The sequence below is a fragment of the Methylomonas sp. LL1 genome, from assembly GCF_015711015.1.
Classification (GTDB): Bacteria; Pseudomonadota; Gammaproteobacteria; order Methylococcales; family Methylomonadaceae; genus Methylomonas.
The window spans coordinates 4,033,962-4,091,632 of sequence record NZ_CP064653.1; the positions used below are offsets into that span (position 1 = coordinate 4,033,962).

Below are 57,671 nucleotides of genomic sequence, written 5' to 3' on the forward strand. Positions count from 1 at the left end.
CTAGAAAATTCAGAACCAAAATAATAAGTCGTGCTATGAAGAAATAATTCCTGGCGCTTCTCTGGGTCAGCTTCCTTCGCCCATTGGTCAGCGCGCTCTTTTAAGGCGAAGTGCTCGCTGAGAATCTTATGCTTGGTTCCAACGGCAAATGCATCAACGTTATAGCTGAGAGGCGCGATCTGGCTGTGGTTTTCAGTGCGATTTTGGTTTGGTTGGATTTGCTCAGAAAAACTATCGTTTTTTGAGACTTGAAGGGATTGGTTTGATTGGTTCATTACGCCACCTCATTGAGCAAATAATGCAGAGTGCGCCTAAATTTTCGCCTTACTGCGGTTATGTTGCTTCAACTCGACGGCAATCCAGTTGATTTTGCTTTTAATATCAAAAGCTTGTGATGGTGGGTCGTGTGCGGTTCGAACGCACGGCCATCGCATTAAAAGTGCAATTTACTATCTGTAACTTATTGTTTTTATTTGTATTATAACTTTGCTTGGTCTGTCTACGCGACACGACGAATCACAACTGAGCATAACTAAGTCGCGTAAATCTCGCGTAAGGTTTTAGGCTTCCAAACACTGAAAACCCATTGTTGGGTTTGTACTAATCACGGAAAATATGATAAATTATATACTTATAAATATTTATTTGTATTCAGTATGCAACTCACAGCCTCCCAACTTCAGTCAAAGCACAAAGTACTCATAGATGCCCTCAAGCGGGGGGAAACCGTTGAAATTACGTATCATGGTCAAACGCTTGGCGTCGTTCACCCTGCCGCTCCAGCTGTTAACTCACAAGAGCAAGAAGCGGCAATGAATGAATTTTTCGGTATGCACCGTGATTCCGGCATTGCTAATGTGGAAGATGAATTACGCACTATTCGCAAAGGTCGCCGGAGTTCACTGAGTGATCTTTGACACCAATATTTTGATTTATGCCGATCGAGGTGTGGAATCAGCAAAAGAATTGATCATGAACACCCAACAACGGTCAATTTCGGCAGTTACCTATATGGAATACGTTCCGTTTTGCCGGAATAAAAAGGAATTGGCAACGTTTGAAAAAATGCTTCAGGTGCTGCAGTTCACCATCCATGAGATCGATCATGGGATTTCTTACCATGCACGACAGTTGGTTCGACAATTTGCACTAAGCCATAGCATGGAAATGGGCGATGCTTTAATTGCCGCAACGGCTATGGCACACAATGAATTGTTATGCACCAGCAACATCAAACACTTTTCTCAAATCAATGGCTTGTTGCTCGACCATTATCAACTTAACGAATAATCACTAAACTGATGTGGCTACACTAAACCGGACACACTTTTTAAAATAACCTGAAAAAGCGTGAATCCAAAATGAGCCAAGAAAAACCCAATACCTATACAGCCGAATTCAGAGCCTCAGCCGTCAAGTTGGCGAATGAATCCGATAAACCGATCAGCCAGGTAGCCCAGGATCTTGGCATTAACGTCAATACCTTGCATACCTGGATAGGAAAATACAGTCGCCCCAAAGACAGCAATAAAGCGGTCCGTACCGATGAACATCTGTACGATGAACTCAAGCGCCTTAAGAAGGAAGTGGCCCGATTGACCGAGGAGCGCGATTTACTAAAAAAGGCAGCGGCGTACTTCGCCAAGGAACAAAGATGAAGTACGCCTGGATCAAGCAGCATGCAGAGGACTTTGCGGTAGATACCCTGTGCCGGTTCATGAGGGTATCCCGAAGCGCCTACTACGACTGGCTGAAGCAAGGCCCCTCTGCGGGCGAACAAGACGATGCCGCCCTATCCGAGATGATCCAAAGCACCTTTGGCAAAAGCCGGGCAACCTACGGTACGCGCCGTCTCAAAGCCGCCTTATCCGCTCAGAACCGAACCGTCAGCCGCCGCCGTATCGGTCGTTTGATGCGGGAAGCGGGGTTGGCCTGTAAAACCAAGCGCAAATTCAAAGCCACGACGAATTCGAAGCATCATCAACCGGTTGCGTCCAATCACCTGGATCGGCAATTTGCCGTGGAAAAGCCCAATCAAGTCTATGCCGGCGACACCACCTATATCCATACGCAGGAGGGCTGGCTGTATCTGGCCGTGGTGATTGATCTCTATTCCCGGCAAGTCGTGGGCTGGTCTATGGCCGAACATATGCGGACCAAACTGGTGAACGATGCGCTACTGATGGCGGTTTGGAAGCGCAAGCCCGAGAAAGGCTTGCTATGGCATACCGATCGCGGCAGCCAATATGCATCGGACAGCCATCGAGCCTTATTAACGCAACACGGCATCCGGCAAAGCATGAGTCGTAAGGGAAACTGCTGGGATAATGCCGTCTCGGAAAGTTTCTTTCATACCCTGAAAACCGAGTTGATACATCACCAGACCTATCGAACCCGATCCGAGGCCAGGCAGGCCGTATTCGAATATATCGAAGTGTTTTATAACCGCGAGCGACTTCATTCCGCCAATGGCTACCTGTCGCCCGTTGACTACGAAGTGCAGCTTAAAGCTGCTTAGCTGTGTGTCCGGAAAAGTGTTGACACATCAGTACTGTCCGTCATCCTTCAGCCAATCCCGGGATTGTTTCGCCCGATCCAGTCCCGATATGATTTCCGTAATCAGCTCTTCGGATAGTTTGAGCTTGTTCCATGCTATTTTCGCTTCAGTACGATTCTTCCGATGGCCTGGGTAACCATCGTAAAATTCGAAAAACGAATTTTCATGCTCGTTATTGTTTTTAGTTCCCTTATTAGTTCCTGTATTAGTTCCGTGTCCCAAATTTGGGACTGTTTCCGCGTAAATTTGGGACTGTTTCGGGGGGTAATTGGAACTGTTCCGATTTTGGAATTGTTCCGTTTTTGGTACTGCTTAAATCGTCTGATTTGGATTTCTTGATCATTTCAAAAATACCGTTGATTTGGTAAACGACCACCTGCTTGGTATCGCCAACGCGCTTTCCGGTATCGCTAATAAATCCGGATTCGGACAAGGCTTTAAGTGACTTGATAGCCGTCTTGCGATTCAAAGCTGTTTCTTCGCTCAGCGATGCAATACTCTGGTAATACTCGGCCAAGTCGTTGCCTGCGCGTTTTGCCATTGCGACCAAAATAAACTTCTCCGCCGAGCTTATACCTTGTTGGGCAAAGGCCCATTCGCACCGCTGGTAATAATCCATATGTTTATTTTGGCCAGCGCAATGTTCCAAGGCGGTTATTATGTTTATCTTTTACAATCGCAATTCCTTTTTTGCGTTCAGGTATTATTCGCGCAATAATTATTGGTGAAATAAATTGACCTTCAATCGTTTCCAAAAGCCCGTTTTCACGTAAAATATCTTTGATGTTTTTTTCGTTCACAGTAATGCTCAGCAATACCGCCAAAAAGGCGGGATAAATTCATATCGCACGTTGGGCGCATTTCCGGTGTTTCTTCTATTGATTTGCCGTCGAGTTGAAGTCTTTGATACCGGGAGTTTGCGCCTTTTTCTGCGCCTAATTAATTGCAAGCTTTAAAATATAAGGCATTGCAACGCATTTAATATGCGGTTAGGTATCAATTTGAGAATCGATGCACTCGGCTAGAACTCGTGTATTGACGAAAAGCGTTTTGCCGATCTTGCGGAATGCCATGGACAAGCCATTATGCTTGCGCTGCAAAACAGCCCATTTCCATGACTTTTCGGTATAAAGATGTGGGTATTTCTTAGGGACATCGCCGGACGGGATAATGTCGTCCAGCGTGATGTTGACTTGCCAGGCGTTCGCCGGGACTGCGGATTGATTTGTTGCTGTGTTCATTTGTTTCACCTCGTTTGGATTAGTGAAACCAATGGTATTGATTTGGTTTTGGCGGGTAAATACCTTGGGTTGTAATTAGTTGTGCAAAATGCAGTTTGCACCAAAAATAATGATGCAAACTGCATTTTGCAACATTGAGAGTATCAACCTTTATTTTTCAATTCATTTTTTATTTTTTTTATTCTGTTTCGGATTGTTCCAATATCAGGCCTTGTCACAATTTTTCCTTTTTCCTGCCTAGATAGCTCATTCCACTCGCCACTTTTCTCAATAGCGTCGCCAATTAACCTGATAATTATTGCCTCAACTATTCCTTCCTCTAGGTAACCTTCTATTTTTTTATCCCAATCGCTCCATTTATTGTTTGTCTTTTTAGTTTTCCCATTAGAAGCGCGTAACTGCTCGGTTTTTTTATTAAATTCAACATTCCATTTTGTATTATATTCATCCTGTTTACTCATTCTCCTAAGCAAATAGAATACAATTTCGGCATTCAGGTCAGGAATAATTTTTATAAACTCTTCTTTAGATATAATTCGTTTAAATCCAATTATTTCATATGCTAACTTATCATATTCATTTTCAAATTCTTGTAACTCTTTAGGCTTAGGATGCTTTTCAATTATTTCTCTTATCCTCTTGACTTCCCCAGTCTCAACATACTCATAATGAGTATCTGCTGACCTATTAGATGATGGAATACTAATAATTTGGCTAATAAAATCTTTGTATAACTCTTTTCTTTTTTCTTCCAGTGTTTTTATTAAATCAGCAACCATTTCCCACTCCATTCAAGTGCATGTCATTAAAATTGGATAACCAGCCAGGCGGTTAATGACGCCGCTTTTCTCCCCGTCGGGATAGGCTGGTTAATTCGGATATTCGTTATGCCGCGTGCGGCCGTTCAATCGGCGTGACGTTCGGCTTTGGCTTTTGCCGGGCCTGCCACAAGTCGTATTCGGCTTGCATGCGCACCCAGGTGTCGGCGGTCGGGCCGTTCATCCAGGCTTCCAGGCGGATTGCCATATCGGCGCTGATCGCCGCCCGGCCGTTGACGACACGGGATAAGGCAACGCGGGAAACGCCAAGCTGTGCGGCGGCTTCGGTGACGCCGATACCCAGCTCGGGTAACACGTCCTCTTTCAAAATGCTGCCGGGGTGTGGGGGATTGAACATCGTCATGAGTGCCTACCTGTCAGTGATAATCTTGATAATCGACCAATACGGCGTCTTCGCCTTCGAACATGAAGGTGAGGCGCCAGTTCCCGCTGACCTTGACGGCCCAGTGTTCAATCAAGTCGCCCTTCAACGGGTGAAGCTTCCAGCCAGCCACATCCATTTCTTGCGGTGATTTGGCTGCGTTGAGCAATAACAATTGCCTGGAAAGCTTTGGAGCGTGTTCGGCATTGATGCCAGATTTCGATCCGGTTTCGATAAATTGTTGTATGCCTTTATGGCGGAAACTTTTGATCATGATTAAGTGTATCTCGATGCTTTACGCTTGACAAGTATAGTGGCAAATTATTCAAGTGCCAGAAAGATGCCGGCCAGCCTGGCTAAGGCTTGGCCGGCTACTAGCCTTTACAGGTTAAACGCCAGCGCCAGTTCGTTGACAATCTGCCGTTTCTGATCGCGACCTTGATGGATGTAGCGCATGGTGGTCTGAATGCTCTTGTGACCGGCCAGCTTGGCTATTTGGTTGATCTCCTTGCCCGAGTCGGAAAGGGCAGAGCAGAAACCGTGCCGAAGGCAGTGGAAGGTGAATTTCTCCAGTTTGACGCTGCCGTCGGGGTTCAGGATGTCTCTGTCGGAAATGTTGGCCGCCTTCAGAGTATTCCGCCAGGCTTTGCGGAAATCCATCGGTTGTTCCGGTAACTCGGCCGATGGAAAGATAAGACCGGCCCCTACTTCCTGATGGCGTTTCAGTTCGGTCATGACGACCGGCGCAAGATACAGCTCACGGCTGGTGCCGTTTTTGGTATCGCCCAGAAAACCGGTATTATCCTTGAAGCTGACATCGCTCCAGCGTAAGTTCATCAATTCGCCTTTCCGGGCTCCGGTGGTCATGGCCATGATGACTAGAAGATAGAGCTTATTCCAGTGCGATTCCTTGCAAGCTTTGATTAAGCGCTGGCGCTCTTGATCAGATAACACTCGATCCCGGCGCTTAGTGTCATCGTCTACCACCACACTGCGAACAAGGTTTTCATCGACATAACCGCGACTGAGGGCGAATTTGTAGACGCTGGACAGTACGGCCTTCTTGCGGTTTATCGTTGTAGTCCGTTCGCCGGCATCGATCATGTCGTCAACGTGTTCCCGCAAGTCGAAGATGTCGATGTCGGTCATGATGCGGTCGCCGAAGGCATTGCACCAGTAATCAACCCGCTGCATCTGGCCCTGGTAATCTTTCTTGTTCCAACGCGCCAGATACTCGTTGCAGACTTCGCGAAAAGTCTTGTAGCGGATGCGCTTGCCGGCCTTGACGAATAGTTCGGCCCCGCCCATGCGCTCGATTTCTTGTACGGAAAGCTGTAACAACTTTTTTTTGGATAGTGCGTTTATGGCTTCCAGTTTTGCGGCATGCCGAATGGCAAACAGGTCGATACCCAACTGCTTGAATAGCTCCTCGCCGCCCAAGGCGTAAATTTCGTCATCCGACAGCGCCATTAATTGCGCCTGATCCAGGTTCAAAATAGCTTTAATGCCACACTCGATATTATCGGCCCAGGCTTGTGCGAGTTTTTCGGATGGGAAGGTTTTGTTTTTGACGATGCCTTTCAGGCGGACATCGGCTCGGAAGTTGCCGTTTGAAAGAGGTCGAATGTAAGCCATTACACGCCCTCGCTGATTTGATCGACTTGGTTAGAATCCCCAGGTGCATACTGCAGTTTTAGTTGTTCGATCAGTCGGTCGCTTTCTGGGCCAATGCCAACGATTTTAGACAACAGCTCTTGCCGGCCGGCATCATGTTCGGACCTGAAATAGGATTTGTATTGTTCGCCGTGAGCGTTAGGAAAGATCGAACGAATATGTTGTAAAACAATATCGTTTTGCGCCTTGGTTGCAAATAACGGGCCGTAATACTTGCCGTCAGAATCAGCCACGCAATAGAATTCCACGTGATAATCCGCGAGCTTTTCTTGATGAGTTTGAGAATCGGGAGAAGGTTGCCCGGACAAAACGATGTTTTGCGAGCTTTGAATGGATTGGTCTTGCTGGTTCATTACGCCACCTCATTGAGCAAATAATGCAGAGTGCGCCTAAATTTGCGCCTTACTGCGGTTATGTTGCTTCAACTCGACGGCAATCCAGTTGATTTTGCTTTTAATATCAAAAGCTTGTGATGGTGGGTCGTGTGCGATTCGAACGCACGACCATCGCATTAAAAGTTCGATTCAAACAACTATCTAGCAACTGCATACTACTTATAACTCCCTATAATCAATAGCTTATCAGCTGTTTGAATTCGTGTAAAGTTGTTAAAAGTAGTATGAGGCAATATGAACCACTGTAGTTTTTACTGTAGTTTTGGTGCTTAGATTATCTGAACTAGCAGTTCGCAAACTTAACAATTTCATCGCTAGCAGCCATGTCTATCATGGTCACACCAAGTTTCTCCGCCATCTTTCTGACTTCATCAAAAGGGTCAAATTCTGCTCTCTCGCTTGGTGCTTTAGTTTTGTAAGCAAACAGCACTTCCTCTGGCGCGATGAAATCAAATCTGCTGAGGAGTTCGACTTTAGATAACCATTCACGCCCATGGTCGATCAAAGCAGTGGCATCATCATGCAAGAATTGAATCGGTTTGATAGCTTTGCGGTGATCACTTTTCCGCACAAAAGGAAAAGTTACCTTATATCTGCCCGCATCGCCTATGACGGCAGACTTGTAGACATCTCCCAGGTTATGACTTAATAGCAATTCTTTAACTTGTTTTCTCATTTTTTCTTCGTAGCTTGGCTCGTTCGCAAAGCTGCGCTGAATGTAATGATCAAACAGTTGTTCCACCTTCGCTATCGGATCGTCGCAGAATAAAACCCTGCTATCGCTAAATCGAACAATATCCTCACGGCAGCGAGTCAATTCCGCGTAAAGGTTGGCGTCGACCCGGCCGCCAAAATCATAAAACTTCTGGATACGCTCGATTTCGGCTCTGACAATTTTTACGGCATAACCAAAAACATCCTTGTTTAACGGATCGAAAAAATCGGTTATTCGTTTGTGCTGGCGGCTTTCCAATAACCTAAATTCCAGACGCTTAGACGCAGTTGCAAACAACACCACGCCGATGTTGGCGAATTCTTGTGTTTCAGCAAAAGGCTGAAAACGGATAATGTTGTATTTGCAAACTTGTCTGTTCATGGCAGTTTCAACCAAAGGTTACCGTTGGCGTCATCGGTCAGGCGTTGGATATGTTGGTTAGGATTAAATATAGAGTAGTCTGCGTTATACTCCAACCACTCTGGCGGGACTTTATCCCATGCTGATTGCCAACTGTCCAGTGCCTTTTGCATCCGCGCTTCAAACGTTTGCTTTTCTATAAAGTCATCCTGTTTGTTACGGAACTCAGATTTGAACACATGCGTAGTCCAAAAACTTTCATGACTAAACGCTGGATCAAAAATCAGATTGTGGTCAATAACATACAACTTTGATTCGTCAGGCTTCCATAACAAATTAGGATTGCCACCCAGTTCGGTCAGTGTTCGATCTTCATGCTCAACCCATAAATCGAAAAGCAACACAGCAAGCCTTGTAGTCTTATCTAGGTGCGGAATAGTTTCAAACTTGAGCTCGGTAACTGATGGAATCTGTTTGGACGCAAAGACATACCCACCTTTCAGTTCGGAAGCTGCAGGACCTTCATAAGCATTCGCTAAAGCGTCGGCTAAATAGGCAAGCTGGAACTCTGGTACCGGTAAACCGAAGGCTTGAGCCAGATTTGCCCCCATCCATTCTTTGACCAAACCTATGCTAGAAGCCGCATAGCCTTTTACAAAATAGCTATTGCCATCACAAGCCGTACATAAAAACGGTGTGGTTCTGCCTTGGTCGGCCGGCCTGATAATTTCAACGATCTCAAGCATTGAGCTTTACGGAATCCGGCTTAAACACTTTTTTCTTAATTTTCTTCACGAATTCAAAAATGTCTTAAAACATCGCGATGTCTATGCATTGGCTTACCGTGATTCTCCAGCGACCATTCACAATGTTCGAGCAAGACATCTCGCGCGAACCGAGCTCGCTCTGGCCCATAATCCTCGCGAATACGTCCAAGAATGACTCTGTATTGCATGGCACTACCGTCTCTATGATAGGGATGACCATTGAACAGGCTATCAAGCCAAAGCATAGTCATACTGGCTGAATTGGCATTCATGCCATCTGGAACGTAGTTTCTGTTTCCATTTCGCCATGCTTCGTAACATTCCAAAATCATTTGTTCCGTAATAGGCATTTTAACCAACCTCATCAGTTTGAAATTAACCCAACACCCCAGCGATCTCCCGAAAACAAGCCAGCCCCGCTTCTACGTTCTCAATAATCTCGGCGGCAATATCGTCAGGCTCCGGCAGGTTATCCAGATCGGCCAGTGATTTATCCTTCAGCCAGAAAATGTCCAGACTGGTCTTATCCCTCGCCAGGATTTGCTCATAGCTGAATTTGCGCCAGCGGCCTTCCAGGTTGATTTGTTCGTTCCAGGTTTCGCTACGTTGATGGCGGTTGGCCGGGTTGTAGCAGCCTATAAAGTCCTGCAAATCCTCAAACCGTAGCGGTTTCTTTTTCAGGGTGTGATGGATATTGGTGCGGTAATCGTAATACCAGATTTCCTTGGTCCACGGGGTGGGGCTGGCTTCGCGGTTATCGAAAAACAGCACGTTGGCTTTCACGCCGTTGGCGTAAAAAATCCCGGTCGGCAAACGTAAGATGGTGTGTAAGTCGGTATTCTGCATCAGCTTTTTGCGTACCGTTTCACCGGCACCGCCTTCAAACAACACGTTATCCGGTACTACCACGGCGGCACGACCGGCGATTTTCAACAGGCTGCGAATATGCTGCACAAAATTCAGCTGTTTGTTGGAAGTGGTCGCCCAGAAATCCTGACGGTTATAGGTCAGATCATCCTTTTCCTGTTCGCCTTCCTCATTGGTAAACGTCATGCTGCTTTTCTTGCCAAACGGCGGATTGGCCAGCACGTAGTCAACGGTTTCAGTGGGCGGAGACACCAAGGCATCGTTCGATGAAATGGCACTATTGCCGTCAATCTCGCCGATGTTATGCAAAAACATATTCATCAAGCACATGCGGCGGGTATTGGCGACGATTTCGTTACCATAAAAAGTTTCGTGCTTTAAAAATGCTAACTGCTTTTTATCCAGCGGGTAATTGGCTTTTAAAAAGTCATAGGCTGCCAAAAAGAAACCGCCTGTGCCGCAAGCCGGATCAGCAATCGACTTGCCCGGTTCTGGCCGCACACACTCCACCATCGCCTTAATCAGCGCCCGTGGCGTAAAGTATTGCCCCGCGCCGGACTTGGTATCCTCGGCGTTTTTCTCCAGCAAACCCTCGTAGATCGTGCCTTTTGTATCCGCGCCCATCACCACCCAATCGGTGTCGTTGACCATATCGATCAAGCGCGACAGCTTGGCTGGGTCCTGAATCTTGTTTTGCGCCTTGGTGAAGATTTGCCCCAACATGCCGGATTTATTGCCCAGCTCGCGCAACAGCATCACGTAATGACCTTCCAGCGCCGCGCCTTTTTTGGCTTTCAGACTTTGCCAGTTGTATTCGGCTGGAATGCCGACATTGCGGTTATGCGGTGGCCGACTGTATTCATCCGCCATTTTTAAAAAGATCAGATAGGTCAGTTGCTCCAGGTAATCGCCATAACCCACGCCGTCATCGCGCAGGGTGGTGCAAAAACTCCAGACTTTGGAAACAATCGATTCAGCATTCATAGACCATCCCCCGGATTGTCCATATCTGCTTCGTCATGGCTCGTATTCACACCACGCTCAATTACTTTGCCCATGGCTTTTTCTACAATCGTCAACAAACTGTCCTGCCTTCTTGCATAAAACAAATTAAAGTCATCAGCCCTCAAGCTGGCAGGGTCGATCAGGTGGCTCTGCAAAATAGCATCCATGGCTTCATCGTTAAGCCCAACCTGAACATGCGATTGAATAGATGTTAAATAGTTGGATGGCGCTTTGCCACCGATCATGCGATTGGCTTTATAGGAAATCGGCGTTTTGTTGATGATGGCATTGAAAATGTCAGGTTTGATTTTTCTTTCTGGACTCTCACACCAAGCCTTGGGAAAGATATGATGAATATCCAAAGCCACCTCTTCATGGTCCAGCTCTTGTATCGTAGCTTTCCAGAAAAAGTCATGGGCGCCTTCGCGCAGCACCAAGGTGTTCAAGCCTTTATACGCAGCACTCAAACGCGAACGCAGGGTATAAAGTCGGTTTGGTAAAAAAGATGCCTCGTAAATAGTTCGCGGCTCGTCGCCCTTGCCATCAATCCAGGCTAACAATTCCTCCAAGTCATTAGCGATACGGGTTTCAACCGCGCCACCGTATAACTCACCCAAAACGCCACACCAAAACCATTGGCAAAGCTTGGCGTGAATTTTCGGCTCCAGCCAGCGTTCTTTTAAACAGGACAACACCGCTGCCAAAGGCACCAATTGCGTCCGATAAGGCAAATCGCGCGCCGTAAAAAAGCATTCTTTACGCAAAAACTTGGCTGCTAATAAAAAGCCTTTTTCGACTTCATCAGCCCACCGTTGATAATCCGCCAGCGACAAAGACAACACGGAAACCCGCTTGGCACTCACAGCAGAGATAGCCTTACCGGTTTTACCTGCCTCAATATCGCTTAACCGTCGTTCCCGAGTGTGCAACAAACTCACAGCCTGTAAAAAATCAGTCGGCTCCACAGCCTCCAGAACTGGCTCGGCATGTATTCGTGCCACACGGCCAGGCACTTTTCGCAAAGCACTGCCATACCAATCATCACGCAAGTTAAAACCATCAGCGGCGAAGCTGGCGGTAACCAACTCAAACACCGACAAAGGCACACCGCCAGTGTTAACCTTTTCAAACACCAAACACACTGCTTCCTTGCTGGTCGACTTACCCAGTGCAATCACTGGCAGTTGATAGCTGGTAAAAGCGGTAATGACTTTAGGCAAGAAATCCGTGAGAAACATGCCGACTTTCTCAGGGTTAAATTTATGAAGATCAGTCAGCCATGCGCCATAACTCAAGATTTGGTTACAGGGGAAATAAAGCGCTTCACATTCTTTCTGCCGAGAAGAGAGGTCTAAGCGAATATCACGACCAAAGTTGGTTTTAAGCGTTCTATCCTCTTCCACCGCCACAAATACATCATCCAGTTGCTCATCCAGCAGCGCCGCTTCAATATCGATGTAGTAATAGCGGTTGATTGGCTTACCCTTTTCATTAAAGGTTTTCACCGGTGTATCCAATGCCAACACCTGGGTCAATGACGTTAAACGCTGTTGGCCGTCCAAAATCAGCCGGTCCGGCTCGGGTATCGAACCATTAAAACTGACGTTCTCAATCGGCCGCACCTGAAAGCGCACATCGCCGCCGGTTTCCAGCAGCATCACCGCACCGACCGGAAACGAACGCGCCACACTGACCAGCAAAGACCGTACATGATCGTCATCCCACACCCAGCCGCGCTGAAAATCCGGCAGCTGTAATTTGCCTTCAGTGATTTGTTTGATGATGTCCGGTAATGGGGTTTTGGTGCTGTCAAAGCTACTCATGGCTGATTTTCGCGGTACACGGTTAAGATTTCGATGCTGTTGCCCTTCAGGCGATAAAGGAAACTGTATTGCTGATACACCACCCGGCGAATATTGTCGCCAAACTCCGGCATCGGCGTGCCCGACTCGGGAAACTGCAGCAGCAGCGTATTCAGCCAATCCTCAAAGCGTTGCAGATAGTCCAGAACAAAACGCTGCGAAAGGTTTTGTTGGTAGAGATAATCGGCCACTTCCGCCAAACGCTGTCGGGCGCGCGGTGAAAAGACAATGTAGTATTCACTCATATTGCGAGCGGATCGATTGCATGGTCTCGCGCAGCGACAGGCCTTCACCCGCGTCTAGCTGGGCAATCGATACGCCAATGTCCTGCTTGATTTTGCGTTGCTGCACAAACTCGGCGAAGGCGCGGGCAATGGACTGCTGGTTATTGCCGAACAACTGTTGCAGGCTGGCTTCCAGTTCCGGGTTGTCGATTTCAATGTTTAACATGGGTCGCTCCAATAAGGGTTTCAGGCTGTTTTAACACGACGGCGGGTGGGTTGAATATTGGCTTGGGCTTTTTCGGCGCGAATCCGTTCCAATAACACGCTGGCCGGTTCGTCGTTCGGGTCTTGCGGCACCAACTGGCCGGAGAAGGCTTTTTTCAGGATGGATTGGCGCAGGGCTTCGGCTTGTTGCAGAGCGGTGGTGATGGTTTGGTCGAGTTGGTCAATTCCAGATATTTTGGTGTCGACTAAATATTCAATTTCAATCTGCTCGAGTTTTCCGCAGAAAGGAATTGGTGTTTCTCTGCAAATTTCAAGGGTTAGATTGAATTGTCCTGCTGTTGCCTTCGATTTTTTCATCATTGCCCGTACAGTATCTTCGAAAGATAAATATGCAGCGAGAAACTTAATGGAAACTAACTCAGTTCTAAAAATAGCTATTGCTTGGTTTATATTCCACTCTGGATAACTATCTGGAACGATAGAAACCTTTCCCAGTGGCGGGCCGACGATATTCATCAAAACGTCACTGGGATAAACCTTGGAACGCGCTAAAAAACCATTATGAGTTTGGCGATTTACAAAGGTTGGATCAATGCTAAAGTCTAGAAAACCTGTTTTAGTTAGGTTATACACTTTGATAAACGGAATTTCTCCGTCTCCTTCAAAAAGCAATTCCTTGCTTGGTGTTGTGCCTTTAGTGATGAAATCAGAAATTTCTTCAGCTCGTACGTAAATCCAATCCTCCGGCAAACCCGGCAACTCGGCCAATTCCTCAGTCGTCAACGTCGGCAAGGTTTTGGGGGCTTTGGGTTTACTGCCTGGTCTGCCGTTGGCTTCCCAGTCTTTAAGTTGTTGCTGATAGCGTTGCTGGCGCTCGGTTTGGATGCGTTGCAGCAAGGCTTCGGTGCTTTCCAATTTACTCGCATTTTCCGCTCGCCATTGCTCGGTGAGTTTGCCGGAAAAGGCATGTTTCAGCAGTGCTTGCCGGTAGATTTTCAGTTGCTCGCGGGCGGTTTTAAAGCTTTCGATACCTTTGTCCAGCTCGGAAAACAAGGCTTCGATTTTGGCGACGATGCGGTGTTGTTCGTTGATTGGTGGAATTGGGAATTGATAATTCCAAATTAAATCAGGATCAACGTGTGGCGTTCCACTTCCTTTCGCACGAGTATTGATTTGTTGGTATTTCGACTGCAAAAAATAGAACGCATAGTCGTTCACCATTGATGGGAAATTGATGCGCACTAATGTACTGCCAAGTGCTCCATTTACACCTTTACCTACTAAACCAGACCTAGAACCATCCCACACCATTAAGAAGTCCGATTCAAAACATAATCTGCAACCAACACCATCGGTCCACGATTTTATAACACCCTCTTCAAAAGCCTGAATATCAACATAAGGCAAAAGGTGAGTTGAGTTTTCGATGTTCGACTCGCTTTTTGGCTTTTTTCCTTTCTCGCTAACAACGAAGTCTCCGAGTTTAACTACCACCCAAGATTTCGGTAATTCCCTTGATTGATTTTCTAAGTTCATCTGATCCAGTAATTATTTAAGCAGCTAACGCTTCATTCAGTTCATCCAGCACAGTATCCATCTCCGCCCCAAACAACTGATACATCTTGCCCAAGCCGCCTTGGCCGTCGAACGGGGCCAGTTCCAGGTCGTCGCGTTCGATGTGGTAGGACACGGCAATGTGGTCGCGGATCATTTGCAGCCAGGCCATCTGTTCTTCCGTGAATTTGTCCGGGTTGCCGGCATGGTGGCGCATGATCCAGGTTTGGAAGTTGCGGCGCACAGTACTGTCGTAGTCGGCCAATTGGCTATCGATGCCGCAGACGCGGCGGATCAAGCCGATCAGGGCGGTCAGTTCGCTGACCGGTTGTTTGCCCTGGTAGTTGTCGAGTTGGCTATAGGCTTGCCAGACGTGCAGCGGGGCCAGTTTGGGTTTGTCGGTTTTCAAGGTCTCCAACACCTGTTGCAGCATGGCGTAGGTGATGTCGCGACGGCGTTGCGGCTGGTCATAAAAAATGCTCAACGCTTCGATTTGGTCTTTGTAGCTGGCCAGGGCATCGGCAAATTCCTGCGCCAGGTTTTGTGCGCTGGCCTGAGCATCGGCAGACCAACCAGCAAACTTGAGTTCGTCCAGATTGACGTGATCAATGGTTTGCTCTTTGTCTCGGCGGATGCTGTCGATCAGTTCTATCAATGGGCCATTCAAGACTTTGGCGGCGTCTTTAACCAGTTGTGCCTGGGCTTGCTGGTACTGCTGTTCGCTGGGTTCGGCATCGGCAGGTAGTCCGGCCAGTTGGCAGGCGGTTTGGCTGACGGTATCGGCGTCGATGGCGTTGAACAGCTTGTTGATGAGCTGACTGAGGGAAACGCCATCAGTCAGTTTTTGGATTTTGTCCTGGTCTTTCGGATTGAGCTGCTGGTTAAGGCGTGCCAGGCGCGCAGCCAGCGAACTGATGGTGTCGGTGTCGTTGGCGCCCATCATCACGCCCATGGCTAAATCTTTCAGCGACACGGTGGGTTTGGTAATCAAGGGCTGGCTGGCGGTTTTTAACGAACTGGTGACGCCAACGGCATCGACAATCACGTAATGAGTTTTGGCGCTGACGGCGGACGGGGTGACTTTTTTCAAGCCGTCCAAATCCAGGGTGCGGGTGCCACGGCCTTTCATTTGCTCGAAGTAGTTGCGGCTGCGCACATCGCGCATGAACAGCAGGCATTCCAACGGTTTAACGTCGGTGCCGGTGGCGATCATGTCCACGGTGACGGCGATGCGCGGGTAATAGGCATTGCGGAAGTCAGACAGCGTGGATTTGGGGTCTTCGTCGGCTTTATAGGTGACTTTTTTGCAGAAGGCGTTACCTTCGCCAAACTCTTCACGCACGGTTTGAATGATGTCGTCGGCGTGGCTGTCGGTTTTGGCGAAGATCAAGGTTTTCGGGACTTCCTGGCGACCGGGAAATATGCTGGGCCAGTTTTGCTGATAGGCGCGAATGACGGTAAGAATTTGGTCGGGGTTGACCACGCTGTTATCCAGCTCTTTGCCGGTGTAGATTTCGTCCTGATCTTGCTGCTCCCAGCGCTTTTTGCGAGTGAGTTTTTCGCGTTTTTGAATTTGCAGTTTGGCGGGGATGTTGCTGCCCGCTTGAGTGATTTGAGTTTCGATCAAGTAAGTTTCGTTACCGACATTAACGCCATCGGCCACGGCTTTTTCGTGGGTGTATTCGCTGACCACGTTTTTCTTGAAAAAGCCGTAAGTGCGGTTATCCGGGGTGGCGGTGAGGCCAATCAGAAAAGCGTCGAAGTAATCCAGCACTTGTTGCCACAGGTTGTAAATCGAGCGGTGGCATTCGTCGATGAAGATAAAGTCGAAAAACTCCAGCGGCACTTTGGCGTTGTACACCACCGGCATGGGTTGTTTGGGCTTGGTCAGTTGCTCGGCAGGGTTGAGATCTTCCAGGCTGCTGTCCAGTTCTTCGTCCTTGAGGATGGAATACAGGCGCTGAATGGTGCTGATGCAGACGTGGCTGTTGCTGGGTACATGCGAGGATTGCAGACGCTGCACGCTGTAGATTTCGGTGAATTTACGGTTATCGTCGCTGGGCGAGTAGCTCATCATTTCCTGCTCGGCCTGTTCGCCCAGGTTGCGAGTATCGACCAGAAACAGGATGCGTTTGGCATCAGTAAACTTTAACAAGCGATACATGGCGGTAATCGCGGTATAGGTTTTACCAGAACCAGTGGCCATTTGGATCAAGGCGCGGGGGCGGTTGTGCTTGAACGAGTCTTCCAGGTTGTTAATGGCAATTTCCTGGCAATCGCGCAAGCCGGTTGGGTCTAGCTTGGGAAAGCTTTGCAAGCGATTGCGTAACGAGCTGCCTTGTTCCAGCCATTCCTGCAAAGTTTCCGGACGATGAAAGCTGAATACTTCGCGGGAGCGGGGCTTAGGATCGCGCGCATCGGTAAAGCGAGTAATCGCGCCGGTGCTTTCATACATAAATGGCAACGGTTCGTTGTTGTTGACCCATTTCAGTTTGGCGGCGGCGTATTCGGCGGTTTGTTCTTCGACGGTGGTGATTTTGTGGCCGAGTTGCTCAGCTTTGGCTTCGATCACGCCGACTGGTTTGCCACCAACAAACAGAATGTAATCGGCGGGACCGGTGTCGGTTAGGTATTCCCTGACGGCTTGGCCTGTGCCGCTATGCAGATTGATCTGATTTTTGTTCTGAATGACCCAACCTGATTGCAGTAACAGCTTGTCGATGTTGTCGCGGGCGAGTTGTTCTGGGTTTTGGTTGAGGGTCATGGCAGTCCGTTGGGTTAGGTACGCACCGTGCAGTAGCTCAGCAACGTATCAAGGCCGTTTGTTTTTCTACAAGTATAATTCAGTAGGACCAAAACTCAGCAATATTGGATTGCCAGTCAGTAATTCAATTTCAATTGACCCGGTATTACGGTTGACCAATGAAACCGTTTTGGTCCGGGGATTGCAACACATAATGAACTATTGTGCCTTTAGAGGATAAATTTCCACCGCTAATAATCGCAAAAGCCGACATTGCACTATTAGCATCTAATGGCTTTATTACATACATCCCGTTATTAAAAAATCTCAATCACATATATTCTCCCTGAGAACTGCTTTCGGGTATCTCTTCTGAAACCCACAACTGACCGACAGTACTCAACTTCCACAAACCCAACAGCCACCTGATCGTTCCGGCGATCAGGTGGCTGCTGTTTTCCGTCTTAGCTTAGCCGCTATCGATCATCTGTCCGGTGAGGAGGGCGGCTGCGCGTATTTCAAGGAGTCCTTTCTTATGAATATTCAATGTCCCATTTGTCGTTCGCATCAGGTTGTCAGCTTGGATCGAGGCAAAAAAATCGGTGGCCTGATTGGCACGGTTGGCGGTGCCGCCAGTGGCGTGGCTGGCACCATGACAGGCGCTGCGGCCGGTGCTGAATTTGGCGCCACCGTCGGCCTGATCGCCGGTCCTGCCGGCGTGGCGGTAGGTAGTCTTGCCGGCGCCATTTTCGGCGCGCTGATTGGCGCGGCCACCGGCGGCGTGACCGGCGCCAAACTAGGCGAAGTGATCGACCAGCGTGTGTTGGATAACTACGTCTGCCAGGACTGCGGCTTATCGTTTAGCGATCCTGCCAGCCTAGATCAGGCCATTTAGCTTTTCTGAGTTCTTCAATTTAAGCAACAGATGCAAATCGATCACCCATCCCGGTGGTCGATTCCTTCTTATTTATAGATCTTTAGGAGTCATTTATGGCACATTTACTCGAACAAATGGCCTATGTTGGCCAAACGCCCTGGCATGGCCTGGGCAATCCACTCGTCCCCAAGCAACCCCTGGAAGTTTGGGCCAAGCAAGCCGGCATGGACTGGCAGATTGAAGCCTCCGAAGTACGCTTCATGGCCGATCAAGTCGGGCATCTGGGGACGATTCACACCTTTGCGGATCAAAAGGTGTTGTACCGTTCCGATACCAAGCAGGCTTTGTCGGTGGTTTCCCAACGCTATCAAATCGTGCAGCCGCGCGAGGTGTTGGAATTCTATCGCGATCTGACCGAAATCGCCGGCTATGAACTGGAAACCGCCGGCGTATTGAAAGGTGGTAAGAAATTCTGGGCCCTAGCAAAAACCGGACAATCGACCGCGCTGAAGGGTAACGACGTGGTCCATGGTTATCTGCTATTGGCAACCTCCTGCGACGGCACCTTAGCGACCACGGCGACACCGACCACGATCCGGGTGGTTTGCAATAATACGTTGACCATTGCGGTGAATGGCGCCACCCAAGCCATCAAAGTGCCGCATAGTACCAAGTTTGAAGCGCAGACGGTTAAGCAGCAACTTGGCGTGGCAGTATCGCAGTGGGATGCCTTCATGTACCGCATGCGTATGTTGTCGGAACGCAAGGTTAAATCGCATGAAGCGATGAACTACTTTCTGCGGGTACTGTGCGATACCCCAACGGCGAATGCCGGTGAACCCGCTACGCTGGTCAATGAACGCGCCTTGAAAAAGGTGCAGAGCCTTTACGACGGTCAAGGCCACGGCGCGGAACTGGATTCGGCCAAAGGCACGGCTTGGGGACTGCTCAATGCCGTCACCGAGTATGTTGACCATGAGAAGCGGGCTAGAAGTATCGAGAGTCGAATGGATTCGGCTTGGTTCGGACAAGGTGCCACTATCAAACAAAGGGCCTTGGATACCGCGCTGCAACTCGCCGCTTAATCCCGCTAAACCCGTTAACGTGCAACAGCCAATACCTCGCACAACAGACAGCAGTAGAGCAACCGCACTATCAAACGCTACTACACACAACGCCTGGTCAGCTTTAAGGCTGACCGGGCGTTTTTGTGTCTGGTGGTTAGTGGCTGTTGCTGCCTTCTGTCTTTCATCCACTTTTGCTTTACGACTCAGGAGCTCATTATGCCTAACCGTGCCTTACAACCCGGCAATCCCCGTAAACCCCGTAAACCCCGTAAACCCCGTAAACCCCGTAAACCCCGTAAACCCCGTAAACCCCGTAAACCCCGTAAACCCCGTAAACCCCGTAAACCCCGTAAACCCCGTAAACCCCGTAAACCCCGTAAACCCCGTAAACCCCGCCCCGCCTTAAGGCTGGTCAAAACCAAAGACCTGCCGCGCGAAGACTGGCTGGAAGTCAGAAAGCGCGGCATTGGCAGTTCCGATGCCGCTGCGGCAGTCGGTTTGAATCCCTACAAATCCCAGCTGGAACTTTGGCTGGAAAAAACCGGCCGCGACGACAATCTGCCCAAGATCGATCCTCACGATGAAACCAGCCCCACCTACTGGGGCAATCTGTTAGAGCCGATTGTCGCCGCCCATTACACGCGGCGCACCGGTAACAAGGTCCGACGCATCAATGCGGTACTGCAACACCCGCATCCGAGTTTGTTATGGATGCTGGCCAATATCGACCGCGAAGTCATCGGCAGTGACGAGGTGCAAATTCTGGAATGCAAAACCGCCGGCATCAACGGTGCCCGCTTATGGCGGGACGGTGTGCCGGAATATGTGCAACTGCAGGTGCAACACCAACTGGCCGTCACCGGTAAGGCCACGGCGGATGTGGCGGTGTTGCTCGGTGGTCAGGAGCTGGAGATTCATCGCATTCAACGTGACGAGGCCTTGATCGCGCGTTTGATCCCACTGGAACAACGCTTCTGGCATTACGTCGAGACCGATACGCCGCCACCGGCGGATGGCTCGGAATCGGCGGATTTGGCCTTGCGTTGTCTGTATCCCCAGGATAGCGGCGAAACCCTGGATTTCACTCAAGACCTACAGCTCTCGGTCACCTTCGCCGATCTGGTCAACGTCAGGCAAAGTCTGGCGGAGTTGGAAAAGCAGGAAGCAGTGTTCAAGCAAACCTTGCAGCAAGCCATTGGCGAAGCCAGCAAAGCCGTTTTCGAAACCGGCACCGTCACCTGGAAGAAAGCCAAGGACAGTGTGGTATTGGATGCCCAGAAGCTACTGAAGGATCAGCCCGATCTGTTACAGCAGTACGCCACCACCAAAACCGGCAGTCGGCGCTTTTTGATTCAGTAAACCCATTCACCGTGCAGGCGGCGGATTAGCTCATAAACCAACAAACCAACGCAAAAACCAAAACCACCAGCACGACAGCCTTGAGCGGGTATACCCCGCTCAAGGCCTTATGCATGCATTTTTAGTGTCAATCACTCACTACTCACCCACAGGAGTTCACCATGTTAAAAGGTCTAGCCATTACCCCGCCCGTGCTTGGGCGGATTGCCATCGGCAAGGTCGTCGAAAAAAACGGTAAACGTTTACCGGAGAAAGACGACCAATTCACCCTCACCAGTCAGTTGCAAAACAAGGATGGCTGGTTACTGCATCCCCTGGATGCAGGATTACGCAAGGAGCAAAGCGGCAAAATCCGCAGTATTCCGATCCGGTTGCTTTTCAATGAGCCTGATTTAAACTTTCGGGCTGAATACAGTTTGTTTGATAGAAACACAGGTAGACCGGTCTGTGTCGGCAATGGCGACAGTTGTCGGCGTCGCACCCAGGACGGAATTGCCCAATTACCTTGTCCAGCCCCGGAAGGCTGCAATCTGGCCCAAGGCGGTGCTTGTAAACCCTATGGCCGGTTGAATGTACTGATTGGCGACGATGATCCGCTGGGCAGTTTTATCTTCCGGACTACCGGTTTCAACAGCATCCGCACGCTGACCGCCCGACTGCAATACTTCAAGGCCATATCCGGCAACCGGCTGTCCTGCATGCCATTGGAACTCAAGTTACGCGGTAAATCCACCCGTCAAAGCCACGGCTCGGCGATTTTCTATGTCGATATTACCTTGCGCGGCCATCAAAGCATCGAAGAGGCCTTGGCGGACGCCAAACGCATCGATGACGAGCGACAAGCATCGGGCTTCGATCAAGCCGCGTTGGATCAGGCGGCAAGACTGGGGTTTGCTAATGGGGCGTTTGAGGACAATGAGGATGACGGTTCGGTAGTGGTGGAAGAGTTTTTTCCGGTAGAACCCACAGATTCCTCGGATACCCAGTCAACGCCGCTGGCCCCATTAACCGCAAAACTGGACGCTAAAACCCGGCAGCTGGATACCGCAGACTCCACTCACGCTAGCGCCTATCCCTAACGCGGGGTAAAGCCGCACTTTTTTCATTTACCCCGACGGGTTGATTCATGCCTGTTTGGGGTGAAGCGGTTGTCAGGGGCTCTTGGGAGAATTCCATGACAGATGACTATCAATATTACCCCACGCCCGCAGCACTGAGCATCAAGGCCTGGGCGATGTTCAAGAACCCGCATTTCGCACGGGTGTTGGAGCCTTCGGCGGGCGAAGGGCATTTGCTTCGTCCTGGTCCCTACCAGTACGGCAAACGGCTACCGATCGATTGCATCGAGATCGATATTCGCAAACATGCAGCCTTGCGTGACGAAGGCTATTCGGTGGTGGGCATGGATTTTCTGCAGTTTCAAAGCGGCAGTGTCTATTCGCACATCATCATGAATCCGCCGTTTGCCGACGGTGTCCACCATGTATTGAAAGCCTGGGAAATTTTGTTCGACGGCGAAATTGTCGCCATATTGAATGCGGAAACGCTGAAAAATCCGTTTTCAAAGGAACGGCAATTCTTGGTGCGCTTGATCGAACAACATGGCGAGGTGGAGTTCTTATCGGAGATGTTTGCCGGTGACGATGCCGAACGTAAAACGCCAGTGGAGATTGCCCTGGTCTGGCTGAAGAAAACCTCATGCTTCGAGCAGGACATTCTCGGTAGTATTCTGGATGATTTACGCCAGGACCGGTCGAGTGCCGAGACGTTGGCGGGGGATTTTCAACCGCCGCATGAATTGGCGTTGCCGAATGCCTTCATCGACAATGCGGTGTTGATGTTCAATGCCGCCGTGGAAGCAGCACGGCAAGCGGTGATCAGCGAAGCCCGCGCCAGTCGTTATCGGGCCATGCTGGGTAAAACCCTCGGTGAACTGAATGGCGGTGGCGTCAGCAGCAGCGGCAGCGATGATGAGTCGTCATCGAATGCGGTGAAGCGTGCGCTGTTCAAACGCTATCATGACCTGAAGAATCGGGCCTGGTCCAGCATTCTGCGCTCGACCCAGGTCACCTCGCGCTTGTCGTCAGCCGCGCAAAAACGCTTGGAGTCGGATTTCGAAGCAGTAAAGTCATTGGAGTTTAGCGTGCCGAATATCTATGGCTTTTTGCAAGGCATCATTGATCAACAAGGCGATATCCAATTGGCCATGGTTTGCGATGTGTTTGATGCCATCACCCGCTATTACAGCGACAATACGGTCTACTTCATGGGCTGGAAAAGCAACGACAAACACCGTACCTTGGGCATGCGCATCAAAACCACACGCTTCATTCTACCGGGCCATGCCACCGAATCGTATCAACACGGTTTGAACTGGGAATCGCAGCGGCTGTTGTCTGACTTTGACAAGGTGTTTGCCTTGCTGGACGGTAAGGTTAATGCCGAGGTCGGCTTGGAAGCGGTGTTTCATCACCATTTTCATGAGCTTCGGATCGGGAAACGTATCAGCGGCAGTTATTTCGATGTCCGTTACTATCCCGGCATCGGCACCATCCATTTCTTTCCGACCAACAAAACCTTGATCGACCGCATGAATCGCTTGGTCGGACGCCAGCGCCGCTGGTTACCGCCAATGGATGGTCATGCCGGTGCTGGCTTCTGGCGGCAGTTCGAGCAAGCGGAAAAGTTTGATAAAGCTTTCCATACCGAAGTGAACAAGCAGTGTAAACGGGATGGGCGGCATTATCGGTTTAATCCATTCTGGGCGATCAAGCACGGCGGTGAGTCGGAACGTGAGCAAGGCCACGCATTGCTAACGGCCGCCATGCATACCGTATTGGCGAATCATGGCATTGATCCTGATGCCTTACTGGATGGCTATCAAACCGATTGCTTGCGATTGCCGGGAAACACGCCAGCAGGTACCCCGCTGGCGTTTGCGTCGTGATTTGTACATCAAGCTATCAGCTATCAGCTATCAAGCATTCATTTTAGTTTAACCACGGGGTCATCCCGTATTACCCGCCTCGGGGAAATGCACAGTGCTCCCCGACGGGGCCAGACTGTGTTATTTCATCGGGGCATTTTGTTATGAGGATAACATCATGCAAACCACACAATTAGCGGTTAACCCGGAAAAATTGATCAACAACTTGCGCTTTAGCTTTACCCAGGCCACCACGGTATTGGGCGAGCTGATGCAAAATGCTCGCCGTGCCGGTGCGACCTTTGTCAGTTTAGACTACGACGCGCACAGTCAGACACTGACTGTCTGCGACGACGGCTGCGGCATTGAATCTCTGCAAACGCTGCTGACCGTAGCCGAGTCTGGCTGGGATGCTGACATCATCGAACGGGAATCCACGGTCAAGCCTGAAATAGTCATCAACATCCTGCGTTTTAGTGTTAGTCAATCCACCAGGAGTTTGAGCGAGCTAATGCTGAAGCTGAACAGAATCAGGCCTACGCGACGGTCGAGACCATTTCAACATTGATGGCCCACAGCATCCATGTCGGGTGCCATTGTTTAACAACCCAGCCGGGGAAATCCCACCCCGGCAAGGGTGGGCGTTTCTCCGGCTTTCATGACGACGGGAGAAAAACCATGTTATTCCTTCGAGGAGCAAATAATCGTTACCGCGTGGCTGATGAAGAGGATGTGATCTTCGAGGCCATCCAGATATACAACCGCACTTTCAGCAAAGGCGAGCCCTTAACCAGTACGGACAAAGCCAAGGACTGTATCAAGTTGAAACTGGCGCGGTACGAATACGAAGTGTTCCTGTGTCTGTTTTTGGACAATCAGCACCGGGTTATCGCTTGTGATGAATTATTCAGAGGGACCATTGATGGCGCTAGCGTGTATCCGCGCGAAGTGGTCAAAGCGGCTTTGCAGCATAGGGCGGCGGCGCTGATCATGGCACACAATCACCCGTCCGGCATCAGCGAACCCAGTCAGGCGGACAGAGTGATTACCGAAAAACTGAAGGCGGCCTTGGCCTTGATTGACATCCGCGTGCTCGATCACTTCATTGTCGGTGAATCGGTGTATTCCTTTGCCGAGCACGGCTTGTTGTAACGGACCGTTGTCGTGTGGGTCGTTTAAAACTGTTTTAGGTCAAGGCCGTAAGTGGCCTAGCTATTCGGAACTAACTAACTAAACAAAACTTTTTTCTGAAAAAACACCCAGTTTTGGCCCGTGATGGGTGCCAAAACTGGGTAAATTTTTTCTTTAGTTAGTTTGTTGTTCAAAAAGCCATCTGGTTTTCATCATCAACGGACTGCCGCAACGTTAATCGAATCAACCGCGTCTAGCCAGAACTTTACGATGTATGAAAACGGGATACAACAGCGGCAGCATAGAGTTCTGAAGGTTTAAAAAAAACCCTAATGGTATGGCGAGAGGAAGTGCCACAACCGCATCGAGACTGGGATGTCATTTCGATGCCACCATTCATTTTTTTGGAGCTTCAAACCATGTTCGATAACGACAATACCCCTAAAAAAGATAAATTCGCCCATCTTAAAGCGATTGCAGCGGGTGAATCCGTAGCATCATCCTTGCCAGAAATATGGAAGCACGAGGTCGGTAACCCCTTGATCGGAACCATCAAGGGATTTAGCAGCTTCGACCATGATCGCTATGGTCCTCAGGAAACGGTCATTGTTGAACAAGAATCCGGGGAACAAGTTTCCGCAATCCTTAACAGTTACCTAAGTAACGGAATGCAAATGAAGCATGCCGAGGTCGGTGATCTGGTATTGATCCAGTTGCTAGGCAAGGAGAAAGGCACCAATGGTTCAACGTTTAACAAGTTCAATCTGGTGGTTGAAAAAACTCAGTAAAAACAAAGAATAAGGTACTGGCCGAGGCCAGTACCTTGAAATTTTTTGTTTGCTCATTTTGCGCCGAGGGACTCAGTTCTTTTTGTCCAAGACAATGAGCTTAAACTTAAGAATTGGCTAAATTTTGTCGATCAAGATGCCGGCTTGATTTTCATTTTTTCTAAGAGAGCCTTTTGTTCCTCAATCTTGCTTTTCATGACTTGGCTCAAGGGTTGCGTAGCATTGATGACGTTCAACAACCTATCGGTATCCAGTTCGACGCGACCATCGACAAAGGCTTTCTCTATCCCTTCCTTGATCACAGATTCAATATCGGCCCCAGAATAACCATCGGTCGATCTAGCTAACTGATCGAGCTGAATCCGAGACCCTAATTTTAATTTTTTTCGCTTGTTCAGATGCACCTTGAAAATAGCATTGCGTTCTTGCTCATTGGGAAAATCGACATAGAAAATTTCATCGAACCGTCCCTTTCGCAATAATTCTGGTGGTAAACATGAAATGTCGTTGGCAGTAGCAATCACAAATACCTGCTTGGTTTTTTCCTGCATCCAAGTCAGAAAAAAACCAAATAAACGTGTCGCTACTTCAGAACCTGAGCTGCCGCTACCGATACCAACAAAGGCTTTTTCAACCTCATCGACCCAAAGCACGCAAGGGCTAACGGCTTCTGCAACGTGTATGGCTCGGCGCATATTGGCTTCGCTCTCGCCAACGTATTTGCCCATCAAAGATCCCATATCCATTTTCAACAACGGCAGATCGAATAAAGTTGCGGTGGCTTTTGCAGTCAGCGATTTTCCGCAGCCCGGCATACCCACAATCATCACACCTTTTGGCGGCTCTACACCAAAGGATCGGGCCGCTGGCCAGTCGGCAAATATCTGCGCTTTTTGCCGAAGCCACGGTTTGAGCTTTTCAAGGCCGCCAATGTCTTCAAGTTTTTCGCTTACAGTTAGCACTTCCAGTAAGCCGCTTTTCTTAATGATCTGGCTTTTTTCGTTTTGCACCAAATCAACATCTTCAATACCTATCATGCCATCCTGCTGGTAGCCGCGATTAATCAACTGGCCGATTTCATAACGACTCAAACCCTGGAAGGCCAAAGCCAACTTGCCATACGCCTCTTCTGTAACCTCAACTTCGTAAGCATCGGCATATTCGCTGATGATTTGACGAATTGCTGTTTCGTCGGGCAAAGGCAAATCGAATAAGGTAATAAACTTTTCCAGTTCGCGTGGCACGTAACTCTCTGAAGAAACCAAAAACACCGTAACTTGCATGTCGTCGTCTTCCAGCATTTTGCTCACCAAAGCCTTGAGTCGGGCTATTGCAAGCGGTTGATTGCGTAATCCCATATGCGCATCACGAATCACAATAAAATGATTAGCCAGCTCTTGATCAAGTAGATTGTCTAGCGCTGTAGCCAGATCACACCATTCCATCATCGACTGTTTGTTTACGAAATGAACCAAACCACGCGCCATATTCCATTCGATGATCTTACGGCTATCGTCGATGTCAGCAATCAATTTATCCACTTCAGCGTCATCGTGGGTAACGACGTAAAGGATGGGATAATGGGATAAGGCATGAGAACGAAGAGTATCTTTAAGAGTCATAATTTATTTTAAGATGGGATTAAAATTTATTTATTTCTTTAAAGCCAAAATAGATTCTATTCTTTCAATCTTGTAAAAAAGAAAATCAACTTTATCCCTTAATTCTCTCTCGTTCTCTTCAAGTTTATCCATTTCAGATTGAAGTCTATCAACTTTACTCATTGGATTGAATAATGAGCTGCCAAAAATCACTTTATTGAGGCTTTCACCGACTTCCATTCGCTTTGCATGAATATGCTCACGCTCATCTTCTAAATATGCTAGTTGTCTTTGTGCTTCACTTAAATCATGCGATGTCACTTTTTGTATTACTTTCAACCTAATATCTTTACTTAGCGATGGGTTATCAAATAAGACAACAAGAATGTCAGCATTCGTTGACTTAGCGAGTTCCGCCTGCTGGCCGATGGCAAGCGACTCGTTTTGTGCAAGCTCTATTTTAACATCATCATTATTTGTGCTTATTAGTTTGGCTTGCAAAGATTCTGGTAAAGAAGAATTTCTGGCGAGCGTTTTTTTTATTTCGTTTCCAGAGGCTCTGGAAAATTTAATCATTAAAATTTCTTTTAGGTTTTTATTTCTAGCCAAGCCACAAATAATTTCATCTCTATCATTCTCTGCTAATATATCTTGAAACTCACTTAATAATGCACTATTGCTGGCCAATGCTGCCTTTACATCAATATCGTCATCATCCATTAAGCGGGACATGCAAGATACAACTAGTCTCGAATTTCCAGCCAAGGCTTCTCTTACTCTCCAGGCTTCATCATCCACTAATAAAGTTTGAACTTCTTCGGCCAGCGCTTCGTTCTGTGCTAAAACAATTTTTACATCTTCGCTACCGGTAGTTGCCAAATAAACCTGCATCTTCTGGATAAGTGCAGGATTCTCAGCGAGTGCTTCTCTAATTTTCGAAGTGCCGGTATTTGCCAATTGCGTTTGTATCTCTTCATTTATAAATTGATTTCTCGAAAGCGCTATTTTTATTATTTCTCCGTCTATCTCACTAAGTTTATGTTGCAGGGCATCCGGTATCCTTTTTTCTTTTATATCATTCAACAAGTCTTTAATATTGTCTTCGTGATCTGCGGACAGTAACTCTTTCATCTGAGAATCAGAAATTACCACTACGTCGCCTAGCGAATTTTGGTTAAAAGTTTCCTCAGAAAAATCACTTCCACCATCAGAGGGTTGTATATTGTCAACGAGTGTACTATCCTCGCTTTCGTTTATATCGGACTTGGTTGAAGCTTTATTATAGAGTGCTTGCAAAGAAATATCATCCGATGCAACGTCGAAAATATTACATAGTTTTTTTAACAGTATCTTTTCATCTTCCCCATCCAAATCTTTTAAGCTTGATGAGTACGAGTTAAGGTTTCGACTATTCAACCATTTATCCAAGCGCCCACTACGATAATGGTCCAATATTTCCGTAGTGAAATACTCCCGAAGTTCATCAATATTTTTGACCTTAACGCCGCCGACAGCTAAATCAAATTTTATAGTTTTCACTATTTCATCCCTAACAAAATTTAAATTACCATTAATTTAGGATGGCTTTTAGCCATTTTTAAATTAATTTTTTAGAACATGTTCATTAAGCAAACCAATTCAAAGGATTTAATGCTCTACCAGCGTTTAGTGCAACTTCCTTGGTGGTTTCCCAAGCGGACTTCAAAACCTTGGCCGCTGTCTTGACAATGACCTTTCCACCAGAATACACAGCTTCTCCAATCTTGCTTCCGGCCATACCGCCAATAACACCACCAACAAATCCGCCGATTACCGCACCAACCGGCCCACCAAGCGCTGTACCAATAGTGGTCCCTTCCGCTATACCCCAACCTGCTCCAGCAATACCTCCAATCGCGCTAGTGGTAACGTTACCCATAGCGTCCAAAGCTTCGGGAGCTATCATTTCACCATTGGCTAACTTATATAGAATTTTCGCGTTTTCCATGCCAACATAGACGGCATTGACTATATGACCCGCTGGCGAATCCTTAAGCAATTGCCCCAACCAACCATTCTTAACGGCCACGACAACAGCTCCAGAAACTGCAACCTGAACACCGATGTGTTTGCAACTTTTAATGGAGCTTTCGAAAAAATCCTTCATATCTTCACTTACAGGCGGGTTTTCCTTGCCAACTATCCAATTCCATGTGCGACGTCCTAAAATTCTCGCGCCTTGCAGGCCTGAGGTAATCGCGGCTCCAATGAATATCTGCTTGCCGATGTTTTTGGCAATATTGATTCGATTGACTTCATTCCAATCATACTGTTTTACTTCTTCCTGTTGCCGAGCTTTTTCCTGCAGAGTCTTGGCTTCTTCTTTGGATAACGGTTTAGATTCTACACCGTCATATTCAATGGTTTCCCGAGCTCGATCTATCTCTTCGGCATGCCCTTCTGGTACAACCTTGGTTTGCCCTCGATAATCCCCTTTTTCAAACAATTTACCGGTTGCATCAGCATCTTTGCCATATTTGGACTGATATTTACGCTTTATTACACCTTTATCATCGTAAATAACGATGTCTACCGAATTTTTCCCATAAGGTCTCCCATCCTGATCCAATCTTACTGCCCGGTAGGTTTTACCTTTGCTAGCAGCATCCAGATTGAATGTATCAATATGATGTTGCTCTGCTATGAAACCATCCAGATTGGAGTTGCCGCTAATATTTATCCCATCCTTATTGAAAACGGTAGCTCGCATGCCTTCGTTGGCAGCCTTAATGGCATCGTCGATACTCTTGGCATATGTCCCAACTGTTGCTGCACCTGACGCAGCTGCACCGCTTTCAATCTGCTTGGTTAACCAGCTTTCTTTGCTTTTGCCTTTATCGAGATGCGCATAGAGGGACTGCTTGGCGTCGTTGGCGCGTTGCACACTGACAATAATTTCGTGAGCGGTGTTTTCCAGCTCTTCCTGATCTTTCCAGATGGTCGGAAATCTTCGGAATTCTTCGGTTAACCATTGTTCAAGCACGACTCGATCTTTATTTTTTCCGTAAGAGCTTACAAACTGTTGAATCAATCCAGCTGCTTTTTTAGCATTTTCTTCGCCGCCGAATACTTCGTTTTCGATACGATCAGCTTGCAGGTTTTGAAATTCTTCGCGAGTGATTACTTCAATGTCATCTTGATTGTCTTCGTTCGGAATCAGTTGTTCATTCATAAACATTTTCACGTTGGCAAAGATGGGGCATTCAAAAAATGCGCTTTATCTGTCGTTCAGCTTAGAACTGTCTTATAGCATATGTCATCAGTGGCAACAGGCTCCTGAGTGTAAAAGCAGAACTTAATCACAATACTTCAATAGGACTTACGCATTGACGAGCGAGCGATAAACATGTCATAGCAAGCACATTTACGCTAAAAGCCATCAAACGGTTAATGCTTGATGCTGAAATCAATGTCGTTGGCACCCATCGATTCCGGGATGCCAACGACCAATGACATCTAACGCAAAAACTTACGCGGCTCTAGGTCTACCTACAGTACTGGTTCTAGGAGGTAGTATCTCACCACGACCGAAGGTTCTGCCGTTATCCGGTGTCAGCATACGAACGTAGTGATCGACTTTTATCAGATATGCAGCAGCCTGTTTCAGATTGTTGATCTTCTCGACATCGCTATAGTTGATCATACCGATACCAAGATGGTGGTAGCCGGCCTTTTTATCGTTGCAGTTCCAGTAGGAACCACGTCCATTCGTAATAACCGATTTCCAGTAATCTCCGATCTGCCAAGCAAGGTAGACATCGTCTCTGACCTGAGAACCGTCAAAGAACAAGACCAAGTGGTAATGGTATCCCCGCTCTGGTCCATACTCCAACGACCAAATGTAGCCGACCATAGCATCGAACAGGCTGTTCATCTTGGCGTTGTTTAGTAGACGTTTAAAGTCATATTTCGCTTGCCAGTACTTCTTCTCGATGTCATTATGACTCATGATGGGACGATCCTCATGCAAATCCAACCTAATCACAACCAATCGGGAGTAATGCTCGAACAAGGAGTCGATATATCGCATCATCCCTTCACGGTTTTTCTTTGCGGTGCGATGAGCGTTACAGATCAATTCCTTGAACTCTAAGGTCTCCGTTACCTCCAGTATCTGCTTGATGAATATCCTCATTCTGATGATGACGTCTAGCATCACCTCATAGTCAACACCGATCTGATATAAGTCGTTTGTTTTTTTCAGCGATCGTTGATGTTCTATCGCTGATCGTAAATTACAGTCCAAAGCGTTTTTAACGAATATGCTTACATAGGGATGAAAGCCATGGATCGGAAACTCTTCCATGATCTCGTAGAGATAGTGTTCAACTAGAGTCTCGATCGATTTCGCTAACTGAGTCGGTTGCACCTGTAACAAGCCATTACCCTGATCTGTGACGATGTAGAGCGGGTCATCAGGTTGACTGATGATGGTTTGTGTAAATTGGCCGATTTGAGCGAGTTGATTGCTTAATGAGTTCATAATAAAGCCTCTATAGTTAAATGGATTTAGTTACGAACCTGCACTGCCTAGATATTGATTCGATGGATTGTTTTGTGCAATCCATCTTTTCTAAAAACTAGTAATCGTATGAGAGATTGCTAAGTCTGCTTCAGTTGAATGTATTAGTTGTTTATTGGGTACCCAGTGATCGGGGTTTTTAAAATGTACGGATACGTGAGTTAATAAGGCGTGTGAGAGTGCCTATTATTTAATAACATATAATACAAAAATATTTTGCCTTAAAATCACCTAGCGTTCCTTGATAACAAAAATTATTTACTCTTGAATTGTAGTAAAAATAAAATCTGTTTTTTATATCTAGTTAGTGCAAGTCCATACTATATGCATAATTCAGATTCGATATTTTAACTTAACTGTATTTTACGGCGTTTAAAGTACCGTTGACACACATCTCACGCATGTCAACGGCATTTAGCGTAAAATAATCGCTTCGGACAATCGTGGTCTGCCAAGACCATCAGCTCTAGGTGGCAGCATTTCACCGCGAGTAAAGGTTTGAGCCTACCAGTCGGGAATAGTGATCTATGCGGCCATATGTTGTTCTTTGGCCAACTTCAAGCCTTTGCCGAATAGTCGGCCATTTTTACAATCGCTAGGGTTTGAAAAATAGTTTATCCCGATCATGCTGCATGCGGCATTTGTTAAAGCTTCGCGATGACTTTTATCGTCATTTTTAAAGGTTCCAATCCCACGAGTCGTAAGATCAATGTCTGGGGTATTAAAATCTATAAATAAACCATCCTTATCGTTTATCAATAACCATCGGTCCTGTAATTTCTTTAAGATTTCGGTCAAGCTGAGCTCAATTGACGCGTCAAAAAAAAGAAAAACCCTGTATCGAAAGCCCATAAGGCTTGAGTAATCCAGTTTCCAAATGTAACCAACAGCGCCATTAAAGTCTGAGCTTGTCCGCCAGTTTTTCATAAAACTGTCAAAATCGGACTTGGCTGTTTCATGCAATTCGAGCATTTCTGCCTCCGAGATAATTTTTTCAGACATTCGATCAAATTTATAGCTTAGCTGAAACCGAATGGACAATACACTTTGATATAGTTCAAATATGGCACCAATGTGGTCGCTTATGCTTTTAGCATTCTTTCTCAAAAGCCTTTCGAAATTATCATATTTTTTGCTGAATTCGTCAGAGTCAACCTCGGATTTAAAATTTTCTACAAATTTATTTAAAATTGTTTCAATAGTTTCTATTTTGACCGATTGAGTAAAAGCCCAATAATCATGTTGCGGCGAATTTGAATAAAACAAAATTTCTTCACTTAGCGAATTAAGTTGGTTTTTAAAGCAAATTACCAAGGGGTTTAGCCGGTATATCGGAAGGTATTTCTCTATCTTTTCAAATTTGGTTATTTTATTAAATCTTGAAATGTAAAAAAGTATTGATGGATATTTGCTGCAGATGCAAGAGATGTTGCTGGAACGAGAAATTTTTCTAGCATAAAAAATCTTATCATCGGCACCTATTATTTCTTTTGCCACTTTATCGGCCGTGATAATTGCAAGAGCACAATCGAATGCCTCATTTATAATCCGGTGTTCACCGTCAAATCCGAACATACTTTCAGTAAATTCTTTATCAATTAAATTATAGTTTTTCATTTATGCACACTCTTTAAAAGTCGTTGAGTTGACTAAACAACCACCTGCTAAAGCAGGTGGGTTTGAATAACGGACTGAAAGTCCGGATACGCGTCGACTGAACGACGCGTCATTAGGGCTCAAATACTGGATAGATTTTTATGTTGCCCTTCAATTTTTTGATCAGCATTTACTGAATCTGTGATTCTCAAATAGCCGTATTCATGCCGACCTACTGCTTTCTAAGTGAGCCTTTCACCCAAGCATTAGAAAAATTTGTAGCTAAAGCTGACCGGGTGAAGCCGGTGGCTTAAACCTTATGATGGAAAGTTAACTTGAAAAGTTTATGTATTCGATATGTATCCTTTGTTTACAGTTTCTTCAAATGTGATTTAGTAATTAAATATGCATGCCCCCCTTTGTCTTAAAGCCAAATAATGGCTTCATAAAATTGTCTAAAAAAAGCAAAAAGTAAGTTACTTCGACAAAAAGTTAGATCCGCATGATTAAAAATAAGGTCCTCCAATATAAAAGTTAGGTCCCCTTAGTTCGATAATTAGGTCTCGTGATTGATTTTGTTAGTATTTTTTGAAATCACCTCCGGTTGAGAAAAAACAAAATTGATTACAAAACGAAAAGCGCAGGACGACGCTATCTGTGCCCGAGTTCCTACCCGGTAGCGATGCCCATACTTAAGCTTCGTTCCGCGCCTTTACTGGCCTCTGCGCCGGGCCAAGCATTCGGTGAAGCCGGGAATATGCACCAAGAATTTACGAGCGTTCACTTTTACGAAAGCGTCTTTAAATCCGTTTGTTTCACGATTTTTGAACAACCAGTTGAATTCAGATTCTTTCAGTGGATTGTCAGGATGTTTTAAAAATGCCTCTTTCGGATAAAAATCACTTAAGGCAGTTTGATGATGAACTTCGCTCACGTAGGTCTCCTCCCTTTACTTCAACAAGTTGGAGGAAGAATATATAAATCCAAAATAAATGCAGGCTAACGTCTAATTAATTGTTAACGTCCGGCTTAATGTATTCATTCTTCATTGCAAGGCGACGAACATGATTTGCTTCCTAAAATCTAAAATCTAAAATCGTAATCAATGATATTTAACGAGGGCGAAACTTGTGTCTTTTTTGCTTGGTGTTTAACGTCGAGGCAAGTGGATTCAAGGTTCAAGGCGATAAAGTACATGGATTAAGATTCAAAAATTGACCTTGCATGTGATGACATGCGAACTATTCGTGACGAGGCTCACGGCAATGTGCAAGCATCTGGCTTGCCATAGAAACCGTGCCCGAGATATTTTGGATTAGTGATGTGATGTCCACCATTTATGGTGGACAGTTCAAACGCGAGTGTTATGCCTAACACGAAGGGAGAGGGAGCGCTTTTTAAACAGATGACTTATTTAGTAATTTTTTGCCTTACCGAGGTACAACTTCAAACGGTTATCAAATGCATCACGACTGATTGGATTTTTAATCCCTTCAATTTTTATTTCTTCAACCCTCCTGTTATTTTTGACTTTCCCTTCAACTATATAGTTGGCTGGAGGATGCCTTACCATATATACCATGAGTTCGTCCGTGTCGGGACAACGGCCGTGTTGATAATAATAACTATCAAAGCCTGCCTTTATCGCTAAAAATCCTTCATTTTTTCGCTCCAGGAATAGCTCTGGCTTTTTCTTCTGATCATGAATGGTATGTTCATTTTTATCACTGACCATGCCTAGGCCATTACATTTTATTTCGAACTGAAGACTCAGCTCACCAGACTCAATTACATTTTTCAATACCTCCTTATACCAGATCATGACCTGAATGATTATGGATAGATACCAGCTTTTATTGAAATAAACAGGATAGCGATCCAGATAACCGTATTCATCCCAGTTCTCCCATTCTTCAGGAACCTCATCAGAACCTTCAGCCGCCATCCTGCCTTTAGGCAAAACTTCGAAAAAAAAATAATCGGCTTCAGCTTGACGATAATTTAGTAATTCTTCATATATAAATATATTGACTTCATGTCCATATATTAATTTTTGGTAGATGTCAGGGGCATCTTCTATGTTTGTTTTTCCAGCAAAATAAAGCGATTTATTTGCTCCTGTTTCAAAAAATCTTTGAATACCTTCTAACTCAGACTCGGCCATGGCTACTAAGCTGATAGACCTTGATCCATGAGACTTGAATCTTGCCAAGAGGCTATAAAACATCTTGGCGGCAGAATTTTCCCAGAAAATCATCGAATCTCTGAGCGTGAACTGGTAGTAATCTAGGGTTTTATAAAACTCAACCGCATCACTTTGATCCATTATTCGCGGTCCAATCTTTTCGGTATAAAATGATTTTTTTCCAATGTATTGTGGTGTAATCAGAGAGTTACACTCCAGTCTCAATAATTCGTCAATCCCAACCTTGATGAAATTAGCATTTTCTTTATCAATAGAGTTCATTTTGTTACAAAGACCATAAGGGTGGCTTAAAAAAATCTTATAATATCAGAGACTTATTGATTGTTTCATTGAGTATGTTGCTTTTATGCTCTGTACAAAGATGCGCATAACGATCAGTACTAATTAAGCTCTTATGGCCTAATATTTCTGCTATTTCCTTCAGTGTACGACCATCTCTTGCTAGAGTCGACGCAGTATCGTGACGAAGATCGTGCCAGCGAAAATTCTTAATATTGGCGACTTTTAAGCAGTTTGCCCATTGTTTACGATAGTCCATTGGCTTGTCAGGATTTAACTTAGATGTGAAGATAAGATCATTACTGATTTCACGATGTTTCTTGAGTTCATTGAGGGCAACTGTTGGTATTGGGCTATGTCTGGATTCACCGTTTTTGGTATCGTGTAAAATAGCCAATCCGCGTTCAAAATCAATATCAGACCAACGTAGGCGGTCCAGTTCGCCTTTACGCATACCTGTGCTCAGCGCCATGAGTACTTTGAGATAAAATTTTCCGCCTATTTCCTGTGCAGCACGAATAAGGCGAGGCTTCTCCTGATCTGTTAAAAAACGGACGATCTTGTTGTTTACGGTCAATGATCGAACTTTGCTGCAGGGATTTTCTTCGATGTATTGCTCAAGGACAGAATCATCTTCCTGTTGTCGAGCGGCAAAGTCCAGAATTGAAGAGAGAACCGCGAGGTGTTTGTTATAGGTGGCGGCGGCCAGGGTACGCTTGGGTTTGAGTTTGAGGCGAATTACGTCTGGAGTGATGTCGGTAAGCATAGTGCTTCCAAATTGCTTGGTCCACCATTGTACGAGTCGTGCACGATCATGGTCTTTGCCAGGCCACCAAGCCATATATTCATCGGCTAAACGAACAAAAGGGATTGTGCAAGGGCGAATACCTTTGGCTTCGTGTTCTTGATGCTCAAGAATAGAACGAGTTCCCCAAGTGCGGGCGTCTTGCTTGCGTCGAAATGTTTTGGTTTTGATTCCCTTACCAGATTTGGTAAGAATTGTGCGGTAACGGGTTTCGCCGTTTTTAAGGTCAACTTTGATGATGTGAAAGTTAAGCATCTGTGTTTCCTCATGTTTGAGGCTAAAAACAAGACCACTAGTAAAATCACTGTAGTCGGTGGTTTTAGTACACAGTTACAAAGCTCTTCTATCCTTGAAAAACTCTTTTAAATCAAAGTGTTTGATGGTGGGTCGTGTGCGATTCGAACGCACGACCATCGCATTAAAAGAGCTGAGTATTGCGCTTTAAACTCCGTGAAACTCTGCTCAATCAAGAAGATAACATAAGTTTAAAGTAACAAAAAGTGTTGTGCACCACTTTCGAGGGGTTTCAAGGAGTGTCGAGTTGCGTACTATTTGCGCACTCAAATGCGATGCTCAAAAAAAGCGATGACTTACAGACCCAATCTGAAGGAACTGTTGTGCACTGCGCACCTTGAGAGACTGAGCTGTGCACAAATCAGAGTCAAAGACAGACTTTTTTCGTTAGTGTATTTTGGAATTCCGCCGACTGGATTTAGCGAAAACCAATCTTGGCTTTATAATCGTTCCAAGTCATACCTAGGAGAATTACATGCAGCTCGCTATAGATTTACCTGATGAATTAGGTAGGCAAGTACTTCAACACCCCAACGTTCAGGAGTTTGTAAAAACCGCAATTGAAAGACTGTTGCTGGAAGAAAAGGCTCTCCAACAAAGAACTATTCCACCCAAGACTCACTCATTAATTGGCTTGATAAGTGGTTCGGATATTGAGGAAGCTGACTACAAGCGCCATCTTGAGAGTAAGTACCTCTGAACATGAAAATTTTGTTCGATACGAATATCATTCTTGACGTTTTACTTGATCGACAGCCTCATTCAATAGCCGCGATTGAGCTGATGAGCTCAGTTGAAAACAAAATAATCGACGGCGTTTTATGTGCTACCACCATCACGACAATAGATTATCTGGTTACCAAATCCAAAGGCAAAGCTGCGTCAAAAAATGCTATCAGCTGTTTACTGGATTTATTCGCAGTTTCGGAAGTAAATACTGTAACGCTAAGGTCTGCAATTAATTCCGAATTTTCTGATTTTGAAGACGCCGTACTTTATTACTCTGGCGAGGTATTTGGTGTAGATGCCTTTGTCACGCGAAACACTAATGATTTTAAATTGGCAAAACTGCCAATTTATTCGCCAATTGAGTTGCTCGGTAAAATACATTTTTAATTTTGAATAAGCGCTTATTTAGGAATTCGTATCACATCCCGTCGCAATGAGAAAAATAAACAATCTAATTGAAAATGAACTAGATAACGATATTTATTTTTTTAAAAATCGTGATTTTCTTGAGAAATTTTGTTCCTTGAGTTCGCCAAAATTAGTTTCATTAGTCATAGCCGCAACAAGTACGAATCCTAGCTTAAGACAAAATTTTAGTTCTATTAAAATAAAAGAACGATTAAACAATATCTTTGTCCACTATGATGGTCCTATTAAAAAGATATGCGACAAATCATTTTCTACAGAAAGAAATTTTAGGGTTTTTGGAAAACTGCAAACTACCTCACCGCTAGAGTTAATTAAAGCAATAAATCTATGCGAAAGTGTAGACATAATAGTTGAATTTGTTTTTGGCTTTGGTAATGAAAACATAGAATTAAAAGCTGGCGATAAAATAGAGATTAGCCTAGTTAAACAGCAAGAGTTCTATTCAGATGAGCAAACAATAGAGCTTTATATAGAAAGGGATAGCTTTATAAATTGGCTAGTTCCAACTAAAAGTTTATCATTTAGAGAAAAAATACGGAATGTTCAAACAAAGCACCAAGATAAACTCGTAATCATTGCAGTTCAAAAGAGACTTCACGCGTTAAAAAAGGACCAAGAAGAAAACAGAACAAATAGAATAATTGAAAGAAGGGCGGACAAAATATTTAAGAATATCATTAGTCTGAAACCTAAGAATATTTCCTCTAATAAATGTGATAAAAAATATAAAGCACCATTAAACAAAATCAAATATTTATTAAATAAAAGAGGATCACAGGCAACAACAAAGAGCATGCCTCTATTAGATTTGGCCAGAATTGAATTAAGTAGATATGCTAAGGACGCGCTAGAAAAAGTGCCGGACCTAGAAACCAGAGACCTTTTGAAAAAAAAGATTATTTATAACTCTACGGATACCTCTAAAATTGAAGAAATTAGAGAAATATTAGAAAAGGCAGGTGTTCGTATTTCGTCCAGAGGAGCTCCTAAGAAAAATCAAGAAAGACAAAAATTAATAGATAAACTACCACTTTTTTCAGATGAATACACAAATGTACTTTTTGAAGGAAAAAGGATGGTGCAAAAATATCGGCGTAAAAATAACAAATAATCTTCAATAGAAAGCCAAAAACCGCAGGTTTGCTACTCAGATTTTGCCTGTCACACTTTTAAAAATTCTAATATTTAGCGTGATCGCTTACCTCTTATTTTCAGTAGAAAGCCTTGTCGCTTTGTAACACAATCATATTCTGTTACATAAAAACATAACCCATTGAAATTATTGACTATTGTTTCTTGTGGCGCTAGTATATGTAACATAACATTGTTAATAATAAGTTGAGTTACATATATGAACACTGTCAACGCTGCTTCAAAGACCGAAATTGACCTTGTCCACACGCTGTTAGAGAAAAAGTTTGGACAGCTCTACGCTGACATTTGGAAAGTCGGCGTCAATCTATCGCTCAGAATTAGCGATTTGCTAACGCTCGAATACTCGCAACTCAATCTACAAGATCGTTCTCTACAGCTCACAGAGCAGAAGACTGGCAAGCTTAAGCTGATACGACTAAACTCAGCTGCAATTGCTGTCATTGAGCGTCGTCGCGTAGAACAGTCTTCAGATCGCTGGTTGTTTCAAGTTCATAGCAATCGAGCCAAAGACAAGCCGGTTAGTCGCGTTTCTGTCAGTCGTGTGTTCAAAGAAACTGGTGATATGCTCGGACTGACAATCAACACGCATAGCATGCGCAAAAGTCGCGGTATGGCCATGTATAAGGACGGGGTTCCCGTCGAGAAGATTGCCAAGGTGCTCAATCACTCGAATACAACATCTACCTTACGCTATCTCGGTATTACGAAAGAAGAGGTGTTGCAGACTTACGACGATTACGAACTTTAGTGAAAAATCTCCGCACTGACCGCTAACGGTAAAAACAACGAATCCAAAGCAAAACTGAACGGCAGATCAACGAGCGGGTAGCTCGGTGGGTCAGTGTTAAATTTTCTAATGGCAACGTCGTTGTTTTCTATTGCCGCCCAATCCAGTCTGGTTCCACTGTAAACGAATATTCGCTCATACAAGGGAACATCAGCATTTAAACTTCTGAAAGTTGCGCATCCCGATAGTCCGATGATGGGAATAGCTCCGTATACGATTTTTTTAAACTTCATCGGTCCGCTGTCTTTTATTGGTCGGATGTCATCCAGCTTAAGGTTGTGTAGGCTTTAGTCTCGCAAGATGCGTTTTTTCTAACGGTTTGATCTTACTTTAACTTTCAGACAATAAAGCTAGTTCGTCTTTGTAATCAATTGTTGAGTCATAAAGTTGATGGTAGCCTCTTCCTACAGCGCCTCTAAATTGCACTAAGTCAGGCATATTTGATCCAATTCCAAGGATATGATCTTTTGAAATGCCGGGGTAAGGGTCAATAAATATCACTTGTTTAATTCCAAGTTGGTATGCTTTTTTTGAACATAACTCACATGGACTCGCAGTTGTATAAAGTTTACCTCCTGATATACCAACTCCCCCGTATTTTGTTATTTGTAGAAATGCGTTTTCCTCAGCATGAAGTGATCTGGTATGAACCTGATTTTCTTTAGAATCTATACTATTTTTAACATCCTTAAAGCAATAAGAGCAATTCCGACCATCAAGATCATCCTTATGATTATTTAATGCTTGTTTTTTTTCAGTTAGTTTTTGCCTGAAATCAGAATTAGTCCGTTCATAAATACTATAGTCAATTTCATCAAAACTATTTAATGCACCATCTATTGACCTTAATACGCATGGTGCTTGACCTTGTGGAACATCATTCCAGCCAATAGCTTGAACTGAATTATCAGCATTTGTAATTACAGCACCAACTTTTCTTGATATACAGCCCGAATTACTTTTTGCAGAATATGCAATTTGCATCGTTCGTTCCATAGCTGTTGGTGGTACTAGTCCAGGATGTAACATTAAAGCTACGTACCAAGCTAGCTGAGCTTTTAGTATATTGCTATTGTCAATCTCATTTCGCGGGTTAAATATATGAATATCTGATATTTCTATACATTTCTTAACATTTTGACTAATAAAATATCCGTGCTCATCAGATGTTTTACCAGATTCTTTAAGGTCTATAGCATTAAGTTGGTCTACGTTAAATTTATGTACATGTTGTAAGTATTCGTTCCTATCTTGCTCAGGCGCATTTATAGAAATCAAATAAAACGCAGAATACCTATCGCGAAAGTATCTTGCTTCATGCTGGTTTCTAATAGCATCTATAACAATAAAGACTTTGCTTTGTGACTTGCGTAGGCATTTAACAACTCTATTTATGGTTGCAGGTAAATGAAAAACACTGGCCGGATCAAAATCTGCTGATTGGTAATCAAATTGTACTTTTCCTGTTTTTCTAATGGAATTTCCAGCCGCTTGATACACGGAAACATACAACCCTGTTTCCAAAGAAATCAAATCTTTCTTGAAGTCTCTCGTAAACTTTCTAATTAGCCTTAAGTATTTAACGAAGGCATTGCTATCTATAGCTTGACCATTTATTTCTTTATCATGGTTTAATATTAAGTCATGATATTCTTTATACCTTAATCCGCTTTTACTTACATGGCTTTTTGTGAGCAAGTTCTTGCCAAATGAACCGGTTTTAACAATTTGAGAGATTTTTTCAATTGGGATTTCTTTGTTTTCAGGCGTGTAATGAGCGATAAAGCTCACTACCTCCTCTGCTTCAAGATTAAGTAGATAACCAGATATTAAATCACTGACTTTAATTGAGAAAAATGAGTTCCAATTTGCAGTAGCATAATTTCGTAATATTTCATAACGCTTAGAATCAAGATTCTTAAAGTAGTTCTCTGACTTGTAACGTATAAAACTAGATTCCGGAAACTCAGGCGAAGCATTTTCTAAAATGTTAGCCGCAGTAGTGCAACCAGAGCCTGTTCGCCCAGTTAAGCCTATTAAAATAAACTGCTCTCTTGCTAAAAACAATTTTGAAATCAGCTTGTTATTCGTATTTTTATCAGTCATAAACTAACTTATTAATTTGAGTTTTTGCTAACCGAGGTTTTCAAGGTTAGCTTGTTTTTCACTTCACTAAATCCATCAACTTGCCATAACTCTCAACAACATCATATTTAACTTGCTCCGATGTAATGGTTGAGAAAAACTTACGCGCACACTGTATTTTTGACTTTTCAATTTCACGTAACTCCATTGAAGACATAGAGCCCTTGGTTTCAGCAATAAAGTAAATATGCTTTACACTGCCTTCTTTGAATGAAATCGCCCAATCGGGATTGTAGTCTCCAACTGGTGTTGGAATAAAAAAGCCTCTCGGTAATTTTGCATAGACGACAACTTCTTCGCTAGTATCCAATTCCTGAACAAATGCGCGTTCAACTTTAGAGTCGGTAAACACATAGTCGTAGATATGGCGGTTTAGCTTTTCACCTGCTTTGCTGAAATCCGCTCTAGGTTTCTCTTGGGTGAAGATGTCCAAGCTGTGCGTATCGGCAATAGTGTCATAGCTTAAGTGCTCAACGATGACGGTGGCTTTTTGTTCGTTGATGAGCCTTGCTGCTTTAGCTATAAAGTCTTCAGGGTTGGTTTGGTATTGACTGAAAATCGGTAGCTTAATGCCTTGCAGAATTCGGGTGATGGTTTGCCGTGTCAGTTTGGTTTCTTCGGTTAACTTACCAATCAAGTCATATTTAACTTGTGAGTGAATGGAACTGACGAGTTTGCCTGTCTCTGTTTTAGTGGTTTTAAAACCTTCACCAGCCTTTAATTCGTCGTAGCTAACATCATCGGTCTGAATGCCGGCTGTAACGGTATATTGAAGAGGACTGACTTTAAGATCACTATCCAGTGTTGCAATACACTTGGTCACCAACTCATCAGTTTCAAAGTCTACGGCATAGGCGGCTTTGCGGTTGATACGTTCCCAAAGCGCCTTAAATTCCTTCTTATCAAAATTGTCGTTCAGTGAATTGACTCTGGCCTTACGCTCATCGTCAATTGTCGGCATTTGCGCATCGGTAAAGACACTGTCTATCAACTGAAAGACCTGTTCAGCGTGAGCTGCTAATTCAGGCGGTAATTCAGCGAGATTACCTTGCTGTTTAGCCTCGTGATAAACCGTTGATATTTTGTCGTCGTTATCCGTGTAATCATTTTTAGCAAGATACCTGTAAATCTGCTTGGCAAGTTGCGGTGTAACTTCAACATCACCTTCCGGCGTTTTTAGTACCTTGCCGGTAAAGTATTTTTCATCGGCAATGCGTGGACGAGTGGAAAGTGATTTGCTGATTTCGCTTTGCAAGGCAGTAACAAATTCCGTATAGCTCTCGCTGGTAACAACAGTCAGAATATTTACTTGATGCACAGTTGCTGGGTTGTCCATGCGGTCACCAATTTGATTGACCGACAGACGCATGCCGCGACCTACTTCCTGGCGACGCGTAGTCGTGTTGTCGCTATGTTTCAGCGTACAGATAACAAACACATTTGGATTATCCCAACCTTCGCGTAAAGCGGAATGCGAGAAGATGAACCGAACCGGCTCTTCAAACTTCAGTAACTGCTCTTTCTTGCGCAAAATCAGATCATAAGCATCCACGTCATCAGAAACAGCTGATTTCTGACCGGTTTCCTCATCCTTGACCATCTTGGTGTCGGGATCAACTAAGCGTTTGCTTTTTTTATCTACCGAGAAATAACCCTGATGGGTTTTGGCTGCTTCAATACCACGCAAATAATCGTTATAGGTATTGTCATCCAAAGTCAGCACTTCGTTGAGATGGCTGTTGTATTCCTCTTCAAATATCTGTGCGTATTCACCGGTTGATTCGCCCGCTTCGTTGTAGCAACGATACTTGGCAACGGTATCTATAAAGAACAGGGTTAAGACCTTAATGCCTTGATGAAACAGCGCCTGTTCCTTTTCAAAATGGGCTTTGATGGCCTCACGGATTTGGATACGACGCAAAGCTGTTTCATCAACATCGCCGGTTGCTTCGCCGACTGTTAGTTCAACACCATTGGTAAAGCTCAAAACTTTTGTGTGCGCGTTAATATCGGAAACGACAAAATCTTTGTACTGATCCAGTCCACCGGACAGCGTGTGTAGATTGTCGCCTTTATTCAGTTTGCGTAGCACCCGCTTAATGCCGGAGTTTTGCTTAATTTCCAGTTCAACCTGAACCACAGGCGGTTTGGTTTTGGATGTGTCAATGCCACCCAAATACAGATAAGCATTCGTGCCTGCCAGATTTTTAAGCGCAATGCCTCTAACCGATATTTTTTTAACCAGCTTTTGATTGTAAGCATCCAGCGCATCCAGACGGTAGATTTTGTTGTGTTCGGTTTTATGGGTCGCGGAATAGCGTAGAATCATCAACGGATTGAAGCCTTTCATAGACTCCAAGGTTTTTGCACCTTCCATCTTCTGCGGTTCATCCAGAATCAAAATCGGGCGATTGCTTTTGATGACATCTATCGGGCGACGTGATTGAAAATCATCCAATTCTTCGTTGATACGCCGCGCATCTTTACCGGACGCATTAAACGCCTGTACGTTGATGACCATGACGTTGATACCCGCATCAGACGAGAAGCTTTCCAGATTATGCAACTGCTTGGAGTTGTAAATAAAAAATCGGGCTTTTTTGCCGTACTGTTCCAGGAAATGTTCAGCGGTAATTTCCAGCGATTTATATACGCCTTCGCGAATAGCAATACTAGGCACAACCACAATAAACTTGCTCCAACCATACTGCTTGTTTAACTCAAACAGGGTTTTGATGTAGCAATAGGTTTTGCCAGTACCGGTTTCCATTTCAATGTCCAGGTTGATTTTGCAGCCGGTTTTTTTATCGGCAATCAACACTTCAGACAGCGGCAGATTTTCACTTCTTTGGACGCTACGGACATTGTCCAGCAACTGCGAAGACGACAGCGCAACGTCGTTATTCCTAAATCCAGAATCATCTAGCAAACTGGTTTGTTCAGCGTTTTTAGAACGACCTGGATCAACCCGAAACGTAATGCCTTCAGTTTTAGGTTGTCCGGCAAAACAATTGACAACCGCCTCAACAGCATTAGTTTGATAGGCCTGCTTCTTAAATTTAAGCTTCATTTTACCTGTACCTTACAAGACTTTAATTTCGGTAGAAGGTGAAATCAGCTTGAAGACTTGCTCTACGTTGATTTTTAAACTGTCATTAGTAAAACCGGAGTCCCGGAACACCGCACGTAATGGATGACGACTAGCCAATTCTTTAACAAAGGCTTCGTTAATATCAGTATCAAAACAAGCCGCTAATACGTTGTCATCAACAAAGAAAACGGATTTTCCAGAGATGGTTTCCTGAGTAATTGGTAAAGATAAATCTACACCCCAATCCAGTAATACCTGGAATAACAAATCTTCCCCTGTTCGGTCGTCTTTAATATTGTCGGTAAACTGATCTAAATGAGTTTGCTTCAATTGGTCAGGCGTGTAGTAAACGTCTTTCATATTGGAGCTATCAACCTTCAATACACGAAAGCCTGTGTCTAACTTTTCAATATTTTCATTATCTAAGTTTTCCTGTTTTATTTTTTTCCCAGCACGACGGATACGTTCTTTGCCAATTTCGGCGATAGTTTTATATCCAACTTTATAGGCTTCATTTTTTTCGTCGCACGCTTCTGGCAGTTGCACCAGGATGAACTTGCGGTTACCGCTGTCTTCAGCATTGAGTTGCATAACAGCGTGGGCAGTGGTGGCGGAACCGGAAAAGAAATCTAGAATCGTGTCCTTTGGGCCGGATGAAACCTGTAATATACGTTTGATTAAACGAGTTGGTTTTGGTGTATCAAACACTGATGATTCTGGGAATATCTCGTTAATTTCTTTTTTTGCTTCTTGATTGTGTCCTACATCAACGTATTTCCAAATCGTCTGACACGCTGTTCCTTGCTTAACTTCGGAAAGAAAACGTTTCACCGCAGGAACATTATTACCATCCGCGCCGAACCAAATGCGATTATCTGCAACCATTTTCTGAAAAGCTGGTTCCGTATATACCCAACAACGACCATTGGGTAACGTGTGTTGTTTTCCGTTTGGAGCAGTCAATATGTAGAATTGGCTTGCCGTTCCGTGACCGCCTTGAGCCGTGGAATCCGCTGGTTTCCAGACTCCACGAGGGTCATTATCAAGATTGCGATAACGTGCGTTCATTTCATCAGAACGCTCTAATAAATTTGGATACCAATTGAGTTTGTCCTTGGCGTACACAATTACAAAATCATGCGATTCGGAAAACCACTTTACGGCGTTTTGCGGGCTATACCGTTTTTCCCACACAATTGTGCTTACAAAATTCTGCTCACCAAAAATTTCATCACACAACCGTTTCAAATTCGCCTGCTCATTGTCATCAAGTGAAATAAATATCACTCCATCATCCTGCAACAGATTCCGTGCCAATTTTAAACGAGGATAGATCATGCTCAACCAATCTGAATGAAAGCGCCCATTGGATTCGTTGTTGGCGACTAAGCGGTTGCCTATTTCATCTTTTTGATTTGAGCGTTGAAAATAGCTTTGAACATCCTCAGCAAAGTCATCTTCATAAATGAAATCATTGCCGGTGTTATATGGCGGGTCTATGTAAATCATCTTGACTTTACCCAGATAAGTTTCCTGTAATAGCTTTAGCGCATCAAGATTATCGCCTTCAATATAAAGATTCTGCGTAGTATCAAAATCAACGCTTTCTTCTCTGCAAGGACGCAACGTTTTAGCAATTGGCGCATTCGCAGTAAATAATGCTTCCCGTTTACCCGGCCAATTGAGTTGATACCGTTCCTGCGGGCCTTCAACTACTGATGTGGATAACTCCTGTTTGAGCAGATCAAAATCTATTGCCCGTTGTATTTCGCCCTGTTCGTTCTTAGATTCTGTCACGCAATTCGGAAACAGTTCCGCCAGTTTGGCAATATTGGCTTCGGCAAGGTCAGGGGTATGCAATTTCAATTTGTCCATAATCTTTATCAGTAGTGAATGGTGAAAATGAATTTCACGCTTAGTATTTCAATGCGTGTAACGCTGCTTTCAAGGTTCGCAGTTGAGCGTTCAGTTCAACCTTGCGATTGAACTGCTTTTCTTTGTGTAGCTTTGCTTCCAGTTTTTGGTATTCGTTTTGTTTGCTTTGTAACTGCGACAAACGTTCAATCTGGTCTTTTAACGGTTCACCGGCACGAGGTGGCGAAGGTAACAGTTGTCGTAACAGTTGTTCGTACAAGAGGCCCAAATCCAGCGCAACCGGTAAAGCTTGTCGCTCTTTAACTTGTGGATACCAGTCACTGGCAAAATAGCCATCTACCACCCATTTCTCGCTGTCTGCTTCGTTGATGCGCTTATAAGCGGCCACTATTTTAATGCGGTCGTTATAGAGCAGCTGGAAAAAGATCGGATACGGTATGGCTTTATCTATGCAGCGAAGCACCGCTTCGTCCAGATTCGGTGATTTCAAGCTAATGTCAAAAATCTGAATTTCGGGTATGCCGGGTTTAGCTGAAAGGTTAATTGTTTCTGGTGCCAGTTTGTATTGCCAGATGATTTGCTCTACCTGCTGCACAAACAATTCTTTGACGGCAGGACTAGGCGAGGCATGTTGGTATATTTTGTTTTTAGGCAGCACCCGGCCAAACAAGGCTTGTTTTGGATAGTGAAACAGCACCGCGCTCATGCTTGATCTTGAATGACTAGAAAGCTAATCAGTTCAAAGTCATCCAGTCCGGCGATGGTATTGACCAATGCCGTGGTTTTACCGCCGCTGAACAGACTATCCAAGTCTTTTTCTTCTTTGACATCCACCATTGAACGTATGGCTTGATCCAACAAGTTGGAATAAACCTGCATGTTGCGACCATCATTGGTGGCTTGATTGAACAATTGGCAAACCTTTGCAATCGGTTGGGTTTGCCCTTTGCAGGCAACGCGGACTAAATCCAGCAAGCGTTTGACTTCGGTATGGTTGGTGATGATGTCGCCGTTTTGACCGATATACACCAGATAGTAAGGATGTAGGCGATTGTGCTGGTTGATATTGACGCTTTGGTTGCGGTTACGCAAAGTAAAGATCAAGCCTGGATGTAAGCCTAATGATGAATTGGCTGGAACAACGGCGTGCATACCACTGGGAATATGGGCAAGGTCGCCGTTGGTTTTGACGTAATTTAGCAAGTCCATGCGGAAATCGTTCAAACCTAAGTCGGTAATGGACACACCGGTTTTCAGGTCTTCCATTTCAATGACTTCTTCCTGTAGACGCCGCAGTTGTTCTTTGCGGTAGGTGACATCATGCGACTGAGTGCTGAGTACGTTGTCGTCGCCTGTTGCCGTTACATCTGCAATCATCATGCGGTTTTCAACGCGCTCTTTCAGGTTGATGTATTCATCCAGGCTAATGTCCGGCCAGTAGTTGACCAGTTGAATGCAGTCGTTTTGAGAACCGATACGATCCACACGACCGAATCGCTGAATGATGCGTACCGGGTTCCAGTGAATGTCGTAGTTAATCAGATAATCGCAGTCTTGTAGGTTTTGGCCTTCTGATATGCAATCGGTGCCGATTAGAATATCTATTTCCGCCGGTTCTTTCGGCAGAATGGCAGCTTTATCTTTTGAACGCGGCGAGAACAGCGTCAGCAACGACTGGTAATCGTAGGTTTTCTTTAAAGTAGATTTGGGACTATCGCTACCTGTGACTTTACCGGTATGCAGGTGATGACTCGTTAAAAAGTCTTCAGCGATATGCTCGTATAGATAGTTGGCGGTATCGGCAAACGCTGTAAACACCAATACCTTTTTGTTTCCGGCATTTATTGGATGTGCCAGTTTGTTATGGATATGACTTTTTAGATGCTGTAGCTTGGCGTCATCTTCTGGACGAATTTTGTTCATTTCTGCCAGCAGGCCATCTATGACAAACAGGTCCGCATTTAAATCATGCTTCCATGACGGTAAGTCCATATCCGCCAGACTGATTTGGATTTTGCTACCAATGCTTGCATCGTCAGGCATTGGAAAGTCTTCGTCGTCTTCATCCACATTTTCAAAGGCGGCGCTGGTATCGGAAAAGCCAGTGCTTTGACCGGTTTGTTGAAACTCTTCAATTTTCCTGAGTGTGTTTTGATGATTGTTCCTTAATGCTTGCAGGGTGAGCCGAAAAGCTTGTACCGAGCTTTCAAGACGTTTGAGTAAATTGGTCGTCATCAAAGCTTGTAAGCTTTTTTCGCGGTCTGCCTGTTTGAATTTGCTTCTGCCGCTGCCTACATCGGTATCGTATAACGCTTCGTACTTAGGCAGACGACTAGGCAAGATGTAACTAATCGGTGCGTAGACTGCTAACTTAAGAATTGAGAGCTGATTGAAAATGTCGTTAAAGCCAATCACATCAGCACGATGCGTAAGGGGCGAATGAAACGATAGCGGTTTAAGACGTTGCGGAAACTTACCGATGTCTGCGGTATCGTAGAACGTTTCTATATGTTTGCGTGAGCGGGCAATAGTGACGCTATCCAGCAATTCAAAAAAGTCAAAATCCAGTGTGCTTAAGATGGATGCAGCGGTACGTTGTTCAGGCGGTAAGGTTGACCAGGCATTGAATGCCGCTTGCGCACGGCTAAAGATGGTTTCTATGTCTTTTTCGGTATGTAGCTTGGCGCTGAGGTTTTCTGATTCGCCTTCATAAGCCAATGCCAGTTGATTGCGTAAATCGCTAAAGCGGTTGTTAACGGGTGTTGCTGACAGCATCAAGACTTTGGTTTTTACACCTTGTTTGATAACGGCGTTCATCAACTTTTGATAGCGTGTTTCCCGGTCTTTGTAAGCATCGTTATTGCGGAAGTTGTGCGATTCATCTATGACGACTAAGTCATAGTTACCCCAGTTGATACGATTAAGTGGAGTACCAAACGATTCGCCGCTGGTGCGCTGTAAGTCGGTATGACAGAGCACATCGTAATTAAACCGGTCTTTAGCGAAGATGTTGGTGGTCAGGTTGCGGTTATAGGTTAACCAGTTGTCAGCTAATTTTTTTGGGCAAAGCACTAAGACAGAGCGGTTACGCAATTCGTAGTATTTGACGACAGCTAACGCGGTAAAGGTTTTACCTAAACCCACGCTATCCGCCAAAATGCAGCCGTTATAGGTTTCCAGTTTGTTGATAATGCCGGTAGCTGCATCTTTCTGGAAGTTGAATAGTTTTTGCCAGATTAGACTGTCACGATAACCGGTACGATCATTGGGTAAAACATCTTCGTTAAGGTCTTCCAGAAACTCGTTGAAGATGTTGTACAGCATCAAGAAATAGATGCGCTCCGGTGAGTTTTCTTGATAGACAGAGGCGATATGATCACATAACCGCTCGGTGACATCGTCAAGCTTTTCTGGGTCATTCCAGATTTGGTCAAACAAGCTTAAAAAGACATGGGTATTAGTTGGCTCATCAAATTTATTGACGATATTGGATACCGCGTCACCTTGCTGATAACCCAAGTCCACCGCTGTAAAGCCGTGTAACGGCATGTAGATAGCCGAATCCGCTTTGTTTTCAACACAGGCGAATTGTTGCATCGGTGCTTTACTGTGATTTGAGCGAAAAGTCGTTTTGCGACGCATCCAATCAGCACATTCCTTGGCTATGGCACGTTGGGTAAGTTTGTTTTTTAGCTGTATTTCAAATTCACTGCCGAAGAAATTACGTTCGCGTCCGGCTTTAGGAATATGGAATTCCCGTTGTTCCTTTTTGATTTTATCGGTGACTTCGTGAGGAACGAAAGTCGGCGAGGTAAAGATGAATTCTAGCGATTCTATGCTTTCCAGTTCTTTCTTCAGAGCAGCATAGGCATAAATTGAAAAGCAGGAAGCAGCGATTTTGAGCTTGGCATTTGATTTGATCGTCCGTTTCAAATTTTCACCTAACAGGTGATTTATGTTGTCAATGATTTCCATGTTCTCAAGAATCGTGTTTATAACCTCCGATAGTTTAACCGGGGCACTGAAATTACTTTCAAAAAACTGATGTTGAACCTATTTCAAACAGCCTTCATCGTTATGCCTTGGATTATTCACGTAATCGCTGATCGCAGTGGTCGTCATGTCGGTATATGCGGAATTATCCAGTAATTGAAACGCCACATCCTCAGTAGCGGATTTATCCAACCAATCCCGGTAATGATCTACAGGCATGATAACCGGCATACGTTCATGAATGGGTTGCATCAGTTGCGTTGCTGCGGTCGTGATGATGGTACAGGAATAGAGCGTTTGCGCTTCGTGCTCCCAATGTTCCCAAAGCCCAGCAAAGGCAAATGGCTGATTGTCTTGACGGTGGATATGAAACGCTTGTTTGTGCGACTCTAATTTCTGCCACTCGTAAAAGCCGTTTGCGACGATTAAACAGCGGCGTTTATGGAAGGCGGCGCGAAAACTGGGTTTTTCTCTAATCGTTTCAGCACGAGCGTTGATCAGATGATGACTGTTTTTGTCGTCCTTAGACCATGATGGTACTAAGCCCCAAAACAGGTTTACCGATTTTAATGATTTGTCGTCTAGCTCAACGATGCAAAGGATTTTTTGCGCTGGGGTAATGTTGTAGCTGGGTTGAAAGCGTGGCAAACGCGGTAATTGAAAATGTTCAGCAATGCTTTCAGGTGTTGCTGTTAGCTGGTAACGACCGCACATCGCCAATGCCTCCGTGATAAACGACTAACGCTATTAAACGTCAGAAATGGGGATCAACCAAGCACATCAAGAAATAAGAACAAATGCAAAACAAAATACATTTTGCGGTACTATGCTTGCCCTCGTCAAAACCACGAATTTGGGATGAAAACATGAGCATCATTTCCTTATCACGCTATCAACCTCGCAATGCGAAACTATTAAACGCTGCGGCTCTATGGTCTGATGATTTGGAGTTGCCTATTCTGGAACCGCAGCAGCAACTGAGTACGATTGAACTACCGCTATTTACCTCAAAAGTACCCGCCGGTTTTCCATCACCTGCTGACGATCATCTTGAAGCGACGATAGACCTGAACCAGCATTGCATCAGCAATCCGCCGGCAACCTTCTTCGTTAAAGTAAAAGGTCATTCCATGACAGGTGCGGGTATCAACGATGGCGATATGTTGGTGGTTGATCGCTCGTTACGTCCAAATAACAATAGTATTGTCGTTGCGGTGATAGATGGCGAAGTGACAGTTAAAGCGTTGGATAGGTCTACCGATGAAATTTGGTTACGTTCTAAAAATCCAGACTATCCCGATTTCCAGATTAAGGAAGGCATGGAGTTGCACATTTGGGGAGTCGTCAAAAACGTGATTCGTTCGTTGCCGGTATAGATGAATACAGCACCGATATTCGCGATTGCGGATTGCAACAATTTTTACGCAAGCTGTGAAAGGGTTTTTCAACCCAAATTAAACGGAAGACCAGTTGTAGTGCTGTCAAATAATGACGGATGCGTGATTGCGAGAAGTAACGAGGCCAAAGCCCTTGGCATCAAAATGGGTGCCCCTTATTTCAAGATTGAGCCGTATGCAAAGCAAGAAGGCATTGCCGTATTTTCCAGTAATTATGCGTTATACGGTGATATGAGTCAGCGTGTGATGCAGGTACTTGCAAGCTTTGCACCGCGATTTGAAGTCTATTCTATTGACGAATGTTTTTTAGATTTTACCGGACTGCCACAAAACCTGACGGATTACAGCTTAGAGATTTGCGCAGTCGTCAAGCAATGGACAGGTATACCAATTTCTATTGGCATTGCGCCGACTAAGACATTAGCCAAACTCGCTAATCGTTTAGCGAAAAACGGTCATTCCCATATGGGACCGGTGTTAGATTGGCGCGCTATTGCTGATACCGATGCTGTTTTAAAAACCATTTCACTCGATGATCTTTGGGGCATTTCCAGGCGTTGGAAAGACAAGCTAAATCAAATCGGTATTCATCATGCGTTAGCACTGAAACAGTCTGATCCAAAACACCTACGCCAGCATTTTGGTGTGGTGATGGAGCGGATTGTTACTGAGCTAAACGGTATTTCCTGTATTGCTTTAGAAGAAATACCAGCACCGAAAAAACAGATTCTGACATCGCGTAGCTTTGGTGAACGATTGACTGACTACGACGATTTACGCGCTGCTGTCACACACTTTGCGACGCGCTCTGCGGAAAAATGCAGACGACAGCAATTGACCACGCAAGTATTAACGGTGTTTATTCATACTAGCCCGTTTGATACCAGCAATCCGCAATACTCCAATAGTGCCACGATTGAGTTTGATAATCCTACTAGTAATTCCGCGCTGTTGATTGCTGCTGCTCAACAAGGCTTAAAACGTATTTTTCGAAACGGCTTTTCTTATCAACGGGCCGGCATTCTATTGCCGGACTTGTGGCCGGCCAGTGTCACGCAACTATCGTTGTTTGATAGCGGTGAATGCTCAATTCGATCTGATCAACTGATGACCGTACTGGACGACATTAACCGCAAACATGGCAAGCGCAGTATTCGCTATGCGAGTGAAATTATTAGCAAGCGGTGGCAGATGCGGCAACAATTCAAATCGCCTTCATACACCACTAACATTAACGAGTTACTGACGATTCAAATTTAATTCTTGCAGACACAAAAAAACCTCTACCGCGAGCAACGATAGAGGCTATATTGAACCTAATCCCAAAAGGGGAGAAACTGTCAGCATTCCACTGAGAGCTGCATTGCATTTTATGCCAAGACTCGTTCTGCGTGATGCATCAAGAATTGTTTAACAGGTAATCAAAGACGTATAACTCACCATGAGTGATTTTAACAAAATCCCGTTTGGACTTCGCGAAAAAGACCAACAGTTTGTTGATGTTTATAGTGTTAAAAATGGCAAGCAATGCGGTTGTATTTGCCCATCTTGTGGAACACCTTTAGAAGCTAGACAAGGTGATATTAACGTTTGGCACTTTGCTCATTCAAATAAAAAGGTCTACGACAAAACCAAGAATGAATGTGAGTATTCATTTTATTTGTCTCTTCGGTTGATGGCTAGACAGGTTTTAGGAACCAAAATTAAGCTTAAACTGCCTGCCTATAAAGATAATATTGAATATTTTTCTGGAGTTTTTAGGTATCGTCAGTACAAAGAATTTTTTGTTGCTCCAGAACAAGAAATCACTATTGAAAATATTGCTGTTGAAAGCAACTTTTGCGATGTCCCTGTTGATGTTATTGGTTCAATAGGTCAATTCAACTTTGTAATCTATTTTACACATCCTGATCGAATTGTACCCAACGAGTTGTTTCATCCTAATAACGATCATTGTGGTGTTATTGAAGTAAGATTAGATGCGTTATCTCAGCAGTTCATGAATGCAAAAGTAGAAAATAAAACTTATGACGATATTTTATTAAACTTTCTCTCCGATGATACAGTATCAAAAATATGGATTTATCACCCAAGATACGCAATAAAGAAAGAACAAGCTATAAAAGAGCTAGAGCAGTCTTCAAATATTAAAATTCAAACTGATGACATGCATCACACTGAACCTACTAATCGACTGCAAAGTAATTACTATACAAAACCATCTGTGATTGAGCCAATAGTTAATCATTCACGTATCGTGCAATTCAAATGCATACTATGCAAAGTGGAATGGCAAGGTCATGAAGCAGGTGGAAATTTATGTCCGAAATGCAATAGTCATTTGTACTCTCGCATGATCGAAACCGATACTTGAGTCGAGAAAATTAAAAAGTGACCTTTACAGCTTCAATCACAAAGCCTTATGTGTTGCATCCCTTAGTGGAACATAGCCATTGAAAGTCTCGAGCTCGAGACTCGTAATTACCAGCTATTTCCACACAAACCTATATTTTAATGCAGTTATTAAGTTCGCTTTTCTATATAGTATATTATATAGCTTTCCGAACTTAAAAACTAAATGGCATAACTGTTAGGTTGTGCGGTATTAATTGGAATTTTTAGGTTTAATATAGAGCGTCTTTTTTGCTTCGGTGACTTTTGTGCAACGACTATCGACATCACGAGAAACCTCTTTTCCGTATTTTAATCGAATGTAATTTAATACCTCTTTGCGTGATACGAAAGAACGTGAATTTTGATGTTTCCGGCATTCAATTTTTCCATTGCCAAAGTCCAATTCTTGGCCTATTGCAATGTGATCAACTATAAGTTGTTTAATCTTATGATTTTCCTGTTGTAGTTGGTTAATAATGACTTGATTTTCTAAAAGAGTTTCGCCTAATTCTAAAATTGCTCTGGATTTCATGCATTACTCAATTCATAATAGTTTATTTTGAATAATTGTATTTTCATTAGTAGCATCATAACGCTTGAGCAATTGCTGATAAATCAACTTTGCAACAATAGCCCATTCCTCTTTGCTGTTAATTTTTGAATCTCGAATAGCGTTGCTGATTTGATTAATATGTCGATTAAATTTTGGTAGTATTTCTCGATCTAATCTGACTGTTATAGTGGTTTGATGGTTAGAAATACATTCTTCACGACTATGAATGTTTAGCGCATTCATTGCTTTAACAATATGACGACTGTTGATGCGTTTTACATGTTGTTCGTAATGGTTCAGTATATATTTCCAAACCAAGTCAGAATCTTTATCAGAAATATTCTGTAACGGTCTAAATGTCGCTTCAGAAACTTTATTTAGGTAGATTCGTTTCGGGTCTAACTTTATATAAATAGACGTGGCTGTGATTAACCTTGAAATGTAGCTATGACTTAATTCAGGCAATCTTTTGCGAAGGCAATCTGAGGGCTTTTTAAAACCTAGTGCAATATATCCACGTGTACTAACTAACAAAACTATGTTCTTGAATACTTTTGTCGTAGAAAACCCAATCTCTGAGATAAGCTTTAATGCTTCTGCTTTGGTAATGGTGGGTTTTATCTGTGATCTAGTAATTAAATCACAAAACTCGTTTGTTTCTGTAAACGTTCTCAAATAATGTGTCTTCATAATGTCTCCTAACTTTAATGCAAGGTCAATTAAAATTAGTATTATTTGAGATTAGATAAAGACAGTATGACAGCTGTCAATTATTCAATTTGTACAAGCTTAGTCTGGTTGCGTTATTCGCTCTTAAAAATCAGAAAAAACAGTCGCTATTGACATAACTATTTGTTTTTGTTAGTATAATGTCGCAGTTGCACTCTTGCTAAAGAAGTCTCGCAACGGCAAATACCCCCCTGATTACTTTTAGACGCTCACAGATTATGAGCATGATGCTGCTTGTCTTTTTGACAATCGGTCAGCATTTCTGTGCTCGTCGTTTTGGTAATGGGGGATTACGTTAATTAAATTGGAGAAAACCTAATGGCTGCAAAAACACAGGATGAAGACGACGATACGACTGTGAATCCCCTAGATGCACTGGTCTACTGTCTGATGCAAAATTCGGAAGTGTACTTGAATTTATTTGATACACCTGCTTCAGAAATTTCTTGTCGAGAATTGGGTAAAACCATACGAGCCATGACCAAAGCGATTAGTCGCGTTGCCATGTATTTCAACAACGATGATTCAGATGTTGATTTATCAGTGTTTGAAGACGACGACAATGATGAGTAGCGCTTAGAACATTGAAGCTCTAAGCGCTGCTTTACAACACGACCACTGTTTGAGTTTGGCGACCTGGCAGTGGTCATTTTTTTATGTCGTGACTTACGACACAAGGACTTTACCATGGCTACCAAAAATATTAACGACAATACTGCCGATTTAGCCAATAAATCCATCGGCGAACTACAAGCGCTGTTTGCAGAAACGCAACGCTTACTAAAAGACAAACAGCAATCCATTCGAGAGGACGCCGTTCAGCGTATCAAGCAGATTGCAGAAGAGGCAGGTGTAAAAATTTTTATTCGTATTCCCAAGCAGCGTGATGAGTCCAAAGCGAAGCTTTACCGCAATCCCGACAATGCCGATCAAACCTACAACGGCAAAGGCGCAATGCCCAAGTGGCTTAAGGACAAGGTAGCGGCCGGTGCCAACAAAGACGATTTTCTTGAAAAAGCCGACCCCGCCGCGTCATAGCCTATTAGGCCTGTCATCATCCTTGTGGACTTGGTCATTACTGACTGAGTCCACTCCCTTTATCGAGTTGTCGCCATGCGTCGTATTATCTGGAAAAATTCCGAATTGCACATTGACCTGAGCGACCTGCTTAACGACACAAGAATTCTGATAGTCACCGGTTTTAATCACCGCGACGGCATTACCTGGACACTGCTAACTGACGACAAAAGGGAATATTATGACGATCCCTTTACCGCGCCGTATTTGCCCACGTGGGAATATCCCAATCAGCGTGACGATCAAATTCAAGCCTTTCTTGATGGCATACCGCCAAGCCTACTAAACGCGCTCAGACCCTATCGACGTGATCGTTTTGGCCTGTTGATGCTCAGTAGTCGTCATCGTCTCTTGGCTGAATGTTGCGAACGACATCCCATGTTGTTTTGGTTGTTGTATCGGCAAGCGCAAGTGGAACAATGGCCTGTAGTCACACTG

The 57,671-nt window shown here is 44.6% G+C and carries 54 protein-coding genes and 1 pseudogene (2 of these 55 cut by a window edge); 21 read left to right on the forward strand and 34 right to left on the reverse strand.

The features are described from left to right. Nucleotides 1-275 carry the 5' portion of a hypothetical protein gene (locus IVG45_RS18905; protein WP_196435319.1) on the reverse strand. The gene continues 124 nt to the left of window position 1, outside the view, so the window shows 275 of its 399 coding nt (coding positions 1-275); it begins with the start codon at nucleotides 273-275; the stop codon falls past the left edge of the window. Between the two features lie 381 nt (nucleotides 276-656). Here IVG45_RS18905 and IVG45_RS18910 point away from each other — a divergent pair, with 381 nt between their 5' ends. The 3 genes and pseudogenes from IVG45_RS18910 to IVG45_RS18925 all read left to right on the forward strand — a co-directional run bounded on the left by IVG45_RS18910 (nucleotide 657) and on the right by IVG45_RS18925 (nucleotide 2,518). Next, the gene (locus tag IVG45_RS18910; protein WP_196435320.1) at nucleotides 657-917 is read left to right on the forward strand and encodes a hypothetical protein; all 261 of its coding nucleotides are present in this window, start codon (nucleotides 657-659) and stop codon (nucleotides 915-917) included. Further along, complete coding sequence (locus tag IVG45_RS18915) at nucleotides 907-1,290, forward strand: type II toxin-antitoxin system VapC family toxin (RefSeq protein WP_196435321.1); 384 nt, start codon at nucleotides 907-909, stop codon at nucleotides 1,288-1,290. Before IVG45_RS18910 ends, IVG45_RS18915 begins: the two co-directional genes overlap by 11 nt. Before the next feature lie 71 nt (nucleotides 1,291-1,361). Then, a pseudogene (locus tag IVG45_RS18925) lies at nucleotides 1,362-2,518 on the forward strand (IS3 family transposase). A gap of 244 nt (nucleotides 2,519-2,762) precedes the next feature. Here IVG45_RS18925 and IVG45_RS18930 read toward each other — a convergent pair. The 16 genes from IVG45_RS18930 to IVG45_RS19005 all read right to left on the reverse strand — a co-directional run bounded on the left by IVG45_RS18930 (nucleotide 2,763) and on the right by IVG45_RS19005 (nucleotide 17,410). Beyond that, nucleotides 2,763-3,176 (reverse strand): helix-turn-helix domain-containing protein, encoded by a 414-nt coding sequence (locus IVG45_RS18930; protein WP_196435322.1) that lies wholly within the window; start codon nucleotides 3,174-3,176, stop codon nucleotides 2,763-2,765. A gap of 4 nt (nucleotides 3,177-3,180) precedes the next feature. Continuing rightward, nucleotides 3,181-3,357, reverse strand: coding sequence for a hypothetical protein (locus IVG45_RS18935; protein ID WP_196435323.1), 177 nt, complete (start codon nucleotides 3,355-3,357; stop codon nucleotides 3,181-3,183). 189 nt (nucleotides 3,358-3,546) lie between these two features. Further along, complete coding sequence (locus IVG45_RS18940) at nucleotides 3,547-3,798, reverse strand: hypothetical protein (RefSeq protein ID WP_196435324.1); 252 nt, start codon at nucleotides 3,796-3,798, stop codon at nucleotides 3,547-3,549. Nucleotides 3,799-3,941: 143 nt separating this feature from the next. Next, entirely contained in the window at nucleotides 3,942-4,577 is a 636-nt protein-coding gene (locus tag IVG45_RS18945; protein ID WP_196435325.1) for a hypothetical protein, read from the reverse strand. A gap of 106 nt (nucleotides 4,578-4,683) precedes the next feature. Further along, on the reverse strand, nucleotides 4,684-4,980 hold the full coding sequence (locus IVG45_RS18950; protein WP_196435326.1) for a HigA family addiction module antitoxin: 297 nt from the start codon (nucleotides 4,978-4,980) through the stop codon (nucleotides 4,684-4,686). Between the two features lie 13 nt (nucleotides 4,981-4,993). Next, on the reverse strand, nucleotides 4,994-5,272 hold the full coding sequence (locus IVG45_RS18955; protein WP_196435327.1) for a type II toxin-antitoxin system RelE/ParE family toxin: 279 nt from the start codon (nucleotides 5,270-5,272) through the stop codon (nucleotides 4,994-4,996). Nucleotides 5,273-5,379: 107 nt separating this feature from the next. Continuing rightward, nucleotides 5,380-6,633, reverse strand: a complete 1,254-nt coding sequence (locus IVG45_RS18960; RefSeq protein WP_196435328.1) for a tyrosine-type recombinase/integrase — start codon at nucleotides 6,631-6,633, stop codon at nucleotides 5,380-5,382. After that, nucleotides 6,633-7,025: a hypothetical protein gene (locus tag IVG45_RS18965; protein ID WP_196435329.1), complete on the reverse strand. Its 393-nt coding sequence runs from the start codon at nucleotides 7,023-7,025 to the stop codon at nucleotides 6,633-6,635. The genes IVG45_RS18960 and IVG45_RS18965 overlap by 1 nt, the downstream gene beginning before the upstream one ends. 325 nt (nucleotides 7,026-7,350) lie before the next feature. After that, the gene (locus IVG45_RS18970; RefSeq protein WP_196435330.1) at nucleotides 7,351-8,163 is read right to left on the reverse strand and encodes a DUF3037 domain-containing protein; all 813 of its coding nucleotides are present in this window, start codon (nucleotides 8,161-8,163) and stop codon (nucleotides 7,351-7,353) included. Further along, nucleotides 8,160-8,888 carry a HipA family kinase gene (locus IVG45_RS18975; RefSeq protein ID WP_196435331.1) on the reverse strand — a complete coding sequence of 243 codons (729 nt, stop codon included), beginning with the start codon at nucleotides 8,886-8,888 and terminating at the stop codon, nucleotides 8,160-8,162. Before IVG45_RS18975 ends, IVG45_RS18970 begins: the two co-directional genes overlap by 4 nt. Before the next feature lie 396 nt (nucleotides 8,889-9,284). Continuing rightward, a complete protein-coding gene (locus IVG45_RS18980) occupies nucleotides 9,285-10,760 on the reverse strand; it encodes a class I SAM-dependent DNA methyltransferase (protein WP_230874655.1) in 1,476 nt (491 codons plus the stop codon). Next, the gene (locus IVG45_RS18985) at nucleotides 10,757-12,604 is read right to left on the reverse strand and encodes a GmrSD restriction endonuclease domain-containing protein (RefSeq protein WP_196435332.1); all 1,848 of its coding nucleotides are present in this window, start codon (nucleotides 12,602-12,604) and stop codon (nucleotides 10,757-10,759) included. The genes IVG45_RS18980 and IVG45_RS18985 overlap by 4 nt, the downstream gene beginning before the upstream one ends. Further along, a complete protein-coding gene (locus IVG45_RS18990; protein WP_196435333.1) occupies nucleotides 12,601-12,888 on the reverse strand; it encodes a type II toxin-antitoxin system RelE/ParE family toxin in 288 nt (95 codons plus the stop codon). The genes IVG45_RS18985 and IVG45_RS18990 overlap by 4 nt, the downstream gene beginning before the upstream one ends. Continuing rightward, nucleotides 12,881-13,093, reverse strand: coding sequence for a hypothetical protein (locus tag IVG45_RS18995; protein ID WP_196435334.1), 213 nt, complete (start codon nucleotides 13,091-13,093; stop codon nucleotides 12,881-12,883). Before IVG45_RS18995 ends, IVG45_RS18990 begins: the two co-directional genes overlap by 8 nt. Before the next feature lie 20 nt (nucleotides 13,094-13,113). Then, a complete protein-coding gene (locus IVG45_RS19000; protein ID WP_196435335.1) occupies nucleotides 13,114-14,628 on the reverse strand; it encodes a restriction endonuclease subunit S in 1,515 nt (504 codons plus the stop codon). A 16-nt stretch (nucleotides 14,629-14,644) separates the two neighbouring features. Continuing rightward, nucleotides 14,645-17,410, reverse strand: coding sequence for a type I restriction endonuclease subunit R (locus IVG45_RS19005; protein WP_196435336.1), 2,766 nt, complete (start codon nucleotides 17,408-17,410; stop codon nucleotides 14,645-14,647). Between the two features lie 514 nt (nucleotides 17,411-17,924). On the opposite strand from IVG45_RS19005, the gene IVG45_RS19010 reads away from it, so the two are divergent. The 8 genes from IVG45_RS19010 to IVG45_RS19050 all read left to right on the forward strand — a co-directional run bounded on the left by IVG45_RS19010 (nucleotide 17,925) and on the right by IVG45_RS19050 (nucleotide 25,537). Then, nucleotides 17,925-18,284, forward strand: a complete 360-nt coding sequence (locus tag IVG45_RS19010) for a hypothetical protein (protein WP_196435337.1) — start codon at nucleotides 17,925-17,927, stop codon at nucleotides 18,282-18,284. Between the two features lie 95 nt (nucleotides 18,285-18,379). Next, entirely contained in the window at nucleotides 18,380-19,351 is a 972-nt protein-coding gene (locus IVG45_RS19015; RefSeq protein ID WP_196435338.1) for a DUF932 domain-containing protein, read from the forward strand. Nucleotides 19,352-19,549: 198 nt separating this feature from the next. Further along, a complete protein-coding gene (locus tag IVG45_RS19025) occupies nucleotides 19,550-20,692 on the forward strand; it encodes a YqaJ viral recombinase family nuclease (RefSeq protein ID WP_230874656.1) in 1,143 nt (380 codons plus the stop codon). Nucleotides 20,693-20,853: 161 nt separating this feature from the next. Continuing rightward, nucleotides 20,854-21,771 carry a recombination directionality factor gene (locus tag IVG45_RS19030; protein WP_196435339.1) on the forward strand — a complete coding sequence of 306 codons (918 nt, stop codon included), beginning with the start codon at nucleotides 20,854-20,856 and terminating at the stop codon, nucleotides 21,769-21,771. A gap of 95 nt (nucleotides 21,772-21,866) precedes the next feature. Continuing rightward, nucleotides 21,867-23,639, forward strand: a complete 1,773-nt coding sequence (locus tag IVG45_RS19035) for a DUF4942 domain-containing protein (protein WP_196435340.1) — start codon at nucleotides 21,867-21,869, stop codon at nucleotides 23,637-23,639. Between the two features lie 157 nt (nucleotides 23,640-23,796). Then, a complete protein-coding gene (locus tag IVG45_RS19040) occupies nucleotides 23,797-24,186 on the forward strand; it encodes an ATP-binding protein (RefSeq protein WP_196435341.1) in 390 nt (129 codons plus the stop codon). A gap of 110 nt (nucleotides 24,187-24,296) precedes the next feature. Continuing rightward, nucleotides 24,297-24,770 (forward strand): RadC family protein, encoded by a 474-nt coding sequence (gene radC, locus IVG45_RS19045; protein ID WP_196435342.1) that lies wholly within the window; start codon nucleotides 24,297-24,299, stop codon nucleotides 24,768-24,770. A gap of 398 nt (nucleotides 24,771-25,168) precedes the next feature. Next, entirely contained in the window at nucleotides 25,169-25,537 is a 369-nt protein-coding gene (locus tag IVG45_RS19050) for a hypothetical protein (RefSeq protein ID WP_196435343.1), read from the forward strand. A 131-nt stretch (nucleotides 25,538-25,668) separates the two neighbouring features. Here the strand turns inward: IVG45_RS19050 and IVG45_RS19055 are convergent, their stop codons facing one another. From IVG45_RS19055 to IVG45_RS19090, 8 genes are all read right to left on the reverse strand, one after another. Continuing rightward, nucleotides 25,669-27,159, reverse strand: a complete 1,491-nt coding sequence (locus IVG45_RS19055; RefSeq protein WP_196435344.1) for an AAA family ATPase — start codon at nucleotides 27,157-27,159, stop codon at nucleotides 25,669-25,671. 30 nt (nucleotides 27,160-27,189) lie between these two features. Continuing rightward, nucleotides 27,190-28,677, reverse strand: coding sequence for a hypothetical protein (locus IVG45_RS19060; RefSeq protein ID WP_196435345.1), 1,488 nt, complete (start codon nucleotides 28,675-28,677; stop codon nucleotides 27,190-27,192). Between the two features lie 85 nt (nucleotides 28,678-28,762). Next, nucleotides 28,763-30,349, reverse strand: a complete 1,587-nt coding sequence (locus IVG45_RS19065) for a hypothetical protein (protein WP_196435346.1) — start codon at nucleotides 30,347-30,349, stop codon at nucleotides 28,763-28,765. Nucleotides 30,350-30,646: 297 nt separating this feature from the next. Continuing rightward, entirely contained in the window at nucleotides 30,647-31,660 is a 1,014-nt protein-coding gene (locus tag IVG45_RS19070; RefSeq protein ID WP_196435347.1) for a YagK/YfjJ domain-containing protein, read from the reverse strand. 564 nt (nucleotides 31,661-32,224) lie between these two features. Further along, nucleotides 32,225-33,316, reverse strand: coding sequence for a YagK/YfjJ domain-containing protein (locus tag IVG45_RS19075; protein ID WP_196435348.1), 1,092 nt, complete (start codon nucleotides 33,314-33,316; stop codon nucleotides 32,225-32,227). Between the two features lie 691 nt (nucleotides 33,317-34,007). Continuing rightward, nucleotides 34,008-34,229 (reverse strand): hypothetical protein, encoded by a 222-nt coding sequence (locus IVG45_RS19080; RefSeq protein WP_196435349.1) that lies wholly within the window; start codon nucleotides 34,227-34,229, stop codon nucleotides 34,008-34,010. Nucleotides 34,230-34,709: 480 nt separating this feature from the next. Further along, nucleotides 34,710-35,762, reverse strand: coding sequence for a hypothetical protein (locus IVG45_RS19085; RefSeq protein ID WP_196435350.1), 1,053 nt, complete (start codon nucleotides 35,760-35,762; stop codon nucleotides 34,710-34,712). 37 nt (nucleotides 35,763-35,799) lie between these two features. Then, on the reverse strand, nucleotides 35,800-36,840 hold the full coding sequence (locus IVG45_RS19090; protein WP_196435351.1) for a tyrosine-type recombinase/integrase: 1,041 nt from the start codon (nucleotides 36,838-36,840) through the stop codon (nucleotides 35,800-35,802). 514 nt (nucleotides 36,841-37,354) lie between these two features. On the opposite strand from IVG45_RS19090, the gene IVG45_RS19095 reads away from it, so the two are divergent. The 4 genes from IVG45_RS19095 (at nucleotide 37,355) to IVG45_RS19110 (ending at nucleotide 39,940) form a co-directional block, all read left to right on the forward strand. Continuing rightward, nucleotides 37,355-37,579 (forward strand): hypothetical protein, encoded by a 225-nt coding sequence (locus IVG45_RS19095; protein ID WP_196435352.1) that lies wholly within the window; start codon nucleotides 37,355-37,357, stop codon nucleotides 37,577-37,579. A 2-nt stretch (nucleotides 37,580-37,581) separates the two neighbouring features. Continuing rightward, nucleotides 37,582-37,995, forward strand: coding sequence for a PIN domain-containing protein (locus IVG45_RS19100; RefSeq protein ID WP_196435353.1), 414 nt, complete (start codon nucleotides 37,582-37,584; stop codon nucleotides 37,993-37,995). A gap of 46 nt (nucleotides 37,996-38,041) precedes the next feature. Further along, nucleotides 38,042-39,148: a hypothetical protein gene (locus tag IVG45_RS19105; protein ID WP_196435354.1), complete on the forward strand. Its 1,107-nt coding sequence runs from the start codon at nucleotides 38,042-38,044 to the stop codon at nucleotides 39,146-39,148. A gap of 240 nt (nucleotides 39,149-39,388) precedes the next feature. Next, nucleotides 39,389-39,940 (forward strand): tyrosine-type recombinase/integrase, encoded by a 552-nt coding sequence (locus tag IVG45_RS19110; protein WP_196435355.1) that lies wholly within the window; start codon nucleotides 39,389-39,391, stop codon nucleotides 39,938-39,940. Here the strand turns inward: IVG45_RS19110 and IVG45_RS23055 are convergent. The 7 genes from IVG45_RS23055 to IVG45_RS19145 all read right to left on the reverse strand — a co-directional run bounded on the left by IVG45_RS23055 (nucleotide 39,937) and on the right by IVG45_RS19145 (nucleotide 51,797). After that, complete coding sequence (locus IVG45_RS23055; protein WP_196435356.1) at nucleotides 39,937-40,212, reverse strand: YceK/YidQ family lipoprotein; 276 nt, start codon at nucleotides 40,210-40,212, stop codon at nucleotides 39,937-39,939. The two genes, IVG45_RS19110 and IVG45_RS23055, sit on opposite strands and share 4 nt — an antisense overlap. A gap of 97 nt (nucleotides 40,213-40,309) precedes the next feature. After that, complete coding sequence (locus tag IVG45_RS19120; protein WP_196435357.1) at nucleotides 40,310-42,085, reverse strand: anti-phage dCTP deaminase; 1,776 nt, start codon at nucleotides 42,083-42,085, stop codon at nucleotides 40,310-40,312. A 58-nt stretch (nucleotides 42,086-42,143) separates the two neighbouring features. Next, complete coding sequence (locus tag IVG45_RS19125; protein ID WP_196435358.1) at nucleotides 42,144-45,194, reverse strand: type III restriction-modification system endonuclease; 3,051 nt, start codon at nucleotides 45,192-45,194, stop codon at nucleotides 42,144-42,146. Between the two features lie 12 nt (nucleotides 45,195-45,206). Next, on the reverse strand, nucleotides 45,207-47,090 hold the full coding sequence (locus tag IVG45_RS19130; RefSeq protein ID WP_196435359.1) for a site-specific DNA-methyltransferase: 1,884 nt from the start codon (nucleotides 47,088-47,090) through the stop codon (nucleotides 45,207-45,209). 40 nt (nucleotides 47,091-47,130) lie between these two features. Then, nucleotides 47,131-47,796, reverse strand: a complete 666-nt coding sequence (locus IVG45_RS19135) for a DUF4391 domain-containing protein (RefSeq protein ID WP_196435360.1) — start codon at nucleotides 47,794-47,796, stop codon at nucleotides 47,131-47,133. Beyond that, on the reverse strand, nucleotides 47,793-51,023 hold the full coding sequence (locus tag IVG45_RS19140) for a helicase-related protein (RefSeq protein WP_196435361.1): 3,231 nt from the start codon (nucleotides 51,021-51,023) through the stop codon (nucleotides 47,793-47,795). Before IVG45_RS19140 ends, IVG45_RS19135 begins: the two co-directional genes overlap by 4 nt. Nucleotides 51,024-51,143: 120 nt before the next feature. Next, nucleotides 51,144-51,797 (reverse strand): SOS response-associated peptidase, encoded by a 654-nt coding sequence (locus IVG45_RS19145; protein WP_196435362.1) that lies wholly within the window; start codon nucleotides 51,795-51,797, stop codon nucleotides 51,144-51,146. A 152-nt stretch (nucleotides 51,798-51,949) separates the two neighbouring features. Between IVG45_RS19145 and IVG45_RS19150 the strand changes: the two genes are divergently transcribed. The 3 genes from IVG45_RS19150 (at nucleotide 51,950) to IVG45_RS19160 (ending at nucleotide 54,854) form a co-directional block, all read left to right on the forward strand. Next, nucleotides 51,950-52,459 carry a LexA family protein gene (locus IVG45_RS19150; protein ID WP_196435363.1) on the forward strand — a complete coding sequence of 170 codons (510 nt, stop codon included), beginning with the start codon at nucleotides 51,950-51,952 and terminating at the stop codon, nucleotides 52,457-52,459. Then, a complete protein-coding gene (locus IVG45_RS19155; protein WP_196435364.1) occupies nucleotides 52,460-53,740 on the forward strand; it encodes a Y-family DNA polymerase in 1,281 nt (426 codons plus the stop codon). A gap of 181 nt (nucleotides 53,741-53,921) precedes the next feature. Next, the gene (locus IVG45_RS19160) at nucleotides 53,922-54,854 is read left to right on the forward strand and encodes a competence protein CoiA family protein (protein WP_196435365.1); all 933 of its coding nucleotides are present in this window, start codon (nucleotides 53,922-53,924) and stop codon (nucleotides 54,852-54,854) included. Nucleotides 54,855-55,085: 231 nt separating this feature from the next. Here the strand turns inward: IVG45_RS19160 and IVG45_RS19165 are convergent, their stop codons facing one another. Continuing rightward, complete coding sequence (locus IVG45_RS19165) at nucleotides 55,086-55,406, reverse strand: hypothetical protein (protein WP_196435366.1); 321 nt, start codon at nucleotides 55,404-55,406, stop codon at nucleotides 55,086-55,088. Nucleotides 55,407-55,418: 12 nt separating this feature from the next. Next, entirely contained in the window at nucleotides 55,419-56,117 is a 699-nt protein-coding gene (locus IVG45_RS19170) for a hypothetical protein (RefSeq protein ID WP_196435367.1), read from the reverse strand. Between the two features lie 357 nt (nucleotides 56,118-56,474). On the opposite strand from IVG45_RS19170, the gene IVG45_RS19175 reads away from it, so the two are divergent. From IVG45_RS19175 to IVG45_RS19185, 3 genes are all read left to right on the forward strand, one after another. Further along, complete coding sequence (locus tag IVG45_RS19175; RefSeq protein ID WP_196435368.1) at nucleotides 56,475-56,729, forward strand: hypothetical protein; 255 nt, start codon at nucleotides 56,475-56,477, stop codon at nucleotides 56,727-56,729. Nucleotides 56,730-56,843: 114 nt separating this feature from the next. Beyond that, nucleotides 56,844-57,194, forward strand: a complete 351-nt coding sequence (locus tag IVG45_RS19180; protein ID WP_196435369.1) for an H-NS histone family protein — start codon at nucleotides 56,844-56,846, stop codon at nucleotides 57,192-57,194. A 75-nt stretch (nucleotides 57,195-57,269) separates the two neighbouring features. Next, a protein-coding gene (locus IVG45_RS19185; RefSeq protein ID WP_196435370.1) for a hypothetical protein crosses the window boundary here: on the forward strand, nucleotides 57,270-57,671 show its beginning. Its footprint extends 774 nt past the window's final position; 402 of the gene's 1,176 nt are visible here — the first part of the coding sequence; its start codon is at nucleotides 57,270-57,272; the stop codon falls past the right edge of the window.

Excerpts from the sequence above, each read along its gene's own strand:
- IVG45_RS18970 (WP_196435330.1), bottom strand. The coding sequence starts at position 8,163 with ATGAACAGACAAGTTTGCAAATACAACATTATCCGTTTTCAGCCTTTT.
- IVG45_RS18995 (WP_196435334.1), bottom strand. The coding sequence starts at position 13,093 with ATGTTAAACATTGAAATCGACAACCCGGAACTGGAAGCCAGCCTGCAA.
- IVG45_RS19100 (WP_196435353.1), top strand. The coding sequence starts at position 37,582 with ATGAAAATTTTGTTCGATACGAATATCATTCTTGACGTTTTACTTGAT.
- IVG45_RS23055 (WP_196435356.1), bottom strand. The coding sequence starts at position 40,212 with ATGAAGTTTAAAAAAATCGTATACGGAGCTATTCCCATCATCGGACTA.
- IVG45_RS19120 (WP_196435357.1), bottom strand. The coding sequence starts at position 42,085 with ATGACTGATAAAAATACGAATAACAAGCTGATTTCAAAATTGTTTTTA.
- IVG45_RS19000 (WP_196435335.1), bottom strand. The coding sequence starts at position 14,628 with ATGAACTTAGAAAATCAATCAAGGGAATTACCGAAATCTTGGGTGGTA.
- IVG45_RS19005 (WP_196435336.1), bottom strand. The coding sequence starts at position 17,410 with ATGACCCTCAACCAAAACCCAGAACAACTCGCCCGCGACAACATCGAC.
- IVG45_RS19135 (WP_196435360.1), bottom strand. The coding sequence starts at position 47,796 with ATGAGCGCGGTGCTGTTTCACTATCCAAAACAAGCCTTGTTTGGCCGG.
- IVG45_RS19075 (WP_196435348.1), bottom strand. The coding sequence starts at position 33,316 with ATGAAAAACTATAATTTAATTGATAAAGAATTTACTGAAAGTATGTTC.
- IVG45_RS19015 (WP_196435338.1), top strand. The coding sequence starts at position 18,380 with ATGGCACATTTACTCGAACAAATGGCCTATGTTGGCCAAACGCCCTGG.
- IVG45_RS18910 (WP_196435320.1), top strand. The coding sequence starts at position 657 with ATGCAACTCACAGCCTCCCAACTTCAGTCAAAGCACAAAGTACTCATA.
- IVG45_RS19175 (WP_196435368.1), top strand. The coding sequence starts at position 56,475 with ATGGCTGCAAAAACACAGGATGAAGACGACGATACGACTGTGAATCCC.
- IVG45_RS19065 (WP_196435346.1), bottom strand. The coding sequence starts at position 30,349 with ATGAATGAACAACTGATTCCGAACGAAGACAATCAAGATGACATTGAA.
- IVG45_RS18980 (WP_230874655.1), bottom strand. The coding sequence starts at position 10,760 with ATGAATGCTGAATCGATTGTTTCCAAAGTCTGGAGTTTTTGCACCACC.
- IVG45_RS18955 (WP_196435327.1), bottom strand. The coding sequence starts at position 5,272 with ATGATCAAAAGTTTCCGCCATAAAGGCATACAACAATTTATCGAAACC.
- IVG45_RS18960 (WP_196435328.1), bottom strand. The coding sequence starts at position 6,633 with ATGGCTTACATTCGACCTCTTTCAAACGGCAACTTCCGAGCCGATGTC.
- IVG45_RS19165 (WP_196435366.1), bottom strand. The coding sequence starts at position 55,406 with ATGAAATCCAGAGCAATTTTAGAATTAGGCGAAACTCTTTTAGAAAAT.
- IVG45_RS19035 (WP_196435340.1), top strand. The coding sequence starts at position 21,867 with ATGACAGATGACTATCAATATTACCCCACGCCCGCAGCACTGAGCATC.
- IVG45_RS18985 (WP_196435332.1), bottom strand. The coding sequence starts at position 12,604 with ATGAGTAGCTTTGACAGCACCAAAACCCCATTACCGGACATCATCAAA.
- IVG45_RS19130 (WP_196435359.1), bottom strand. The coding sequence starts at position 47,090 with ATGGACAAATTGAAATTGCATACCCCTGACCTTGCCGAAGCCAATATT.
- IVG45_RS19170 (WP_196435367.1), bottom strand. The coding sequence starts at position 56,117 with ATGAAGACACATTATTTGAGAACGTTTACAGAAACAAACGAGTTTTGT.
- IVG45_RS18945 (WP_196435325.1), bottom strand. The coding sequence starts at position 4,577 with ATGGTTGCTGATTTAATAAAAACACTGGAAGAAAAAAGAAAAGAGTTA.
- IVG45_RS18975 (WP_196435331.1), bottom strand. The coding sequence starts at position 8,888 with ATGCTTGAGATCGTTGAAATTATCAGGCCGGCCGACCAAGGCAGAACC.
- IVG45_RS19010 (WP_196435337.1), top strand. The coding sequence starts at position 17,925 with ATGAATATTCAATGTCCCATTTGTCGTTCGCATCAGGTTGTCAGCTTG.
- IVG45_RS18940 (WP_196435324.1), bottom strand. The coding sequence starts at position 3,798 with ATGAACACAGCAACAAATCAATCCGCAGTCCCGGCGAACGCCTGGCAA.
- IVG45_RS19150 (WP_196435363.1), top strand. The coding sequence starts at position 51,950 with ATGAGCATCATTTCCTTATCACGCTATCAACCTCGCAATGCGAAACTA.
- IVG45_RS19160 (WP_196435365.1), top strand. The coding sequence starts at position 53,922 with ATGAGTGATTTTAACAAAATCCCGTTTGGACTTCGCGAAAAAGACCAA.
- radC (WP_196435342.1), top strand. The coding sequence starts at position 24,297 with ATGTTATTCCTTCGAGGAGCAAATAATCGTTACCGCGTGGCTGATGAA.
- IVG45_RS19090 (WP_196435351.1), bottom strand. The coding sequence starts at position 36,840 with ATGCTTAACTTTCACATCATCAAAGTTGACCTTAAAAACGGCGAAACC.
- IVG45_RS19145 (WP_196435362.1), bottom strand. The coding sequence starts at position 51,797 with ATGTGCGGTCGTTACCAGCTAACAGCAACACCTGAAAGCATTGCTGAA.
- IVG45_RS18990 (WP_196435333.1), bottom strand. The coding sequence starts at position 12,888 with ATGAGTGAATACTACATTGTCTTTTCACCGCGCGCCCGACAGCGTTTG.
- IVG45_RS19050 (WP_196435343.1), top strand. The coding sequence starts at position 25,169 with ATGTTCGATAACGACAATACCCCTAAAAAAGATAAATTCGCCCATCTT.
- IVG45_RS18965 (WP_196435329.1), bottom strand. The coding sequence starts at position 7,025 with ATGAACCAGCAAGACCAATCCATTCAAAGCTCGCAAAACATCGTTTTG.
- IVG45_RS19025 (WP_230874656.1), top strand. The coding sequence starts at position 19,550 with ATGCCTAACCGTGCCTTACAACCCGGCAATCCCCGTAAACCCCGTAAA.
- IVG45_RS19055 (WP_196435344.1), bottom strand. The coding sequence starts at position 27,159 with ATGACTCTTAAAGATACTCTTCGTTCTCATGCCTTATCCCATTATCCC.
- IVG45_RS18950 (WP_196435326.1), bottom strand. The coding sequence starts at position 4,980 with ATGACGATGTTCAATCCCCCACACCCCGGCAGCATTTTGAAAGAGGAC.
- IVG45_RS19085 (WP_196435350.1), bottom strand. The coding sequence starts at position 35,762 with ATGAACTCTATTGATAAAGAAAATGCTAATTTCATCAAGGTTGGGATT.
- IVG45_RS19030 (WP_196435339.1), top strand. The coding sequence starts at position 20,854 with ATGTTAAAAGGTCTAGCCATTACCCCGCCCGTGCTTGGGCGGATTGCC.
- IVG45_RS19125 (WP_196435358.1), bottom strand. The coding sequence starts at position 45,194 with ATGAAGCTTAAATTTAAGAAGCAGGCCTATCAAACTAATGCTGTTGAG.
- IVG45_RS19105 (WP_196435354.1), top strand. The coding sequence starts at position 38,042 with ATGAGAAAAATAAACAATCTAATTGAAAATGAACTAGATAACGATATT.
- IVG45_RS19110 (WP_196435355.1), top strand. The coding sequence starts at position 39,389 with ATGAACACTGTCAACGCTGCTTCAAAGACCGAAATTGACCTTGTCCAC.
- IVG45_RS19180 (WP_196435369.1), top strand. The coding sequence starts at position 56,844 with ATGGCTACCAAAAATATTAACGACAATACTGCCGATTTAGCCAATAAA.
- IVG45_RS18930 (WP_196435322.1), bottom strand. The coding sequence starts at position 3,176 with ATGGATTATTACCAGCGGTGCGAATGGGCCTTTGCCCAACAAGGTATA.
- IVG45_RS19095 (WP_196435352.1), top strand. The coding sequence starts at position 37,355 with ATGCAGCTCGCTATAGATTTACCTGATGAATTAGGTAGGCAAGTACTT.
- IVG45_RS19155 (WP_196435364.1), top strand. The coding sequence starts at position 52,460 with ATGAATACAGCACCGATATTCGCGATTGCGGATTGCAACAATTTTTAC.
- IVG45_RS19070 (WP_196435347.1), bottom strand. The coding sequence starts at position 31,660 with ATGAACTCATTAAGCAATCAACTCGCTCAAATCGGCCAATTTACACAA.
- IVG45_RS19040 (WP_196435341.1), top strand. The coding sequence starts at position 23,797 with ATGCAAACCACACAATTAGCGGTTAACCCGGAAAAATTGATCAACAAC.